The 57,671-nt window shown below is 36.4% G+C and carries 63 protein-coding genes (2 of these 63 only partly in view); 12 read left to right on the forward strand and 51 right to left on the reverse strand.

The features are described from left to right. From mraY to F4V44_RS08835, 13 genes are all read right to left on the reverse strand, one after another. A protein-coding gene (mraY, locus tag F4V44_RS08775) for a phospho-N-acetylmuramoyl-pentapeptide-transferase (RefSeq protein WP_150439616.1) crosses the window boundary here: on the reverse strand, positions 1-375 show its start. 600 nt of this gene lie to the left of the window's left edge; 375 of the gene's 975 nt are visible here — the first part of the coding sequence; its start codon is at positions 373-375; the stop codon falls past the left edge of the window. Continuing rightward, on the reverse strand, positions 375-830 hold the full coding sequence (locus F4V44_RS08780) for a hypothetical protein (RefSeq protein ID WP_150439617.1): 456 nt from the start codon (positions 828-830) through the stop codon (positions 375-377). Before F4V44_RS08780 ends, mraY begins: the two co-directional genes overlap by 1 nt. Next, positions 827-2,293, reverse strand: a complete 1,467-nt coding sequence (locus F4V44_RS08785) for a UDP-N-acetylmuramoyl-L-alanyl-D-glutamate--2,6-diaminopimelate ligase (RefSeq protein WP_150439618.1) — start codon at positions 2,291-2,293, stop codon at positions 827-829. The genes F4V44_RS08780 and F4V44_RS08785 overlap by 4 nt, the downstream gene beginning before the upstream one ends. Before the next feature lie 211 nt (positions 2,294-2,504). Further along, positions 2,505-4,436 carry a stage V sporulation protein D gene (locus F4V44_RS08790; protein ID WP_150439619.1) on the reverse strand — a complete coding sequence of 644 codons (1,932 nt, stop codon included), beginning with the start codon at positions 4,434-4,436 and terminating at the stop codon, positions 2,505-2,507. 95 nt (positions 4,437-4,531) lie between these two features. Next, complete coding sequence (locus F4V44_RS08795; protein WP_150439620.1) at positions 4,532-6,757, reverse strand: penicillin-binding protein; 2,226 nt, start codon at positions 6,755-6,757, stop codon at positions 4,532-4,534. Further along, positions 6,757-7,122 carry a cell division protein FtsL gene (ftsL, locus tag F4V44_RS08800; protein WP_150439621.1) on the reverse strand — a complete coding sequence of 122 codons (366 nt, stop codon included), beginning with the start codon at positions 7,120-7,122 and terminating at the stop codon, positions 6,757-6,759. The genes F4V44_RS08795 and ftsL overlap by 1 nt, the downstream gene beginning before the upstream one ends. Before the next feature lie 42 nt (positions 7,123-7,164). After that, the gene (rsmH, locus tag F4V44_RS08805; RefSeq protein WP_150439622.1) at positions 7,165-8,097 is read right to left on the reverse strand and encodes a 16S rRNA (cytosine(1402)-N(4))-methyltransferase RsmH; all 933 of its coding nucleotides are present in this window, start codon (positions 8,095-8,097) and stop codon (positions 7,165-7,167) included. A 61-nt stretch (positions 8,098-8,158) separates the two neighbouring features. Further along, positions 8,159-8,590, reverse strand: coding sequence for a division/cell wall cluster transcriptional repressor MraZ (mraZ, locus tag F4V44_RS08810; RefSeq protein ID WP_150439623.1), 432 nt, complete (start codon positions 8,588-8,590; stop codon positions 8,159-8,161). 359 nt (positions 8,591-8,949) lie between these two features. Further along, a complete protein-coding gene (gene bshC / locus F4V44_RS08815; protein WP_150439624.1) occupies positions 8,950-10,575 on the reverse strand; it encodes a bacillithiol biosynthesis cysteine-adding enzyme BshC in 1,626 nt (541 codons plus the stop codon). A 26-nt stretch (positions 10,576-10,601) separates the two neighbouring features. Beyond that, positions 10,602-10,997, reverse strand: coding sequence for a DUF3397 domain-containing protein (locus F4V44_RS08820; protein ID WP_150439625.1), 396 nt, complete (start codon positions 10,995-10,997; stop codon positions 10,602-10,604). Between the two features lie 4 nt (positions 10,998-11,001). Beyond that, positions 11,002-11,898 carry a 2-dehydropantoate 2-reductase gene (locus tag F4V44_RS08825; protein WP_150439626.1) on the reverse strand — a complete coding sequence of 299 codons (897 nt, stop codon included), beginning with the start codon at positions 11,896-11,898 and terminating at the stop codon, positions 11,002-11,004. Between the two features lie 144 nt (positions 11,899-12,042). After that, positions 12,043-13,584, reverse strand: coding sequence for an acyl-CoA carboxylase subunit beta (locus F4V44_RS08830; protein WP_150439627.1), 1,542 nt, complete (start codon positions 13,582-13,584; stop codon positions 12,043-12,045). Between the two features lie 18 nt (positions 13,585-13,602). Further along, a complete protein-coding gene (locus F4V44_RS08835; protein WP_150439628.1) occupies positions 13,603-13,815 on the reverse strand; it encodes a biotin/lipoyl-containing protein in 213 nt (70 codons plus the stop codon). 204 nt (positions 13,816-14,019) lie between these two features. Here F4V44_RS08835 and F4V44_RS08840 point away from each other — a divergent pair, with 204 nt between their 5' ends. Then, positions 14,020-14,493, forward strand: coding sequence for an N-acetyltransferase (locus F4V44_RS08840; protein WP_150439629.1), 474 nt, complete (start codon positions 14,020-14,022; stop codon positions 14,491-14,493). A 40-nt stretch (positions 14,494-14,533) separates the two neighbouring features. On the opposite strand, the gene F4V44_RS08845 is transcribed toward F4V44_RS08840, so the two are convergent. From F4V44_RS08845 to F4V44_RS08860, 4 genes are all read right to left on the reverse strand, one after another. Then, positions 14,534-15,172, reverse strand: coding sequence for an RsfA family transcriptional regulator (locus tag F4V44_RS08845; RefSeq protein ID WP_150439630.1), 639 nt, complete (start codon positions 15,170-15,172; stop codon positions 14,534-14,536). Positions 15,173-15,266: 94 nt separating this feature from the next. Continuing rightward, positions 15,267-16,025, reverse strand: coding sequence for an enoyl-CoA hydratase/isomerase family protein (locus F4V44_RS08850; protein WP_150439631.1), 759 nt, complete (start codon positions 16,023-16,025; stop codon positions 15,267-15,269). A 125-nt stretch (positions 16,026-16,150) separates the two neighbouring features. Continuing rightward, positions 16,151-16,324 (reverse strand): 50S ribosomal protein L32, encoded by a 174-nt coding sequence (gene rpmF / locus F4V44_RS08855; protein ID WP_071395445.1) that lies wholly within the window; start codon positions 16,322-16,324, stop codon positions 16,151-16,153. An 82-nt stretch (positions 16,325-16,406) separates the two neighbouring features. Next, positions 16,407-16,931 (reverse strand): YceD family protein, encoded by a 525-nt coding sequence (locus F4V44_RS08860; protein WP_150439632.1) that lies wholly within the window; start codon positions 16,929-16,931, stop codon positions 16,407-16,409. Positions 16,932-17,150: 219 nt separating this feature from the next. On the opposite strand from F4V44_RS08860, the gene F4V44_RS08865 reads away from it, so the two are divergent. Continuing rightward, positions 17,151-18,395: a nucleotidyltransferase gene (locus F4V44_RS08865; protein ID WP_150439633.1), complete on the forward strand. Its 1,245-nt coding sequence runs from the start codon at positions 17,151-17,153 to the stop codon at positions 18,393-18,395. Positions 18,396-18,400: 5 nt separating this feature from the next. Here F4V44_RS08865 and F4V44_RS08870 read toward each other — a convergent pair whose 3' ends face one another. Together F4V44_RS08870 and F4V44_RS08875 are read right to left on the reverse strand one after the other, a co-directional pair. After that, entirely contained in the window at positions 18,401-19,429 is a 1,029-nt protein-coding gene (locus F4V44_RS08870) for a SepM family pheromone-processing serine protease (RefSeq protein WP_150439634.1), read from the reverse strand. After that, positions 19,426-20,217, reverse strand: coding sequence for a patatin-like phospholipase family protein (locus tag F4V44_RS08875; protein ID WP_150439635.1), 792 nt, complete (start codon positions 20,215-20,217; stop codon positions 19,426-19,428). The genes F4V44_RS08870 and F4V44_RS08875 overlap by 4 nt, the downstream gene beginning before the upstream one ends. A 167-nt stretch (positions 20,218-20,384) precedes the next feature. Here F4V44_RS08875 and ylbJ point away from each other — a divergent pair, with 167 nt between their 5' ends. Next, entirely contained in the window at positions 20,385-21,605 is a 1,221-nt protein-coding gene (ylbJ, locus tag F4V44_RS08880; protein ID WP_150439636.1) for a sporulation integral membrane protein YlbJ, read from the forward strand. Between the two features lie 44 nt (positions 21,606-21,649). Here the strand turns inward: ylbJ and coaD are convergent, their stop codons facing one another. The 11 genes from coaD to F4V44_RS08930 form a co-directional block, all read right to left on the reverse strand. Then, positions 21,650-22,138, reverse strand: a complete 489-nt coding sequence (gene coaD / locus F4V44_RS08885) for a pantetheine-phosphate adenylyltransferase (protein WP_150439637.1) — start codon at positions 22,136-22,138, stop codon at positions 21,650-21,652. Between the two features lie 9 nt (positions 22,139-22,147). Beyond that, on the reverse strand, positions 22,148-22,705 hold the full coding sequence (gene rsmD / locus F4V44_RS08890; protein WP_150439638.1) for a 16S rRNA (guanine(966)-N(2))-methyltransferase RsmD: 558 nt from the start codon (positions 22,703-22,705) through the stop codon (positions 22,148-22,150). A 36-nt stretch (positions 22,706-22,741) separates the two neighbouring features. Continuing rightward, positions 22,742-22,906 carry a hypothetical protein gene (locus F4V44_RS27295; RefSeq protein ID WP_191090638.1) on the reverse strand — a complete coding sequence of 55 codons (165 nt, stop codon included), beginning with the start codon at positions 22,904-22,906 and terminating at the stop codon, positions 22,742-22,744. 91 nt (positions 22,907-22,997) lie between these two features. Next, the gene (locus F4V44_RS08895; RefSeq protein WP_150439639.1) at positions 22,998-24,422 is read right to left on the reverse strand and encodes a hypothetical protein; all 1,425 of its coding nucleotides are present in this window, start codon (positions 24,420-24,422) and stop codon (positions 22,998-23,000) included. 155 nt (positions 24,423-24,577) lie between these two features. Further along, the gene (locus tag F4V44_RS08900) at positions 24,578-24,853 is read right to left on the reverse strand and encodes a YlbG family protein (RefSeq protein ID WP_150439640.1); all 276 of its coding nucleotides are present in this window, start codon (positions 24,851-24,853) and stop codon (positions 24,578-24,580) included. A 125-nt stretch (positions 24,854-24,978) separates the two neighbouring features. Next, the gene (locus tag F4V44_RS08905) at positions 24,979-25,425 is read right to left on the reverse strand and encodes a YlbF family regulator (protein ID WP_150439641.1); all 447 of its coding nucleotides are present in this window, start codon (positions 25,423-25,425) and stop codon (positions 24,979-24,981) included. Between the two features lie 91 nt (positions 25,426-25,516). Further along, entirely contained in the window at positions 25,517-25,921 is a 405-nt protein-coding gene (locus F4V44_RS08910; protein ID WP_150439642.1) for a hypothetical protein, read from the reverse strand. 153 nt (positions 25,922-26,074) lie between these two features. Then, positions 26,075-26,314, reverse strand: coding sequence for a YlbE-like family protein (locus tag F4V44_RS08915; RefSeq protein ID WP_150439643.1), 240 nt, complete (start codon positions 26,312-26,314; stop codon positions 26,075-26,077). A 20-nt stretch (positions 26,315-26,334) separates the two neighbouring features. Further along, the gene (gene ylbD / locus F4V44_RS08920; protein WP_150439644.1) at positions 26,335-26,730 is read right to left on the reverse strand and encodes a YlbD family protein; all 396 of its coding nucleotides are present in this window, start codon (positions 26,728-26,730) and stop codon (positions 26,335-26,337) included. Between the two features lie 72 nt (positions 26,731-26,802). Then, positions 26,803-27,891: a CAP domain-containing protein gene (locus F4V44_RS08925; protein ID WP_150439645.1), complete on the reverse strand. Its 1,089-nt coding sequence runs from the start codon at positions 27,889-27,891 to the stop codon at positions 26,803-26,805. Positions 27,892-28,028: 137 nt separating this feature from the next. Next, a complete protein-coding gene (locus F4V44_RS08930; RefSeq protein ID WP_150439646.1) occupies positions 28,029-28,460 on the reverse strand; it encodes a CBS domain-containing protein in 432 nt (143 codons plus the stop codon). 201 nt (positions 28,461-28,661) lie between these two features. Here F4V44_RS08930 and F4V44_RS08935 point away from each other — a divergent pair, with 201 nt between their 5' ends. After that, on the forward strand, positions 28,662-29,024 hold the full coding sequence (locus F4V44_RS08935) for a YugN family protein (RefSeq protein ID WP_150439647.1): 363 nt from the start codon (positions 28,662-28,664) through the stop codon (positions 29,022-29,024). Positions 29,025-29,116: 92 nt separating this feature from the next. Here the strand turns inward: F4V44_RS08935 and F4V44_RS08940 are convergent, their stop codons facing one another. From F4V44_RS08940 to cyoE, 7 genes are all read right to left on the reverse strand, one after another. After that, complete coding sequence (locus F4V44_RS08940) at positions 29,117-29,584, reverse strand: DUF420 domain-containing protein (protein ID WP_150439648.1); 468 nt, start codon at positions 29,582-29,584, stop codon at positions 29,117-29,119. Between the two features lie 313 nt (positions 29,585-29,897). Then, entirely contained in the window at positions 29,898-30,800 is a 903-nt protein-coding gene (ctaG, locus tag F4V44_RS08945; RefSeq protein WP_150439649.1) for a cytochrome c oxidase assembly factor CtaG, read from the reverse strand. Positions 30,801-30,966: 166 nt separating this feature from the next. Continuing rightward, complete coding sequence (ctaF, locus tag F4V44_RS08950) at positions 30,967-31,299, reverse strand: cytochrome c oxidase subunit IVB (protein ID WP_150439650.1); 333 nt, start codon at positions 31,297-31,299, stop codon at positions 30,967-30,969. Positions 31,300-31,303: 4 nt separating this feature from the next. After that, entirely contained in the window at positions 31,304-31,933 is a 630-nt protein-coding gene (locus F4V44_RS08955) for a cytochrome (ubi)quinol oxidase subunit III (RefSeq protein WP_150439651.1), read from the reverse strand. Continuing rightward, the gene (gene ctaD / locus F4V44_RS08960; RefSeq protein WP_150439652.1) at positions 31,933-33,825 is read right to left on the reverse strand and encodes a cytochrome c oxidase subunit I; all 1,893 of its coding nucleotides are present in this window, start codon (positions 33,823-33,825) and stop codon (positions 31,933-31,935) included. The genes F4V44_RS08955 and ctaD overlap by 1 nt, the downstream gene beginning before the upstream one ends. A gap of 37 nt (positions 33,826-33,862) precedes the next feature. After that, on the reverse strand, positions 33,863-34,918 hold the full coding sequence (coxB, locus tag F4V44_RS08965; protein WP_150439653.1) for a cytochrome c oxidase subunit II: 1,056 nt from the start codon (positions 34,916-34,918) through the stop codon (positions 33,863-33,865). Positions 34,919-35,138: 220 nt separating this feature from the next. Further along, entirely contained in the window at positions 35,139-36,077 is a 939-nt protein-coding gene (gene cyoE / locus F4V44_RS08970; protein ID WP_150439654.1) for a heme o synthase, read from the reverse strand. A gap of 592 nt (positions 36,078-36,669) precedes the next feature. On the opposite strand from cyoE, the gene F4V44_RS08975 reads away from it, so the two are divergent. Next, on the forward strand, positions 36,670-37,647 hold the full coding sequence (locus tag F4V44_RS08975) for a COX15/CtaA family protein (RefSeq protein ID WP_150439655.1): 978 nt from the start codon (positions 36,670-36,672) through the stop codon (positions 37,645-37,647). A gap of 72 nt (positions 37,648-37,719) precedes the next feature. Here F4V44_RS08975 and F4V44_RS08980 read toward each other — a convergent pair. The 4 genes from F4V44_RS08980 to F4V44_RS08995 all read right to left on the reverse strand — a co-directional run bounded on the left by F4V44_RS08980 (position 37,720) and on the right by F4V44_RS08995 (position 44,671). Continuing rightward, a protein-coding gene (locus F4V44_RS08980; protein WP_223881838.1) for an IS1182 family transposase occupies positions 37,720-39,140 on the reverse strand; the annotation gives its coding sequence in 2 pieces (ribosomal slippage) (positions 37,720-38,573 and positions 38,573-39,140; 1,422 coding nt in all). 137 nt (positions 39,141-39,277) lie between these two features. Continuing rightward, a complete protein-coding gene (gene pyc / locus F4V44_RS08985; protein ID WP_150439656.1) occupies positions 39,278-42,718 on the reverse strand; it encodes a pyruvate carboxylase in 3,441 nt (1,146 codons plus the stop codon). A 181-nt stretch (positions 42,719-42,899) separates the two neighbouring features. Continuing rightward, entirely contained in the window at positions 42,900-44,108 is a 1,209-nt protein-coding gene (locus F4V44_RS08990) for an FtsW/RodA/SpoVE family cell cycle protein (RefSeq protein WP_150439657.1), read from the reverse strand. Between the two features lie 281 nt (positions 44,109-44,389). After that, the gene (locus F4V44_RS08995) at positions 44,390-44,671 is read right to left on the reverse strand and encodes a YlaN family protein (RefSeq protein WP_150439658.1); all 282 of its coding nucleotides are present in this window, start codon (positions 44,669-44,671) and stop codon (positions 44,390-44,392) included. A 181-nt stretch (positions 44,672-44,852) separates the two neighbouring features. Here F4V44_RS08995 and F4V44_RS09000 point away from each other — a divergent pair, with 181 nt between their 5' ends. After that, positions 44,853-45,347: a peptidyl-prolyl cis-trans isomerase gene (locus F4V44_RS09000; protein WP_150439659.1), complete on the forward strand. Its 495-nt coding sequence runs from the start codon at positions 44,853-44,855 to the stop codon at positions 45,345-45,347. A 71-nt stretch (positions 45,348-45,418) separates the two neighbouring features. Here the strand turns inward: F4V44_RS09000 and F4V44_RS09005 are convergent, their stop codons facing one another. Further along, positions 45,419-46,747, reverse strand: coding sequence for a PhoH family protein (locus F4V44_RS09005; protein WP_150439660.1), 1,329 nt, complete (start codon positions 46,745-46,747; stop codon positions 45,419-45,421). A 350-nt stretch (positions 46,748-47,097) separates the two neighbouring features. Between F4V44_RS09005 and F4V44_RS09010 the strand changes: the two genes are divergently transcribed. Further along, entirely contained in the window at positions 47,098-47,679 is a 582-nt protein-coding gene (locus tag F4V44_RS09010; protein ID WP_150439661.1) for a YhcN/YlaJ family sporulation lipoprotein, read from the forward strand. A gap of 262 nt (positions 47,680-47,941) precedes the next feature. Here F4V44_RS09010 and F4V44_RS09015 read toward each other — a convergent pair whose 3' ends face one another. After that, positions 47,942-48,397: a pyridoxamine 5'-phosphate oxidase family protein gene (locus F4V44_RS09015; protein ID WP_150439662.1), complete on the reverse strand. Its 456-nt coding sequence runs from the start codon at positions 48,395-48,397 to the stop codon at positions 47,942-47,944. Between the two features lie 440 nt (positions 48,398-48,837). Here F4V44_RS09015 and F4V44_RS09020 point away from each other — a divergent pair, with 440 nt between their 5' ends. Then, positions 48,838-49,041, forward strand: coding sequence for a YlaI family protein (locus tag F4V44_RS09020; RefSeq protein ID WP_150439663.1), 204 nt, complete (start codon positions 48,838-48,840; stop codon positions 49,039-49,041). Between the two features lie 63 nt (positions 49,042-49,104). Here F4V44_RS09020 and F4V44_RS09025 read toward each other — a convergent pair whose 3' ends face one another. The 3 genes from F4V44_RS09025 to typA form a co-directional block, all read right to left on the reverse strand. Then, a complete protein-coding gene (locus F4V44_RS09025; protein WP_150439664.1) occupies positions 49,105-49,392 on the reverse strand; it encodes a hypothetical protein in 288 nt (95 codons plus the stop codon). Between the two features lie 27 nt (positions 49,393-49,419). After that, positions 49,420-49,719: a YlaH-like family protein gene (locus F4V44_RS09030; RefSeq protein ID WP_150439665.1), complete on the reverse strand. Its 300-nt coding sequence runs from the start codon at positions 49,717-49,719 to the stop codon at positions 49,420-49,422. 174 nt (positions 49,720-49,893) lie between these two features. Beyond that, a complete protein-coding gene (gene typA / locus F4V44_RS09035) occupies positions 49,894-51,735 on the reverse strand; it encodes a translational GTPase TypA (protein WP_150439666.1) in 1,842 nt (613 codons plus the stop codon). A gap of 206 nt (positions 51,736-51,941) precedes the next feature. Here typA and F4V44_RS09040 point away from each other — a divergent pair, with 206 nt between their 5' ends. Next, positions 51,942-52,127, forward strand: coding sequence for a YlaF family protein (locus F4V44_RS09040; protein WP_150439667.1), 186 nt, complete (start codon positions 51,942-51,944; stop codon positions 52,125-52,127). A 44-nt stretch (positions 52,128-52,171) separates the two neighbouring features. On the opposite strand, the gene F4V44_RS09045 is transcribed toward F4V44_RS09040, so the two are convergent. Together F4V44_RS09045 and F4V44_RS09050 are read right to left on the reverse strand one after the other, a co-directional pair. Beyond that, the gene (locus F4V44_RS09045) at positions 52,172-52,972 is read right to left on the reverse strand and encodes an inositol monophosphatase family protein (protein ID WP_150439668.1); all 801 of its coding nucleotides are present in this window, start codon (positions 52,970-52,972) and stop codon (positions 52,172-52,174) included. A gap of 188 nt (positions 52,973-53,160) precedes the next feature. Beyond that, positions 53,161-53,355: a hypothetical protein gene (locus F4V44_RS09050; RefSeq protein WP_150439669.1), complete on the reverse strand. Its 195-nt coding sequence runs from the start codon at positions 53,353-53,355 to the stop codon at positions 53,161-53,163. Between the two features lie 233 nt (positions 53,356-53,588). Between F4V44_RS09050 and F4V44_RS09055 the strand changes: the two genes are divergently transcribed. Next, the gene (locus tag F4V44_RS09055) at positions 53,589-54,212 is read left to right on the forward strand and encodes a YktB family protein (RefSeq protein ID WP_150439670.1); all 624 of its coding nucleotides are present in this window, start codon (positions 53,589-53,591) and stop codon (positions 54,210-54,212) included. Between the two features lie 127 nt (positions 54,213-54,339). Here the strand turns inward: F4V44_RS09055 and F4V44_RS09060 are convergent, their stop codons facing one another. Beyond that, positions 54,340-54,615: a UPF0223 family protein gene (locus F4V44_RS09060; RefSeq protein WP_150439671.1), complete on the reverse strand. Its 276-nt coding sequence runs from the start codon at positions 54,613-54,615 to the stop codon at positions 54,340-54,342. Positions 54,616-54,947: 332 nt separating this feature from the next. Between F4V44_RS09060 and F4V44_RS09065 the strand changes: the two genes are divergently transcribed. Further along, positions 54,948-56,417, forward strand: a complete 1,470-nt coding sequence (locus F4V44_RS09065) for an aminotransferase class I/II-fold pyridoxal phosphate-dependent enzyme (RefSeq protein WP_150439672.1) — start codon at positions 54,948-54,950, stop codon at positions 56,415-56,417. A gap of 91 nt (positions 56,418-56,508) precedes the next feature. On the opposite strand, the gene F4V44_RS09070 is transcribed toward F4V44_RS09065, so the two are convergent. Next, entirely contained in the window at positions 56,509-56,631 is a 123-nt protein-coding gene (locus F4V44_RS09070; RefSeq protein ID WP_150439673.1) for a GapA-binding peptide SR1P, read from the reverse strand. Between the two features lie 355 nt (positions 56,632-56,986). Continuing rightward, complete coding sequence (locus F4V44_RS09075) at positions 56,987-57,286, reverse strand: DUF3055 domain-containing protein (protein ID WP_150439674.1); 300 nt, start codon at positions 57,284-57,286, stop codon at positions 56,987-56,989. A gap of 188 nt (positions 57,287-57,474) precedes the next feature. On the opposite strand from F4V44_RS09075, the gene F4V44_RS09080 reads away from it, so the two are divergent. After that, on the forward strand, positions 57,475-57,671 hold the beginning of the coding sequence (locus F4V44_RS09080) for a DUF1885 family protein (RefSeq protein ID WP_150439675.1). The gene runs 238 nt beyond the window's last position; 197 of the gene's 435 nt are visible here — the first part of the coding sequence; it begins with the start codon at positions 57,475-57,477; its stop codon lies beyond the right edge, outside the window.

Consider the following 57,671-nt stretch of genomic DNA (forward strand, 5'->3'; position numbering starts at 1 on the left):
AATTGAAACGATAATTTGACCGAGTAACTTTTGTTTCGATGTTAAGCCCAGATTTCTTTTCATTGCCACTTTTATAAAATCATCCAGAAAACCTAAAAGACCGAATCCAATCGTGACAAACAAGAGAATAAATGTCTTGATTGTAGGATCACTAAATTTCTCCGTCATTACAAGTGTAGTAATAATAATGGAAAGTAAAATCATGATTCCACCCATCGTCGGAGTACCTGTTTTCTTTTGGTGCGATTTCGGTCCTTCCTCACGAATACTTTGTCCAAATTTCAATCTTCTTAAAAACGGTATGAAAAAGGGAGATAGTAAAACGGTTATGAGAAATCCTAGTAAAATGGTAAAAAACAAAACCTGCTCTTGCATTATTCTCCCCTCCCATCATAGCTGTCTTTCATGAATTGCTCCAATTGATTCATCATTACAGATAAATCATATGTTTGTTTATTTCCATTCAGACTGGTTTCCGGTAATAAATAAAATCTCATCTGCTCGATCTGTTCCTCTTCCATATCCTGTTGCTTCTTTCGATATAATTCAATCATCTTTTTTAAACCTTTCAGTAAATCATTACAATAAAAAACAATAAATTGATTAGGTGTATAAGTTGGAAGCGGCACTTTTTCATCCCATAATGCAGCTATTGCACCATGATCAATCGCTTCCTTTAACTCTCCTGAATCCTTATATAATGGAATAAAGATTCCTTTAGGCTGATTGATTTTAGCATAGGAGGTTACCGTTAAAAACTGTAAGGATGGATCACATACTCCCTTATTATTAGGAAATAACTCAACTAGATCATCATATAGTAACATCATTGCATCTTCTCCTCAATAGCCGCTTTTGCAACAAGTCGATCATCAAAATCAAGAATTTCCCTACCTATTATCTGATATGTTTCATGTCCTTTTCCAGCGATTAATATGACATCCCCCTGCCGAGCTTCGTTGACCGCATATCGTATAGCCTCCTTACGATCTGTAATACTTTTATAAATTTTGCCGGCGACTCCTGCTTCCATTTCACGTAAAATTACTTCCGGGTCCTCACTCCGTGGATTATCTGATGTAAAAACAGGGTCAGTCGCTAATTCACAAGCAATTTTTGCCATCAGCGGCCGTTTTGTTCTATCCCGATCCCCTCCGCAGCCAACAACTACAAATATACGTTTCTGTGCAAACTGACGTACTGTTTTCAAGGCATTTTCAAGACTGTCAGGTGTATGAGAGTAGTCAACAATAACGGAAAAATCCTGCCCTGCATTTACAGCTTCAAAACGACCTGAAACTCCTTCTACTTCCTCAATGGACGCAATGATTCTATCCATTTCTACACCGGATACAACTGCAGCAGCTATACTTGCTAAAACATTATATACACTGAATTTACCAATTAACTTCATGTTTATTGTATACGTTCCAATCGGGCTTAATAATTCAAATGATGTTCCAGCTGCTGTTATTTGAATATTCTTCGCATAAAAATCAGCCTCTTGATCAATTCCATATGTCACTACTCTTGCTGCAGTGCTGATGATATACTGTTCACTAACTTTATCATCTGCATTTAAAACAGCAAATTTAGGTTTTTGACTATTAAAGGTATTTCCTAGCTGTGAGAATAACAGTCCTTTCGCCTGACGATATTCATCCATTGTTTTATGGTAATCTAAATGATCCTGGGTGAGGTTCGTGAAAACAGCAACATCATAATCACAGCCATGGACTCTTCCTTCTACCAGCGCATGTGAGGACACCTCCATTACAGCAGAAGAAACACCTCTATCAACCATTTGCTTAAATGTTTTTTGCAGAGTCAAACTCTCAGGTGTCGTATTTTTCGTATTATACGTTTCATCAGCAATCTTCGTATACATGGTCCCAATTAGACCTGTTTTCTTACCCTGGTCAGCAAAGATTTTTTCAATTAAATGACTTGTTGTCGTTTTGCCATTTGTACCTGTAATTCCAACAAGATGCAGCATATGAGTTGGATGCCCGTAATAAAAGTCTGATAATAATGCCATTGCCCGCTTTGTACTTTTGACTACAATTACCGGTATATTTAATGATAGTTCCCTTTCAGCCAAAACAGCAGCAGCACCATTTTTTTCAGCAGACTCCGCAAAATCATGACCATCTACCGTATAACCTTTAATACAAACGAACAGACCCCCCTGTCGTACCTTTCTATTATCATTTTCAATTGATGTAATCTCTGGATTTTCACCATCAACAGGCAGATAAGGATACAAATATTGAAGTATCGTATGTAATTTCAAATCACTCAAATCCTCTCAAAATTGTCATGCATATATGTTTCACTCACAAACAAGTGCGATACTATTTTACATGATAAATGACAATTAATCTATTTTTCATTTTTATTCAAGCGAAAAAAATATTCTATATGTTAAATATATGAAAGGGGCAGCGTAAAAAACTAGCCGCCCCTAGGAAATATATGATTGATTGACACTTTGATACTACAATTTACTCATTTTTATTTGGAGAATTTCCAAAATAAAGTCTGATGGTTGAACCTTCTTTTAATTTGACCCCTGCTTCTGGAGTTTGTTTTACAACTGTTTCTCCATCTCCGCTTGCATCAATCTTTAAATTCAGCATGAGCTCTCGAATTTCCGTTTTTGAGATACCTACTAAATCAGGAACGACAATCATTGGAGTATCCATCCAGGTCAATTCTTTTTCAATTTGTTCTTTTCTTGGCTCCACGCCCATTACTCTAAGACTGTCACCAATAATATTTCCAACAATTGGCGCAGCTACAGTTCCCCCAAATTGTACAGTTCCTTTTGGATTATCCACTGCCACATATACCACAATTTTCGGGTCATCCGCCGGCGCAAAGCCAATAAATGATACGATGTGATTATTTTCCAGATAGCGCCCATTTTGCGCCTTTTGCGCGGTACCCGTTTTTCCACCGACACGGTAACCATCTACAAATGCTTTCCCGCCTGTTCCTTGGGCAACAACACTTTCAAGTGCATATCTAATTTTAGCTGAAGTTTCATTTGAAATCACTTTTCTCTTAGCCGTCGGATTCTTTTTCATAACCACTTCCCCGGTGGTTGGATCAATCAATTCCTTAGCTACATACGGTGTATATAAGGTCCCTCCATTGATTGCAGCTGACACAGCAGTTACCTGCTGGATCGGTGTAACCGATACCCCCTGTCCAAATGCAGTGGTAGCTTGTTCTACCGGGCCGACACGTTCAAGATTAAACAAGATTCCTTTTCCTTCACCTTGCAGATCAATCCCTGTTTTCTCGCCAAAACCAAAATTCTTTACGTATTCAAAGAGTTTATCTTTTCCTAATCTTTCTCCAAGTTCAACAAAACCGGGGTTACAGGAATTTTGGACAACTTCAAGAAATGACTGGCTGCCATGCCCTCCTTTTTTCCAGCATCGCAATCTAGCACCGCCGACACTAACATACCCTGGATCATGAAACTCCTCTTTTTCCAAATCAACCTTTCCCTCTTCTAGAGCAGCTGCTAATGTGATAATCTTAAAGGTCGACCCCGGCTCATAACTACTCCAAATAGGAAGATTTCGATTGTAGATCTCTGGTTCTACATTTCGAAAATCAGCAGGATCGAAGCTTGGCCTTGAGGACATCGCCAATATTTCGCCTGTATTCGGATCCATAGCCATCCCAATTAGACCATCTGGATTATAAGTAGCTTCAGCATTATCAAATTCACGTTCCAAAATCGTTTGGATTTTCGAATCAATAGTTAGTTTTAAATCCAAACCATCAACTGGCGGTTCATAGTCATCCGCCATATCATTCATACGTTCTCCCTTTGCATTTGCATAGAATTTTACAGAGCCCTCCGTTCCGCTAAGCTCTTTATCATAATAAAGCTCTAATCCCATTAAACCTTGATTATCAATTCCAGCAAAACCTAATACATGAGAAAGATAGTTTCCAAACGGATAATGTCTTTTTGAATCTTCACCAATATAAACTCCATCAATCCCTAAGGCACGAATCTCTTTTGCTTTAACGTGAGAAATTTTTCTTCCTTCTGGAATTTTTACACTGCTCGTCTTTTTTATAATAAGTTCATAGGCTTTTTCTGTTGACATATTTAAAACAGCCGCTAGTTTTTCCGCTGCCTCCTGAGGATTTTTTATTTGACGCGGAACAACATATACGGTAGGTGCACTAATATTGGTTGCAAGAGCGACACCATTTCGATCAATGATTTCTCCCCTGTTTGGTTCAAACGGGATATTACGGCTCCACAACCCTTTTGCCTTTTCAGTCAGTCCATCACCCAATAAAATTTGAACATATCCTAGACGCATATCAATAATAAAGAAAACAAATATCCCTACTAGTAAGACAATTGTCAACCTCTTCCTGACGGTTACATTTGAAACACGCATAAAAAAGAACGAACCCCCTTTCAACATGGCTCGTTCAAATATATGCTTGTACTTTTTCTATTAGAACGGACGGACAGTCAGTCTATCCACCTGTGTTAATCTTTCACTTCTACTTCGTCCGTTTCTTCTTCATCTTCAGCTTCTTTTTCTCGATTTAATATGGTTTCAGGATCATTCAATTCAACAATTAGAAATTCTCCTTCCTTTATGACAGCGCCTTCCTTAACATTTTGTTTGACAACATAACCATTTCCAACTGAGTTTAATTTAAGATTTGCTGCTTCAGCGACTTTCATCACATCACGGATAGACCAGCCTGTCATATCAGGAACGGTTAAATCTCCATCTGTTTTGAGTACAACTCTTTCACCAGCTAAAAGCTTTTCATCCTTGACAGGAATTTGACTAACAACCTTTGCACTATTCCCAACTATAACTGGATTTATCCCCTTTTCTGTCAAGACATCAGATGCTTCACTCGAAGAAAGTCCGATTACATTAGGAACTTTTGCTATTTCAGCCGGTTTTTCTCCGCTTGGTTTAATTTGCAGATATTGGAGACTGCTTTTCATAACTGGATTAAAAATCATAGACACGGGAACAGCGCCATCTGAGTTATTCGTTAAATCAGGCTGCTGTACCGCTACATACATAATCAACTCTGGATCATCCTTTGGGGCCATCCCAAGGAAAGAAAAAATATAGTTACTTGCTCCTGTTAAATAACCTCCCTTGCCAGGAATCTGAGCAGTCCCTGTTTTCCCCGTAACTTCATAACCTTCGATAGCGTATTTTTTACCTGTTCCATTTTCACCCGTTACGACTGTTTCTAAATAATCTCTTACTTCAGTAGCAGTCTTTGCAGAAATCGGAGTTCCGACTACCTCTGGTTTTGTATCTTTGATTGTTTTACCTGTGTTTGGATCAACAATTTTATCAATAACATGAGTCTGCATCATGTTTCCGCCATTCGTAACGGCAGTAGTTGCCTGTACCTGTTGAATCGGAGTAATCGCAGTACCTTGGCCAAATGATGTGGTTGCCTTTTCTATAGGATAGGTATAAGCTAATTTTCCATTTGTTTCATTTGGTAAATCAATCCCTGTCGGCTGATCAAAACCAAAATGAGTTAGATATTCTCTAAATGTATCAAATCCCATCTTCTCATTCGCCAGCTTCGCAAAAGCAACATTTGATGATCTCTGTACCCCTTCTAGGTAGGTAATGGACCCCCATCCGCCTCCGCCATTATGGTCCGGTACTTTTCTCGACTTAGAATCTACCGCATAGGTTCCTGATTGATAGTACTCGTTTGGATTAAATACGCCTTCTTCTACAGCTGCAGCAAGAGTAAAAATCTTCATGGTCGAGCCCGGTTCAAATGATGTTTCAACCGCTTCATTATACCAGCCTTTTTCAATGCCTTGCCTTGTCTCTGGATCAAAAGTAGGGCGCTGTCCCATTGCAAGAATTTCTCCCGTTTTTGCATCCGCTACAATCGCAATCATTTTTTTAGGTTTAAATTCTTTATCTACTTTGTTCAACGCATCCTCAAGCAAAATTTGAATTTTACGGTCAATCGTTAAATAGACGTCCTTTCCATCACGTGCAGGAGTTATTTGTTCTTTGCCATCAGGAAGTAAATAGCCCCATAAATCACTCTCAAATTTAAATGATCCATCTGTACCCGTTAACACATCATTCAAACTTTTCTCTAGGCCTAATTTGCCAACAATCGCTGTTTTATGATTTTTGTCCTCTTTTGTTTCTGTATAACCAATGACATGTGAAGCAAAAATTCCATTTGGATAAAATCTTTTCATTGTTCTTGTAAAAGCAATACCAGGAAGTTCTAGCTTTTCGATTTTATTTTTTGTTTCATAGGAGATATCACGCCCGGCTGCACCGAACTCTACTTGAAATCGTCCTTTTTCCTTTCCATCATTTAAAATAGCAAATATTTTCGACTCTTTTAAATCAATAAACTTTGCCAGTTCACTAGCCGTTTTCTTTAAATCAACGACATGATTAGGTTTATCCAAGTCCGTTGTCATGTCTTCATCAAGAATAGCAATTAAGCTAAAAGAACTTCTATCTTCTGCAATTACCTCACCATTCCGGTCGTATATTGTCCCTCGTTTTGCTTCAATTTTAGTTGAATTTGTATACTGCTGTTCAGCTTTTGCAGCCAGCACCTGTCCCTTAACTTCTCCCGTTGCCTGGATAAAGAAAAAACGGAACAGTAAGACAAAAAAGAGCACGCTAAATATTAGAAATAATATAGCTGCTCCAAAATTAATATTTCGTTGTTTTTTTATCATTAATCCTGCACAACCTTAACATTTTGATCATTTAATTCAAGGCCAAGCTTTCTTGCTTTTTCTTTGATTCGATCATACTGGCTTAGTTCGCTTACTTGAATCGATAAATCACTATTCGACTTTTGTTGTTCTCGGATCATTTCTTTCGTATCTTGAATCTCTGCATTAAGTTCGTAAATGGATGCTTGATTGGAGATGATATGAATGGATCCAAAACAAACCAGCGCTCCAAATGTAATTCCTAAAATCTTTTCACCAGGAGAAAACCATCTCTTCTGTTGTACTTTTTTCTTCGGAGCTTTTGGAGCCTTTATTGTTTGCTGCTCCCTTTGCTCCTGTCGAAGCTGTCTTGCTAAATTAGTCATTCATATCCCCCTCCAATTTGTTCATTTAAATGTTTCGTATTGTTATCGTTTTTCAGCTATACGAAGCTTAGCTGATCTGGCCCGATTATTTTCTAATAATTCCTCTTCCATAGGTACGATTGGTTTTCTTGTGATTATCTTTAAGACAGGTTGATACTCCTCTGGAATAATTGGCAGTCCAGGGGGCAAATCAGGTGTTTCACTTGCCTTTTTAAAGGTAACCTTACAAATTCGATCCTCAAGCGAGTGGAATGTTATCACACTAATGCGTCCACCTGGCTTTAGAATAGAAATTGCCTGCTCTAATGATTTCTCAAACACACCTAACTCATCATTCACAGCAATGCGAATGGCTTGGAAAATCCGTTTTGCTGGATGACCGCCTTTTCGTCGTGCCGGAGCAGGAATGGCATCCTTGATAATGTCAACTAACTGTCCTGTTGTTTCAATGGGTTTGTTCTCGCGAGCTGTTTCGATTTTGCGAGCAATTTGTTTGGAGAATTTCTCTTCACCATACTGAAAGAATATACGAACAAGCGCTTCATAAGACCATTGATTAATAACATCAAAAGCTGAAACATCAGCATCCTTGTCCATTCTCATATCAAGAGGGGCATCATGATGGTAGCTAAAACCTCTTTCGGGATTATCAAGTTGTGGGGAAGAAACACCTAAATCGTATAAAATTCCATCTACATGATATACATTTAGTTTCTCTAGCTCTTCCTTTAAATGAAGAAAATTGCTCTTAATAATTGACAGTTTCTCTCCATATTGAGCTAGCTTGACTTTTGCATGATCAATAGCACTTTGATCTTGATCAAAAGCGTACAATTTCCCTGTTTCTGAGAGCTTCGAGAGAATCAATTCACTATGACCGGCTCCTCCAAGTGTACAGTCTACATATATTCCATTAGGTTTTATATTTAAGCCTTCTACAGTTTCATTTAATAATACAGTTTTGTGATTAAACATCAGTGTCCACCTTCCAATCGAAAAGATCAGGAAATTATTCTTACATAATATCCATTCCTGATTATATATCAAACCCTATCATATTTTCTGCAATATCAGCAAAAGAATCCGCTGATTCGCTGAAATACTCGTCCCAAATATCTTTACTCCATATTTCAATTCGATTGGAAACGCCTAATACAACACATTCTTTTTCTAGATTTGCGTAATTTATAAGCGGAGTCGCAATATTAATTCGTCCTTGTTTATCCAATTCACATTCAGTAGCACCAGAGAAAAAGAAACGAGTAAATGCACGGGCATCTTTTTTTGTTAAAGGAAGATTCTTCAATTTCTCTTCAATAATCTCCCATTCACTAAGCGGGTAACCAAACAAACATTGATCAAGACCACGAGTTAATATAAACAAATCGCCTAAATCATTACGGAATTTAGCAGGTACAATCAAACGACCTTTTACATCAATGGTATGATGATATTCGCCCATAAACATACCTACTACCCCCACTTTCTAAAATTACTTTACCACATCCCTCCACTTTCCACCACTTATTTTTAAGTAATTCTCCCCTATGGAATAAAATCCTTCTAAAAGAGCACATTAAATGATTTTTTTTGAAAACAAAAAAATAGACCTTTCCACTAGGGAAAAGTCTCGAATAGAATCAAATTCGTCTCGTCGAATTTGCGCTCAGATTTTTATCGAGCTCGTTCGATAAACTACCTCTAAAAAGTCGCAAGGCTCGCCGAAGGCTTAACTTTATTCACCCGGGGCTTGAACCCCTACTGAATCAGAGAGCTTTTTGCATTCATCCCTTAACTTTAGAAGTGGGGGATTTCTACTGAATAAAGTTAAATCTTTATCACTTTATGCTTTCCATCGAACGAATAGGAAAGGCTCGCTAAATCAGCTAGAAAAGGAATGCCATACTGGTTCATATAGGAAACAGCATTTAAGATTCGTTCCTGCGGAGCATTTAAAGGTCTCAACTTATTATTTACTCTGCTAAATTTATTCAGAATCACTTGATGTTTCTCTTGTAACGAATTGTCTACTTTTCCTTCCATAAATTCAATCTGCTTGAGCAGTAGAGCCTGGTTTTTTTCTAATAGCGGATAAAGTCCACTATCAATACGCTCTCTAATTAAGCGATAACTCCCAAGCAGCTGCTCTTTCGTATCATGAAATAGAATATCGAGCTCTTTATCTTTAACTGAAGATAAATACTCTTCTTTTTGCTTTTCCGCTCCAGTAATCAGTACAGTCTCAAGAGATAATCCCAATTCATCGAGATCCGTTTCAACCGACCGGTCAACAAGTGTTATGTTTAAACGAGGAACAATGGGCGGCATTTTTATCGAATAACTTTCAAAGACTTTTTTCAATTCAGCCCAATAAGCAATTTCCCCGGGACCTGCAATAAAAGCAAGAGTTGGAAACAGTAATTCCTGTGTAAGAGGCCGAGTCACTACATTATTACTTAATTTCCACGGGAATTCGGAGGCAATTTGCAATAATTCCTCAATCGTGAATGTTATCGCTCCGTTTTTACCAATAAATTCTTTTTCTTCTGGATTATATTCAAGTAGAATTCTTTCCTTATATTTCTCATCATAATAAAAAATATTGCCAGCATGCCTGCTAATATCTATCGATTGAGAAAAACCTTCCTTTTCAAGTTCTGCTTGCATTTCTTTCACATGATTGGTTATACTAGCCGCTTGTTTAATCTGCGAAATCAAGATTTCTTTTTCAAGAAAGCGAAGGCCTGTATAACCAGAATCAATCACCAGCAGGCCATAATCCTTAAATAACTCCATTACCATATGAGCAAAAAAATCAACAAAGGTTGCTGATTGGGTAACAGCCTTCCTCAAAAAAGCCAGCAGTTCATTTGTGTGATCCGTTTCACCTAATATTTCAATGATTTGTTCCACCCAATCCAAACATAAGTCTTGATTAATAGAAATATCTGAAACCATTTTCCTTTCAAGAATTTTTTCAGGATAGACTATTTTTTGAACTTTCCCTTCATTTTCCATATAAATATGATTAACTTCTTGATAATCATGATCTTCTCCGGCAATCCAAAAGATGGGAACAACAGGAACCCCAAGTTCCTCTTCCTTTTGTCTTGCTAGTACAATGATAGAAATAATCTTATGTATGGAGTATAACGGACCAGTTAAGATTCCAGCCTGTTGCCCGCCAATTACGACAACACTATTAGGTTGTGCTAATTTTTGTAATGATTCGAATACTTTATTAGAGGTTGGAAAACCTTCCATATATTTTTCTATACATGAAGCCAATGCTTCTCTCATGAATGTTCGTTTTTCTAACTCAATTATTCTTTCCTTATAATCAGACACATTCTGATATTGATAGTGAAAAAAACGTTGTATCTCAGGTGCGCCGGCTAGGTAACCAGTTGCAAACCGATTGGTTGACGGCAGCTCGAGATTTAACATCTCCATTTAAGACTTCCTTTCTACAAACAAAATTATGACATTGAAACAGACATACTAACACGATAAAAGAGTCCGTATACAATTAAAATAATATAAAAAAAACTAAACAGCAAAAAATTGAATCGCCAGTATCCTTTAAAAACGATGGAAAACTGAATGTCGTGTTTTATTTTCCAATGCACAATGACAAATATAACTGCTACAAAAAGCATGATTAGAAGAATAACCCATAGTAAAGAGATATCCCAAATGGCTATGATAAAATAGTGTACTGCTAATATTAATAATAGCGTTGTCACATCAATCGCCATTCTTACTGACTTCCGATGCTGTTTTGTAACAAGCTTACATGTTACAAACACGATTATATACCCAAGTAACGGAATAGTCACGAATGTTGCAATAATTGAAGAAAAGAATCCTGTCACGTTTTTACTCCCCCGCTCTATACTCCTTCCCTTTAACCGCCTGATAAAAAGATTGAATGATAGGAGTGTTTATTTTTCTTTCTGCTGCTTTCTCCAAAATAAACCCAAGTATCGCATCTATTTCTGTAGGGCGATTCTCCATTAAATCACGAAGCATAGATGACTGGTTATGTGCTGTTTTCTCACAGACAGCAATAACGTTTTGAAAATAACCCTCCTTATTTTGGAAACATAAACTATTTTCAATTTCAGCAAAAATTTGTTTCACCATTTGAAAGTAATGAGGATTTTGGATAAGTTCACCATTTTTAACCTGCAATATGGCCGTTAATGGATTGATTACAGCATTAACTACCAGCTTTTTCAAAAGCATTTTTTCATAATCTGCTTCTATTAGAAAAGGAAATTCTTCTTTTTGTATATGATTTAATAAATTCTGCATTTTAGCCATGGAACGGCGAAATGGAGCAAGCTTTGTCACACCAATACCCGTATGCAGAACATTATTCGAGTTAATCTTCAATGCACCGTGTTCAACCGTTCCTACATAGATGTCCCCGTGTAGTTTTTCAATCATTTTTAAATGCCCCATACCATTTTGCAAAAATAACAGGCCTCTTCCGGGATGACTGAATAAAGACAGCTGTCCTATTAAATCCGGTAAATGATATTGTTTAACAGCAATAAAGGTTGCATCTTCTTCCCCGCACCATTCAGATACGAATTTGACATCCAGATTTATATGTTTTTTCACTCCGTCGCGTTCTAAAAATAACCCATTTTTCTGCAATTCTTCTGCTTGCTCTTTAGAGCGAACATATAAACAAACAGAATGATCAATATGTAAATAATAGGCAAATAATAAACCAATAGATCCGCCACCAATAATTCCTATTTTCATAAACGATTCCCTTAACCCTTTCTTTGCCTCAACAAAAATACTCAGAACCTATCTCCTTATTATAAAGGATTTACTATCCTTTCGTATAGAAGATTGAAATATAAAAACACCCGTCATTATTCAAGCATAACGGGTGTTGCCTAATTATACAGGGTATACAGGATGCTTCCTGCTGCTAAATGTCATTTCCTTCGTTTCATACAAGGCAAAGCGGGTTACAAGGAAATTTCGTAAATCATTAGGTGCAACAATATCATCTATAATAAGCTCAGCTGCTAATTTATAGATATCAATTGTGTCCTGGTATTCCTTCTGCTTCTCAAGTATAAACGCATGTTTTTCTTTTGAATCTTTTATTTCATTTAATTTATTCGAATAAACCGCATTAACGGCAGCCTCTGGTCCCATTACTGCAATCTGGGCAGTCGGAAGAGCCACACAGCAATCTGGCTCAAAGCCCGGTCCTGCCATTGCATAAAGACCTGCGCCATACGCTTTCCGTATAATAACAGAAATTTTAGGCACAGTGGCTGAACTCATAGCTGCAATGAATTTTGCGCCATGACGTATAATTCCCGCTTTTTCTACCTTAGTCCCAATCATAAAGCCTGGAACATCAGCTAAAAATAAAAGCGGAATATGGAATGCATCACAAAGGGTGATAAATCTTGCACCTTTATCTGCTGAATCAACAAACAATACGCCGCCTTTTACCTTTGGTTGATTAGCAATGATACCTACTACTTTTCCATCAAGCCTTGCTAATCCAGTAATTAGTTCAGCTGCAAACAACTTTTTTATTTCAAAAAAACTTCCCTTATCAACGATTGAGTCAATACAATCATACATATTAAATGGGATATTTTGATTGGTTGGAATCACATTCTCTAAGCAGGAACCTTCTTTTGGAGCCGTTCCTGCTATTATTGAAGGTTTTTCTTGATAATTAGCAGGGAAATAACGTAAGTATTGCTTCGCTTGCTTTATAGCTTCTTCTTCGTTTTCCGCTAATATATCACCGCATCCACTTATTGTGCAGTGCATCCTAGCCCCGCCCATTTCCTCTAAACTCACCTTTTCGCCAATCACTTTTTCTGCCATTCTAGGAGAACCTAAGTACATGGAGGCATTTTGATCAACCATAATAACTAAATCACAGAAAGCTGGAATATAGGCTCCTCCAGCAGCTGATGGACCAAATAATAAACAAACTTGAGGAACCATTCCCGATAGCTTCACTTGATTATAAAAAATTCTCCCTGCTCCTCTTCTATTCGGAAACATTTCTAATTGATCTGTAATTCGCGCACCTGCTGAGTCAACTAAATAAAGAATAGGCACTTTCATTTTCTCAGCCGTTTCTTGAATACGGATAATTTTTTCAACTGTACGAGCACCCCATGAGCCTGCCTTGACAGTTGAATCATTTGCCATTACACAAACAGTACGACCATGGATCCTCCCTATCGCTGTCACAACACCGTCAGCTGGAAGCTCATCATTAAGACAATTAGCAAATTTTCCATCCTCTTCGTATTGTCCTTTGTCAAATAATAATTCGAGACGTCTTCGAACAAAAAGCTTGTTTTGTAATGAAAGCTTATCATGATATTTTTTCTGCCCGCCCGCTTCAAGTTTTTGTTTTCTTTGTTGCAATATCTTTATTAACGATTGAATGGAAGACATATTCCTCCTCCTTTCCATTTATTTAATAATCATTAATACATCACCTTCATTAACAAAATCGCCGACTGCTACAAAGATTTTGGTCACTTCACCTGATTCAAGGCTTTCAATCGGGATAGCCATTTTCATTGATTCCAAAATAACTACCTCCTGCCCGGCTGAAATATGCTCTCCTTGGTTTACTTGAATCATCAGCACCGTCCCCGCCATAACTGCTTTTATTTCACTCATTGTGTTCCCCTTTCGATATCATTCAGTCATTGAATATTTTTGTAACCGTTTACTTTCCACACGGAGGAATTTTACAAATAAATAGTATATAATAAAAATTGTAAACATTTTTAATTTTACAAATTTACTAAAGACTTTATTACTATACGTATTCATTTAAAACCATTAACATGATATTTTTGCTTGAAAAGGAGGAAGGTTTAAATGTCGATAGAAATTAATAAACTAAAAGTAAATTACAAAACACTTGAAGAATTTAAGAAATTTAAAGAATATGGAATTCAAGAACTATCAATGAGCGAGGATCTTGAAGCAAATATTATTGAAAATGACAGTGAATCACCATTTTACGGCATTTATTTTGGGGATAAGCTTGTTGCGAGGATGAGCGTATATCAAGTAAATGCAAAATATAATCGTTATTTTGAACCTCCAGTAGATTATTTAGAAATTTGGAAACTCGAAGTTCTTCCAGAATATCAAGGAAAAGGCTATGGAACTGCCCTTGTGGAATTTGCTAAAGGATTTAAGATGCCGATTAAAACCAATCCAAGAATAAAATCAAGAAGCTTTTGGGAGAAAATGGGCTTTCAATCTGTCAACTATGACATGGATCGTGATTTAGGAGAAAATCCACTCATCTGGCATCCGGACGGTGTGAAGGAAGCAAAAGTATAAATAAGAAAAACAAGCAGACAAAGCATTGTCCGCTTGTTTTTTATTTATCAAGCTTTTCTAAATTTCCATTTCTATCCATTTGAAAGCGAACCTTCTGAGCAAATTCCTCTTCTTTTAACACAACCATTTTACGGGCTCTTTCCATTATCTCAATCAAAGCCTTATAATCATGCTCCATTTCATATAGCGCCTTTGATAATCGATCGTTTTCCGCTGTAATATCTTGTATTTTCTGTTCAAGTACCTTCATTTTTTGTTCATATAGCGACAGACTTTCTTGATAATCAGTTGAATTTTGTGCTCGATCATATAATTTGTTCAAGTAGCCTATTAAATCTTCAAACGTTACTTCCTTTAAAACAGGCGGGGATATTTCTTTTGTCTTTACAGGAGGAATATAGGCAGGTTCTATCCCTTGATTGTTAGCATCATGTTTTACGTTAGGGCTTCTTTTTGCATCCTTGCGTTGTTTTTTTGCCAATTCAATACCGGACTTATACAGCTTTCTAATCGATGAATTCCAGCGAAAACCGCATGCTGCTGCTGTTCTCGAAAGCCGTTTTCCAACCTCTTCAAAAGCTTGAAGCTGTGTTCCACCTTCACGAATATGACGAAGTACAACTTCAGCAAGAAGCAAATCCTCATCCTGTGTCCAGGCATCCTGTCGTGTAGTTGACATCTGAAAATCCCTCCTAGTGTTTTTTATTCATACATATGCTTCTACTAGAAAAGATAGACTGACATCATCTCAGTTTTCAGTGATTTCTTAAACTTTACTTTTTATTAAGGAATTTTTCTACTTGTATATGGTGGGCATCTTTTTCCCATAACACAGCACAGCGTCTTACTTCGGCTTCAATTCTTTCAATTACCCCACTCTCTTTCCATTTTCTTACCATCATTTCTTTATAGGAAGAAGTTACACTAGGATCAATCTTTAACATTTTATGTACAAAAGTTTGCAGTCCTTCGTTAGAATTTCCTTCATACAAATAATCTACAAAACCAAGCTCTTGTAATTCTTCAGTATAATAGAGGCCTGCTTCCATCAACATTTTAAACCCTTTTGATGGAAGTAATTTTTCAAGGATCATTGTCCCTCCTCCCCAACTAGTTGTAATAGCTAACGTACCTTGGATAAAACCTGCTTTTATCCCCCTTCTAGCAATCCGAAAATCACAGGCGGCCGCCAGTTCACAGCCGCCCCCAACTGCCGTTCCATTTAACAAAGCAATAGTCGGCTTGGGTAAAAGAAATACCTCCGTTAATATTTGCGACATTTTCGAAAGCATTCCATATGCCTCCTGTTCAGTATGTAATTGATGAAATTCAGACAAGTCTCCGCCAGAGCAAAAGGCTTTGTCACCGGATCCCGTAATAACAAATGCAATTACATCCTTTTCATTAGCAATCTGTACAGCTTCTGCCAATCCATTTATAATTTCATCATTAATTGCATTTCGCTTATCTGGTCTATTAATTGTAAATACTAGCAGTCCGTCCGAATGCTTTTGAATCAAATACGGTTCCATTTCTGTTTCCCCTATCATCAGTTAATTTTTATATAGATTTATCATTTTCTACTTTATATTAATAGCTAAAATAACAAAAGCACAAGAACCTATAGGTTCTTGTGCTTTCATTTTACATGGAAAAATTAGTCGTTAACTACTTCCTTGCCTTTGTATGTTCCGCATGCTTTACATACGCGGTGAGCAAGTTTCATTTCACCACAGTTTGGGCATTCTGTCATACCTGGCACCTGTAATTTAAAATGTGTGCGACGTTTTCTTTTCGCAGTTTTTGATGTTCTTCTAAAAGGTACAGCCATTATTCCCACCTCCTTAAAGAGTATTAAGAAAGTTGCGAAGACCAATCATCTATGTCTTCAACTGCTTCTTTTCTCCTTCTGATTATGTATCAGAAGTTTGATCATCCTGATCAAAAAATTTAGCAAGCCCAGCTAGACGAGGGTCAATTTTTTCTTTCTTATCATGCTCATGAATTACTTCCCAATCTTTACCAGATTGAGGAGCACCTTCTTCCGTGCTGTCTTCACAAAAAACTTGCATTGGTACTTCAAGTAATAAAATTTCATGTATAATCGGCATCACGTCAATTACATCATTTTTTACTTGATGAACCTCCTCATCGCTTTCGTAATCGTAGCCATTCAGAAGGAAAGTTTCGGTTGTTTCAACATTAATTGGATAATTCACGTCAACTAACGTACGAGAACAAGGAAGAATTAAATAACCGTTTATCTTTAAATGAAATGTAATTTTTGATGAACTAATATCGGCGTAGCCGGTAATATGCATCGGCAAAACCTTACGAATCGACGGATCGATTTTCATTATTTCATCAGCATGAACCATTTCATCTATTGGAAATTCCTTACTTCGATGTTTCTGTAACTGACTTAAAGTCCATTTCATTCGAATCACCCCAAGGCAACAAAGGTAATTATAGCTTTCATATAATTATTTGTCAATATTATTTCTTTACAGTAAAACTGCTGTTTCCAAACATTTATACGTACTTTCATTAGTTTACCCCAATTAGTTGTTTACATCCACAAATTAGATTAAAATGGTAAAAAAATCCTGAACTCAAAAGCGCTCGAGCTTGATAAAAAACAAAGGAGTATTGATAAAATGAAAGCAGTTGGAGTTGTTGTTGAATATAACCCTTTCCATCATGGCCACGCCTATCATATTGAACGGGCGAAAATGGAGACTGGCGCTGATATAGTCATTGCAGCAATGAGCGGAAACTTCTTACAAAGAGGCGAACCCGCTCTTGTATCAAAATGGGCTCGGACTGAAATGGCACTAAAGAGCGGTGTTGACCTAGTCTTTGAGCTCCCTTATTCTTTTGCGGTCCAAAAAGCTGATACCTTTGCCTATGGTGCCGTTTCACTTTTAGTCGCAGCCGGCTGTGATACGATTTGTTTTGGCAGTGAATCAGGTAACATAGAAGACTTTTATCATACCTATCAGTTCCTTGAAAAATACAAAGACCTTTATAATCATGAAATTAAACAATTCATGGGCAAAGGGTACAGCTATCCAAAAGCCTTATCACTGGCATTTCAAGCATTAGAACCGGAGGAAAATGGAATTGACCTAAGTTTACCCAATAATATTCTTGGCTTTCAGTATGTGAAAGCTGCTGAAAAAAGTGAGTATCCTGTCAAAATGGTAACCATTGCCAGAAAAAGTGCCAATTACCATGATCAACATTTTGCTTCTGCATCAATTGCTAGTGCTACAAGCATACGTAAAGCACTTTTTTCAAACAAGGACGATATCACTGCGATCCATTCGTATGTTCCGATAGATACATATGAAGGATTACAAAATTATCTTCATGACTTCGGCGCTTTTCATAACTGGAATATGTACTGGCCCTATCTGAAACTCAATCTGCTGCAATTAAGCCCAACTGAGTTAAAAAAAATCTATGAAGTAGAGGAGGGAATCGAAAATCGCCTGCTGTCACTTGCTATTAAATGTGAAACATTTCCGGAATTCATGGAAAAGTTAAAAACAAAACGATATACATGGACCCGTTTGCAAAGAACATTGACACATATTCTCACTCATTCAACTAAAAATGAAATGACAGAAACGAATGAAGTGTCATACTTACGGTTGCTTGGAATGACAGAAACTGGACGAATGTATTTAAACCAATTAAAAAAGGTTTGCCCTATTCCCATTATTTCAAAGCGGTCATCTTTTACGAATCAACAAATTCAGACGGACACAAAAGCAGCAAGGATTTACGCAATGGGATTGCCTGAACCTTATAGACAAAAGGCGATTGAATTGGAATTTATGCAGCAGCCCATTTATATTCAAGATGATAGAAATGAGCAAAAAAATAAAGCGATCTAGTCGCTTTATTTTTTGGGCTGCAAGTTTTCCAAATACGTAATAGCATCATCAAATGTATCAACCGGTATGATTTTCATTTCCGTTCCAATATCCTCTGCTGTACGGACAGCCGCTTGATAGTTAGAATCTTTTGCACCATTTTCATTAGGTGCAAGAAAAATATCTGCTCCAGCATTATCTGCTGCAATTACTTTTTGTTCAATTCCGCCAATTTTCCCAACTGTCCCGTCAGGAGAAATTGTACCAGTACCTGCAATTTCATAACCTTTTGTTAAATCAGACTCTGTTAATTGGTTATAGATTTCAAGAGAAAACATAAACCCGGCAGAAGGACCGCCAATTTCATCCGTTTTAACCTTTACATTTGGTTTTACAATTAACTCTTTATCATCCACAAGCCCTATCCCAATCCCTATTCTCTCTTTATTCTCATCATCTTTAAAGGCCTCTGCCTGTATATTCACATGATTAATTTCATTATTTCTTTCATATGTCAGCTTAATTTGTTCACCTGCTTTTAAACTGCTGACATACTTTATAAATTCTTCAGAAGAATGAAATTCCTTTCCATCTATTTGAAAAATTCGATCGGCAGCTTCCAGCTTTCCCTCTGCAGGCATGTCAGGAACAACATGCAAAACATAAACCCCGTTATACTTAAAATCTACTGGGATTCCCGCTTTTTTATATGCAACCTCAATTGCAGCAATTTTCGAGGAATTCATTAGATGCAATTGTCGGATATTATATTCCTCATCTGTTTCATTCTCCCCTCTAACATACTCGATAGGATAGATTTCTCTATAATCAATCAACTTTGCAGATAGATAGGAATAAATGTTGGCTCTTCCCATTCTAACTGTTGTAAGCATGAACTTCCCTTCTTCCTCATATCCATCTTCAACCTCAATAATCGGCTCTAGCTCCTTTGCCATACCTGGCTTGGAAATATAGTAAGGAAGATAATAAAAGGAAGAAGCTAGCAAAAAAACAGCAAAAACAAGAAGAATCCGTATCATTTTAATTTTTTTCATTCCTTGTGAATCTCCTCCCAGTCACCCACGATTCTCTTAATTTCATCTAGATGTTTTTTGGCTTCCTCTTCACCCTTTAGAATCATTTCATCTATATTTGTAAATGCCCTTGAACTGTATTCTTCCACTCGCGGTCGAATCATAATATCCGAAGCAATCTGTCTGTACTCAACAAGTTCCATCTGCATGATATCCAGACTTTGCATAATGACATCATAGATGGTCGAAATGTCTGCATTTGTTTTTACACGCGAAACGTCTACGCCAATAACAATATCTGCTCCCATCTCCTTAACAACTGATACAGGTACGCGGTCAACCACACCGCCGTCAACCAGAAGGCGCCCATTTTGTTTTTCTGGAACAAAAATACCTGGTATTGAAATACTTGCCCTAACAGCTTCAGCAATTGGTCCTTTTTGAAAGACAACCTTTTCTCCTGTCATTAAATCAGTTGCCACTACCGACACGGGTATCATCAATTCTTCCAGATGTTTGCCTTTTGTAAAAACACGAATAAGTTCCTTCACACGTTTACCAGCAATAAAACCCATTTTCGGAACTGTAAAATCCAAATAATACTTTCTCTTAAATGCCGTTGAAAGCTTGTAAAGACGATCCATTTCTATACCTGCGCCGTAAAAACAGGCAACTAGTGACCCCATGCTGCTCCCGGCTATATAATCAATTTGAATTCCATTTTCAACTAATACTTTAATAACACCAAGATGAGCAAACCCTCGTGCTCCCCCCGAACCAAGCGCCAAACCAATTTTGGGACGACCCAAAAAAATCCCCTCCACCACCTGCGGTATATAATCTTATGGTCTATTTTAATCTTCTATGAGTATATTGAATTATATGAGGACAAGACCGAATACAAATAAAACTCTATATTATTTTACCATTGAATGATTCTGTTAAACAATTCGTTAAACTTGAGGGAGGAAAGCAAGTGTTCCGTTCCAAATTAAAAACTATTTTTTTAGCCTCTGCTGCATTATTTATGGCGTTTTCGCTTATAGCCTTTCCTCAAGAAGCAGTTTCCGCGTCACTTCGAGGATTGGATATGTGGCTTCAAATTGTGTTTCCTTCACTTCTGCCTTTTTTTATTGTATCTGAGATGTTAATTGGCTTTGGTGTTGTCAAATTTATTGGTATTTTACTAGAACCTTTTATGAGACCGTTATTCCGAGTTCCAGGAGTTGGCGGTTTTGCATTAGCAATGGGTATGGCCTCAGGCTACCCTGCAGGTGCCAAATTGACTGCAAGACTTCGGCAAGAAGGGCAGATCACAAAAACAGAAGCTGAACGTCTTGTCTCATTTACTAATTCCTCTAACCCGCTTTTCATCTTCGGTGCTGTGTCTGTAGGATTCTTTCATAATGCCAAGCTTGGTATTATCTTAGCGTTAGCACATTATTTAGGCAATCTAACAGTTGGTTTAATTATGCGGTTTTATGGAAATAGAGAGTCAAAAAGAGAACAAGAAAAAAAACAAATTTCAATTAGGGTAGCTTTATCCGAGCTCCACAGAACGAGAATAAAAGATAATCGTCCAATCGGAAAGCTGCTGGGAGACGCAGTTATGTCTTCTGTCCAGACTTTATTAATGATTGGTGGCTTTATCATTTTATTTTCAGTCATTAACAAGCTGTTATTTCATCTTCATATTACAGCTTTTTTCGCCGAGGCCTTTGAGATTGTCTTATTAATCTTTCATTTCCCAGCGGAATTAAGTATTCCATTCTTTTCTGGATTATTTGAAATTACATTAGGTAGTCAGTTAATCAGTCTAATACAGGAAGCAACATTAATGGAGCAAGCTATTGTCACAAGTCTTATTCTTGGCTTTTGCGGTTTTAGTGTCCAGGCACAGGTTGCCAGTATTTTAGCTCAAACGGATATCGATTTTAAGCCCTTTTTCTTCGCCAGAATTATTCATGGTCTTTTTGCCGCCTTCTATACTCTGATTCTTTGGGGGCCGGTATATGAACGCATCAATGAAAATGAACAGCCATCCAACACATTACCGGTCAGTTTTCTTCATGAAGACTCTCCATTTTATACCAATATGGCCAGTTGGGCTGAATTGGGATCTGTCATAACAATTGCTATGCTTGCACTGTATGTCGTTATCTACGCAAAAAGAATGGTTTTTACTAAAAATAGTTAAAGACGAGCACTCATTTTAGTACTCGTCTTTAATAATACTTTATATTAATTACTGCCTGAGTATTTTCTTTTTAAAGCAATCTCTACTACTTCTGGTACAAGCTCTGAAATATCTGCACCGTGACGCGCCACTTCCTTTACGATACTGGAACTCAAAAAGGAATATTGATTTCTCGTCATAATAAAAAATGTTTCAAGATTTTGGTCTAATACCCGATTCATCGCAGTAATAGACATTTCATATTCAAAATCAGATACTGCCCGTAATCCTCTAATATTGGCAATGGCACCGACCTTTTTAGCATAATCCACTAAAAGACCGCTATAGGATTCTACTTCCACTTTCGGTATCTCCTTAGTTGCTTCTTTTATTAAAGCCACTCTTTCCTCAGCTGTAAACAAAGGATTCTTAGAGCCATTGTTCAATACTACTACATATAGTTTATCAAATATACGTGCACCTCTTGTTATTATATCAATGTGCCCATTTGTTACCGGGTCAAAACTACCTGGACAAATTGCAATTCTTTCCATGATATCCCCCTATCCTCTCCTATAGCCATAAATGGAGATAGCAATTATTCCATATTTTTCCTGTTTATATTTATTGAAGTTTCCTATCATTTGGGGCAATTCAATATCAGAACCATGCTCACAAATAATTGCTCCCTCATCGTCTAGTAGATTATGTCCACTAATCATTTCTAAAAGCTTTTCGAGTTGTTGTTTCTTGTATGGTGGATCGAGAAAAATAAAATGAAATGAAAGGTTTCTTTTTGATACCGCTTTAATAGCTCTTTCGGCATCATTTCGATATACCTCAACCTTATCCTCAAGACCACATTTATGTATGTTATCACGAATGGTTTGAATGGCTTTTCCATCGCGGTCAACAAAAATTATCTGATCCAATCCCCTGCTCAATGCTTCAATACCAAGACCACCGCTTCCGGCAAATAAGTCAAGACCCCGTCCCCCATCAAAATAAGGACCAATCATATTAAACATGGCTTCTTTTACTTTATCTGTTGTTGGCCTGGTTGAATTACCCGGAACAGCTTTCAATGCAATTCCTTTGCAGCTGCCTGAAACTACTCTCATCCTATCACCACAGCACTTTTGATTTAATTTACTTTTTTATCCTAACATACAGATACAAAATATCCAATCACAACATACATCAGATTTTTGAAAAAAGAATCCATTTAAACGTATATCAATCCTAATTGTGGAAATAATACTAGTAACAACATCATTCGAGGATGTTGTTGCCAACCGCGGAGAAGACTTACGTTTCCCCATAAGTTCTTCCTCCGGTTTCTCCTCTCCCTTTACCTTCTATCCTTATAGGATATAGAAGGACCCTGCAAAAGTTGCAGGGCTTTTTTTTATGTCATTTTCCTTGACTATCGTTCTTCAGCACAATAGATAGTTGTTCTTCTATAATTGAAACACGGAAAATCGTTTGCAATGTCTTATTTGTTATATAAACACCTGCAATTTCCTCATACAATGGATTTTCAAGCAATCCAAAATCAGTTCCATTATGAGTAAAAATTGGCTGGTTTAAGAAAAAGGTGTATTGTTCTTTTGTATTTGACACATAAAATATATCATCATCCGATTTTACCTGAAAGCCCATTGCCTCCATTGTTTCTACAAACGGGAGCAGCATTTGATTTTTTCTATGTACAATATGAATACTTGTTATTCTATCGTTAACAATTAATTGTCTCTGATCTATAAAAAATAATGGTGTCCATTCACTTTCTTCCATCTGATTAGCTGAGAAAAAAGTGGTCTCTAATCCTTTACTATTTCCAAGCATCTGATTGAGCATCTGAAAATTGATTAACTTTTCCTCCTTTTGAACAGCCTGCAGAAATAATTTTCGTTCTTTTTCTGTCATATATAGCGATAACTCTGCTAGCATGAATTCACTTTTCGGGTGGGCTGGCGGAGTTTCAAGCGTTAAGGCCGTTAAAAGATCAATCACCCATTGCTCATGTTTTGAAAGCTTAAGAAATTTTTTAAAATAGTAATCATTCATCAATTCACGTTCGATTACCTCAACTTGACTTGAAGGAGATACAATTTTAATTCCCTGTCCCGTATATGGATTCACAGAATCTGTATAGATTATAGCAATGAATTCCTCTCCTCCCATTAATTCAGGTATTTGATAACTATTACTCTGTACAAACAACGGATTGCCATAAATGGCTAGTGATTTACTTAATGTCTTTTTTTCAAAAGGGTTAGGGTCCCAATATATAGATGGTGTACCCCCTTTTCCTTTAAAGGCATAGAAATCAATTAATGATAATCGTTCATATCCTGTTTGCGGGAGACCTGCCACCCAGGTGCTGTCTCTTTTTTCTTTTTCTACTATATCAATAGTTGTTTCTTTAATGTCTACATTCTTAATGGTCGTTGTCCAATCTGTTAATAAAAAAGCAGATTGCTGCTGAATAGGTATAACAAAAGTAAATCGAAGTTCCCCTTTATCAGCAAGAAATATATGTGACTCTTGAGAAAATGACTTACAATTCTCTTCGTATCCATCTATACATTGCCATCTAAAGAGATGGTCCGGTTTTAGAATCTGATACTCCTTATCCTTCCCTAGACCTGTTACTGTTTGTGTAACTTTCAGTTCTTTTCCAGTTGCTTCAATTGTTATATGCTGTACAGCCTGCTCCATTTGATGTTTAAGGTTTTCTTTAGTATTTTCTGAATAAATTTCCCATTGCCATATCAGTAACCCTGAAGTAACAGCTAAAAGGAACACTAATAATAGTATGGACTTTTTAGACATTTAAAACGATATCCTCCTAAAAGAAATGCATAAGCATAAAGAACAAAAAGGCCTGAGTCCACAAGCCCCCTATCTAAATGATGTTTCAAATTAGATTGGAGCTTTTTTGTGGATTCAGACCCCTAATTATGTTTCGGATTATGTTTCTCTCGCTATTAAATTCCCATTTTATAATCGTATTCCTTGGCTTTATCAGGCTTGGAATTTTCAAACTCAATTTTAATAAATGGCTTTTGCGAAGGCTCTACTTTTTTTACAAAAGAGTACGACTTTAACTTAGCCATCAGCTCTTCAATCTCGTCTGAGTTACAATATAAAACAGCGTATTTTAATCTTTTTGAAACATAATGGACATTACCAAACCTTCTAAGCATTTTCGCTTGTTTTAGTGAATGCAGCCAAACAATAAGTCCTTGACGTTGACTTAACATAGCATTTCCCCTCGTTACTGTTTCTTTTTCTAGTCTAGCACAAATAATCTAACATTTTCAATGAAACCCTTTCCTTAAAAGAAAAAATCGGATTCATCCAAAAAGGATAAATCCGATTTTTTCTTTTAAGCTGAGCAACCGCAACTGCCGCCTGAGCCACACCCTCCACTACAGCTTGAAAGTGAGTCAAAGTAAGGATTCCCTGTTGGAACTTTAATATGCTCTGAAACGGAACGGCCAATCAAAACACTAACTTCATCAAGCAACTCTTGGAGCTCATTTTCCGCTTTTCGAAAGTCAGCAACATGAATGTCCAGATCCATTTCTCTTTTACAATGCCTAACCGTTTTCATAACTGTTTTATAATCTGGATGATATTTACCAAAGCGCTGGACTTCTTCATATAGCTCCTTTACCTTAACAAACTCACGAATTTTATTCTGAGTTTCTTGATTGTTCTTTATATTATTTATACATGTACGATAACGATCCGCTATTTCTGATTGCAAAATCATTTTCGCTATTTCCTCAGCATTTTCTAATATCATTATTCTTTCCATTGTAGCAAGCAAGTTAAGCCCACCTCCGATTCATATTTTAACATGAATGGGACCGAAAACGAAGAGGTTGTTATTTTGTCTATTATAGAAAGCTATCCCAAATTTATTTATTAATGAGTATATCCATTTCTTTTACAGCAGCAGCCACTGCTTCATTCTCTTTAAAGAGCTCTAATTTCATGTGATGCGGGCCAGGTTGCAGTCCTTTAACAATAAAAGCAGCATTTTGATATTCAGTTTTATCCTTTCCATCAATTAACAAAACGATTTTAGCACTTTTATTTCGAAACGATGCATTCTTTGCAATACATTCAATATAGACATCTCTTCCTTTAACATGGTATTTAACAAAGAAAGTATCTTCTTGCGCTATTCTCATACTAGAAGCTTCTACCGTCACATTGGAGGAGGAAGAAATATCCTTTGTTTCCGGCTCAGGTATATCCTTTTGACAAGCAGATAATGTAAGTAGGCAAAACAATACGACTAAACTAAGCATCTTTTTCATAATTATCACTCCTTACACTTGTTTGCAGGATGAAACAAATGTTAGTTTGCTTATTTCTAATCGTATTGTTTGCTAATCAATGATCTTTTAGTCGATTCTTATTTACCATATTCTTAAACAGTATAAAACGAAAAAGGAGGATATCCCCCTTTTTTAAGATTGGTTATTCATAGTTTGAAACATACTTATCATCATCGAAGCCATTTGAACCCCATAGGTGATTTTTTCAACTTGATGAGGAATTGTTTTTTTATAATAATGCAAGGCAGCAATTTCCATTGCTTGAATTTGGCTGGGATCCCGAGTTAGTTTTCGATACCATATTGGTTGTTCCCGTATAAAGGACTGTAATTCTTTATTTTGCTCCAAATAGCTGTAGACATCTTTTCTCATTACAAGCTCCCCTTAATAGGTTAGTCTTTTCTAAATGTAAAGGGATTGTTCGGCTTTTGATTTGGAGAATTGGGTTTGTTTTTATTAGTACCGTTTTGGAACTGAGCCAGCACTCCTTGAACTGCCCCGAGAGCTTGGCTTAAATGACTAATATTATGCTGCAACTGCTCAGGATCCATTTTCTTTAGGGAGCCGAGAACATTGGATAACCAATCGCCTTTTATGTCTTTTCCACCGCGGTCCACTTCTGAGCTTTCATGTTCCCATTTTGAATCATCCTCACCCAACAAGTACCAGTCTTCATATAATTCCTGCAGCGTCGCTTTTCCACTTCTTACATCTTCAAGAACTTTTGGGTTCTTTTTTACAAAAGCTTTAAACTCTTCAATCGATGGATGAAGCTTTTTATCTGCCACTTTGTTTCACCCCAAACTAAACAATTGCCTATATTACGATATGTTAATAGTTAGCTTTGGTGAATAAATTCATTATTTTGGGATTTGCAGCAGACTTTGAGTGTAATATTCATTATAAACACCAATACCAGTATGTGAGAAATTCTTATCTAACAACTTTTCACGTTTCGACTTACTATTCATCCATCCTTCTACTATTGCAGGCGCATCTAAATAATCAGCTGCTGCAATTTCTTCTGCCATTTCAACATTAAGTTTAAAAGCCTTTAGACGAATCGACAGTTCTTCAAGATCATTAGGTTGGAGTGAACCTTTATCCATTTCATACATATTCATACTATTTTTATAGGCAATATCAGCTGCTCGCTCATCCCATAATAAAGGTTTTAAATCGTAACGCATTCTAACAATATTCACCAGCTCAAACAATTGTTTTGCATTACCTATGTCAAGTTTTTCTTGGTCAACATTCCTTTTCCTCTGGGCAGCCTGCAGCTCTTTATTAGCAAGTTCAAAAGGATGCAGCTGAATTAGCGTAGGAACATCCATTAATCGAACACTTGATAGTTTCCCTGAAAATTTATCAATGTATAATTGCACAAAAATATTTCCTAATCTTATAAGCGGCCGTGAATTGATGTCTTCCTCAGACAGCTCATAATAGTATGAACTCCCCTTATAATCCAAGCTGACAATTGATTCAATGAAATAATTGGCATAAATCTCACTTACAGGCTCCCCAATATAAAATGGCCTTATATTTACATCATTACCTATCGCAAAGATAGTAACGACCCTATCGTCTTTAACACCTACTTGAACATATTTTCCCGCGTCTGAATTGTAAATCCACCATTTATAATCATAGGCAGTTAAGTCTATCCTTGACGGCTTTCCAAACTCAGCTTTCAGCTCTTCTACAGTTTTTCCAATGAGGTTAAAAACTCCTTCTGTTTGAACAGCTTCATTTTTATTTTCAGATGAAGCCTCTTCAATCGATTGAACTGTGTCAGATGGCGTACGATCTTGATTTATTAATCCATCTTCATTCCCTTCTCTAATATTTAAGAAAAAACCAACTGCTGTAAAAATCAAAATAATGGCTATAACTCTAATAATTATTTTCAGAGATCTCCCCCCTTTCACAGTTGCGGCTTTCACTTTAATAAATTCTTTATGCCATTATAACATTACAAAGAAAATGAAAAATGTTAAAAAACCTTTAACTTTTGACTTTATGGACTCTAACTAAGCTTTTACTTCATTGGCTTTATACAAAAAAGGCACCCTCAGGTACCTTAATGTTGAATTTGATTTGTTTGTTCAGAAATCTCAGAAAGCGCTTGTCCTGCCTGCTCATCCGTTAATTTTCGAATGGCAAAATCCCCTAGACTAACAATACCTATCAGCTTATCGCCTTCAACAACAGGCAAACGGCGAATCTGATGTTCTGACATTAATTTTGCAGCCTCTTTAGTTGGTGTATCAGCCGTAACTGTTATTAATTTATCACTCATGATTTTCTCAACTTTTGTAGACCCTGGATTTTTCTCTGCAACTCCACGCACCGTAATATCTCTGTCCGTAATCATTCCTACAAGTTTTCCTTCATCCACAATAGGAATGGCTCCGACATTTAATTCCTTCATTTTAAATGCTACTTCATACATATTATCTAATAAAGAACAACATTCTACATCATCCGTCATGATATCACGTATCTTTTCCATTAAATCTCCTCCTATCCTATATTAATTACAGAAGCATTTGTTAAGCTCTCCAATTTATTAATATATTATGCAAATGAAAATTCCTCACGATAACTAATTGAAACTTATACGTTTTTGAACTATTATTAAAGTTGGATATAATTAGATTTTTAGGAACAATAAGAAAACTTATCAGACTAACTATCGCTTGGAGGGAAAAATATGAAGTTTGAGAACAAAGGTTACGAGGGTATAAAAGCAGAATTAAACCGCCTTGACGATTGTATGCTTGAATATGGTTTAGTTCGAGCAGGGCAATGGGATTATGAAAGAGTTACATATGACCGAAAGTTCGAATTAAAAGAAGGTGTTTTTTATTTACGTATTCAGGGATACGCGGTCGAAGGTGATGTTGGTTCTGGCAAAGCTCTTATTCAACTAATGACACCTTTACTTGGAAAGCATTATTATCCACATGGAGTTGAATACGGAGATCGGGAAAGTTTCCCTAAGTCATTAGTAGCTCAATGCGATAAAATGCTAACAGAGCTTAAGGCTGAAATTGCTCATTTTACAAAGAAATAACAAAACTTCATAATTTAAACCAATAAAAGACGCATATACCATGCGTCTTTCTATTTCTATAGACAAACGGCCGCATGAACAGCAGCCATTTGTTAAAAACCTAATATTGCTTTGATTACGGAAGTTGTTTCGCCCCCATGATAAAATACATAAAGTAATAAATAAACAGCAACGCCTGTAATGGCCGTACAAAACCAAACAATACTTGTGATTGGACCTACTTTACGATGCAAGGAGTGGTTATTTTTTAAACCTGTTATCAATGATACAATTCCTAAACCAGCACCAATTGTAGCTAATGTGATATGAAAAATGAGGAAGATCGTATAGTAAATCTTAAGGTGTTCTGGTCCCCCAAAACTTGTATTACCGATAAAAATGGTTCTGCTTGCATAAATGATAAAAAACACAATTGCAAAAATGGCAGCCCATAACATGGCTTTTTTATGTGCTTCAATTTGCCGCTTTCTTATGAGGCTCCATCCAATTGCAACCATAATTGCACTGAGTACAATAAATGATGTACTAATTGTCGGCAATATTGGCAGTGAGTATTCCATATTGTTATGTCCTCTCGACTTTTAATATGTATCTATTACGTATATATCTACTATTGTAGTAGAGCAGGAGTTATTTTTCAATAATAATCAGATTTCTTTTACAAAACATTTGTATTTTTTCGTTTTTATTAAAATTGACTATGATAACAAAGCATGTTTATATGTCAAATTTTTGACTCATCCGCGAGAAATGGACATTTCTCACGCGCTTCAGTTGTGCTGAAAGATTGCTGTATGCTTATGAAGTGAAAAATACTTAATACAATAAAAAAAGCCTCACATTAAATCATAGGAGGCTGTACACGTATTTTCGTTACTCAACCGGCTGTGGATGATAGGCTTTTAACTGCTCAGCTTCCGTTTCCTCTTGCTCTTTCCGATACCAATCAAAGAAAACACGGGCTAATACAATACCATAGACAATTTCCTGAATAATTTTCATCAAAATACCGCCAAGCTGCTGATCATGAATCAGCGATAGAGAAGTAAACATTTCTGGACCGCTTAAATCTAAAGAAGCTAAGGTTGCCTGCGGTACACAAAGTGCTAATGCTTGAGCCCATAGTTTTGGATCAGAATAAGCAGCATACATCGGGCTGTCATTAAAAATAATCAGTGCACAAGCAGGCAATATCAATGCACCGCTTGCAAAAATATAAGCAACCTTTTTTAAGCCAACAATACTTCTATTTTTATCTAGTTTATTAACAAGCGGCCACCACATAGAGAAAGCTAACATAAATAATAGACTTGTATACGCTTCATGAAGCCACATAGTTGTTTTGATGACATCAAAAATAAAAGGGATATGATATAAAGAAAACGTAACATTAAAAAGTACTAGTGCAATAATGGGTCTAGTGAAAAATGCCATAATTGTTTTTAAGACAGGTATTGACCATATATCCTTCCATAGCCAAACAGGTACAGCTAGAATCAGAATGGGAGGAATGATAAATAATAATACTGACATTTGAATCATATGAGCATAAAACATTAAATGTCCCATTAAATCAAGCGGAGATCCCTTTACAATGTAAATCAATACCATAGCGAAACCGAAAAGGATAATCTGTGATTGCGTAAGTGGTTTACTATTTTTAAAGACATGAGTATATTTTGTTGTCAATAAAAAATAACTAGCTGTAATCAATATCACAAAAATAAGGAAGATTGGACTCCATAAAGCCCTAAAACCAAATATATCTAGAGACAATATTCTTTCACCTCTTTCATTTATAAGGATTGTTAGCACCAAACTATTATCATAGATTCAAACTATTAACATTTATTATACTATTTTAACATTATATACTCAAACAATGCCTACTGTTTTATAATGTATAAAAGGAAATCAGCCAGGCTGATTTCCTTTTATTATCTTACCACCAAATAATTGTCATGAAAGCAATCACCGTAATGATTGCCACAAACACACCGCTAAACATAAATATCGCAGGCATCTCATGACCTTTGTGGCTCATATGCATAAAATAATAAAGCTGATAAGCTACCTGAACACCGGCTAGCAATAAAATAAATGGTACTATAAACCAGCTGCTAAAACCATCATAACCAACAGCAACAAAAGCAATCAGCGTAAGGAAAATCATCAGTGCAAATGTAATCACTTGATGCTTCATTTCCTCCGCATTTTTTTTACGACGATACTTAATATCATTAGGGTTAACTGAATTTAGATGTTCATTGCTCATCAGATTATCCCACCATTCCCATTAAATATACAACTGTGAAGATAAATACCCACACAACGTCAATGAAGTGCCAATAAAGACTTGCTAAATAAAACTTAGGTGCATTATAGAGGTCTAACCCGCGTTTGCCATTTCGAATCATTAACGTTAAAATCCAACCAAGACCAAACGCAACGTGAGCACCATGAAAGCCTGTTAATGTATAAAAAGCTGAAGCAAAAGCACTACTTGTAAACGTATGATGAAATTCATGTACGTAATGATTAAATTCATAGATTTCTAAAGCTAAGAAGGAGCCGCCTAATAGAACAGTGATACCTAACCAAAGCATCATCTTATTAAACTGAAAATTCTTCATATGGTACATAGCGTACACACTTGTTAAAGAACTTGTTAATAAAATCATCGTTGTAGCAAAAACAAGCGGCATCTCAAAGATATCTTTCGCTAGCATATGCTCTGAACTTGGTACTTTATCCTTTAAAGCAAGATACGTCGCAAAAAGGGTGGCAAAAAGTACTGTCTCGCCTCCTAGGAATATCCAGAAACCAGTAAACTTATTTTTAGCTTCAAGGGTTTGTCTCTCAGGCGAAGCCGGCCACGTTTCAGCTGTCCATTTTTCTTCCGCGTGCATTATGCCTTCCCCCCCTTATCCAGGTCATCGATTAATTCTTCTTTATGAATATGGTAACCATGGTCATCCTTCACAGAGCGGAACATCATTGACCCAAATGTAATCACCAAGCCGACAATAAATACCACAATGGCACCTGGATTAGCAAAAACATCGTCATTTTTCATGTCGTATTGATACATCGCACCAAATGCAGCGATAAACAAACCTAAGCTAATCATAAATGGTGTAAAAGATGAATTTGGCATATGGATATCTCCAAGCGGTTCTGCAGGTGTTAAATTCTTTTTACCTTCCATTTTTTCAATCCAATATGGATCCAATCCACGAACAAGCGGTGTTTGTTTAAAGTTATAATAAGGCGGTGGTGAAGCAATCGCCCATTCTAATGTACGTCCATCTTCCCAAGGGTCGTTTCCAACTCTTTCATTCTTAACCACTGTAACAATCACGTTAATTACTAAAATAATTACTGCCACTGCCATTAGGAATGCACCTATTGTACTAATTAAGTTAGCAGCTTCCCACCCTTGATTTGGAAGGAAAGTAAATACACGGCGTGGCATACCCATTAGACCAAGAAAATGTTGAATAAAGAATGTTAAATGGAAACCTATTAGGAATAACCAGAATGTCACTTTACCTAATTTTTCATTTAACATTGTACCAAACATTTTTGGCCAATAGAAATGTGTACCTGCCAATAATGCTAATACAACCCCGCCCACAATTACATAGTGGAAATGAGCAACAATAAAGTAACTGTCATGCAGCTGGTAATCAAGTGGTGCAACTGCCTGCATAACACCCGTTACACCGCCCATTACGAATGAAGGGATAAACGCAACAGCATACAACATCGGTGTTGTAAATTTAACACTGCCGCCCCACATGGTAAAGAGCCAGTTAAAGATTTTAATACCTGTTGGAACCGCAATAGCCATTGTTGCAACAGCAAAAATTGCATTTGCAATTGGACCAAGACCAGTTGTGAACATATGGTGAGCCCATACCATGAATCCAAAGAATCCAATTAAAACAGTTGCAAAGACCATTGATGAATAACCAAACAGACGTTTTCTTGAGAAGGTAGAAAAAATCTCAGAGAAAATTCCAAAAGCAGGTAAAATTAAGATGTACACTTCTGGGTGACCAAAAATCCAGAAAATATGTTCATAAATAATCGTATTACCCCCACCAGCTACATCAAAGAAATTAGCTCCAAACAAGCGGTCAAATGTTAGAAAGAATAAACCGACTGCAAGCGGAGTGAAAGCAAACACAATTAGTGTTGATGCAACAAATGTAGTCCAAGTAAACAGCGGCATCCTCATGTATGTCATACCAGGAGCTCTCATATTAATAATTGTTACAAGAAAATTAATCCCTGACATTAATGTACCAAAACCAGATATTTGTAATCCTAGCGTATAAAAATCAATTCCATGGCCTGGTGACTCAAGCGACAATGATGCGTATGAAGTCCAACCGGCATCAGGCGCTCCGCCTAAGAACCAGGAAAGATTTAAAAAGATACCGCCAAAAAGAAATAACCAAAATCCTAATGAGTTTATAAATGGAAACGCAACATCACGAGCACCAATTTGAAGCGGTACAATCGCATTCATAAAGGCAAATAATAATGGTGTTGCTGCAAGGAATATCATGGTTGTTCCATGCATGGTAATAATTTCATTAAATAATCCAGCACTGACAAAATCATTATTTGGTTCCATAAGCTGGATACGAATCATCATAGCTTCTAGACCACCGATAACGAAAAACAGTGCACCGGCAATAAAATATAGGTGTGCGATTTTTTTATGGTCGACAGTTGTTAAATAGTCCCATAAAAAGGCTCCGACCCCTTGTTTCTGAGCATAGCTACTCACAGTTTTACCTCCCCTTAACACATTCTAATTCGAATCATTACTGAATTTTCAGACTCATTAAATATTCAGTCAATGCATCAAGCTCTTGATCCGTTAACTCACCATAAGCACCAGTCATTTTGTTTCCTGGCTTAATGCTCTCAGGATTCTTTATCCAATTTTTAAGGTTTTCTTCATTATAATCTAGGATGCCGGCGATAGTTGTACGATCACCAAAATTCGTTAAGTTTGGTGCAAGTCTTGCTGCTTCAGGTGTTGTATTTGCAGGTGTAACAGCATGACAGCCAATACAGCTTTGGTTATAGATTTCTTGACCTTGCTGAGCTGAAGCAGTTGTTGCTTGCTTTGGTTCTGTAACACTTTGCATATCCTTTACCCAATTATCAAATTCTGCACGAGAAACCGTCTTTACTTTAAAGTCCATCAGTGCATGCGAAGGACCACAAAGCTCAGCGCATTTTCCGTAGAAAAGATTTTTTGCTTCTTCAGCCTTTTTGCTATCAAACTCTAGCCAAAACTTATTGACATTGTCTGTATTAGTGTCCATTTTTCCACCGGCTGCAGGAATCCAGAATGCATGCTTTACATCAGAAGCTTTTAAGTTAAAATAAACTTTCTCATCTGTTGGTACGACAAGCTCCTGTCCCGTAACAATCTTTTCGTTTGGATACTCAAACTCCCACCAATAAAGATTCGCACGTACATTAACTACCAGTGCATCCGAATCCTTCTTGTCCATTTCATCCACATCTCCAAGATTAAATGTTGCAGCAACTGTAGGAACCGCCAAAATCAAGAGCAGGATAATTGGAATAGTAGTCCAAATGATTTCTAACTTATGATTTCCTTCTACTTGCTTTGGAATCCTGTCATCTTTACGTCTAAACTTTAAAATCACCAATAAGAAAATTAAGACAACGACAACAATAACTCCCACCATAATTGCAGTACTTAACAACATTAAATTATACTGCTTCTCCGCAACTTCCCCTGCTGGCTGCAGTGTTGATATAAACGGTTCACCACAACCTGAGAGAACAAGCGCCAGCACCGACAACAACGGAATTAGACGCCATTTTGTTAGCCTCTTCATAGCGTAAACATACCCCTCTTTCGTGAATAATTTCTTTGCAAAAAGTAGTGCCATAAAAATATGGTTAAATTCTTTCTGTCCTGAATTTCCCATAGGATGAAAGAATTCCCTACCAACCCCTAAAGGAAACGCCACTCATCCCCTTTTCCTGAGTGACGCCCTTTTAAAAATCATGATATGTGTCATCAATAAAGAAAAATGATGTACTGTCTTATACGTTTTATATAAATGTCACAATAACCATAGAAACAAACAAAATGGTTAAATACTGTAACGAATAAACAAACATTAATTTTGCCCATTTCATATCATCATTAAACCTATTAGCATAAATTCCTGTTAGAATCCAGCCAATATTCAGCACCGTTGCAAGAACAACAAATGGAATTCCTAATTCAGTCATAAAAAACGGAAGCGGTAACAAAGCACTTATCCATAAATAAATATGCCTTTTTGTTTTTTTGAATCCCTTTACAACTGGGAGCATAGGAATGCTCGCTGAACGATATTCTTCCACTCGTCTCATTGCTAAAGCATAAAAATGAGGCGGCTGCCAGGCAAACATAATAAGAAATAACATCCAAGCCATAATATCAAGATTAGGATCAATTGCGGCCCAGCCAATTAACGGCGGTACTGCACCAGATACACTTCCAACTACCGTATTGGATACATGCTGACGTTTAGACCACATAGAATAAACAACAACATAACTAAATACGCCTAATACTCCAATAACAGCTGCTGAAATGGTTGTTAAAAGAAGACATGCTAATCCAAGAATAATAAATAACAATCCCATTATGGCTACTTTCTTAGGATTCATTTTCCCTGTAACAGTAGGTCTTGCTTTCGTTCTCTCCATTAAATGGTCAATATCACGATCTATGTAGTTATTGAGAGTACAAGAACCCGCCATGATAAGAGCAGAGCCAATCAAGGAAAAAAAGATGCTATCCAAATGATCAAAAAACCGTTTATCAACAATAGTAAGTGCAAGCCATATTCCTGTAAAAGTTGTAATTAAATTCGAATTAACAATACCAATTTTTATTAATGCAAGAAAGTCCTTCCAAGCAGTTGTCTCTGGTATCTTTGCTTTTACGTCATCTCCATCGCTGGTGATAACAGCTTCAGTAATGGTCCTCGAACCAGACATTCTACTTCCTCTCCTTTTACGTTTTACAACTTCTATTATTAAAATTTCTATTCTATCTGCTTTTCTACTTAAAAATCACTCATGAATTAGCAAATTTCGTATGTACTATAATATTAAAACTGTTCTATTGTTAACTGAATATTAAATCAATATACCTCTCTTCAGTATATTAAATCACACTTTTAGCGATTTTTGTGAACTTTTTTTGAATTAATTATGAAAAAAGTGTGTCTTGCAAGAATATTTTATTTCCTTTATTGTTATTTTAGTGCCATAATGAAGGAAATAAAATTTAATTTTGAATTTTTACTAAACATATTATCTTCTTAATTTTCTTTCTTATCTATATTTCTAACAAACTATCACTCAAGTTTCAACTGTTTTCATAGTTAATACAAGTAAAAAGTGCATTTTATTTACCATTTAGGAAATTACTGTAATAATTATGTATGAAAAATGTAATTTTTATTATAATTCTCTGATAATTCACTATGCTTTAAATTGTAATATTATTTTGTGTATTTATTTTATTATATCTATTAATGTATTACTATAGCAATAATAAGAACATTTTCTAAGTAGGTGAAAAAAATTGTATCGTTCTCTCAAGTGGTTTTCAGTATTAACAACAATAGGCATGCTCTTTATTCTATTAGGTGGAGCATTGGTTACAAAAACAGAATCTGGAATGGGATGCGGCCGTTCTTGGCCTCTATGTAACGGACAACTCATACCAGCTGAAATTACTAGTGAATTAGTTATTGAACTTGCCCATCGCGTAGTATCAGGTTCAGTCGGAATTATGCTAATTATTCTTTCGATTATGACTTGGCGGGCAATCGGTCATATTAGAGAAACAAAGTTCCTTGTTATAACTTCATTGCTCTTCCTCGTCCTACAGGGGCTTATAGGAGCGGCAGCCGTCATTTGGGGACAATCTGATTTTATATTGGCAGCCCATTTTGGCATATCATTAGTTTCCTTTTCTACAGTATTTCTTTTAACCCTTCTCATATTTGAAGTCGACAAAAAGTTTCAGGCTGAAAAGCTTGTTCTAGATAAGCGAATGAAAAAACATATCATTGGTGTAACTCTCTATAGTTTTATTGTTGTCTATACAGGTGCTCTTGTACGTCATGTGAATGCAAGTCTTGTTTGCCGTGATTGGCCTTTATGTCTTAATGATCAGCCTGGGCTGCCAACCAATATGTATGAATGGGTTCAAATGAGTCACCGTGCTGCAGCAGGGTTGATTTTTATTTGGATTGGATACTTACTGTTTTTAGCTATTAAACATTATCGTCACGAAAAAATTGTGTATTGGGGATGGATTATTTCATTTACCCTAGTCTCTTTACAGGTTATAGCAGGTGCTTTTATCATTTTCTTACGGGGTAATCTGTATATTGCACTTGCACATGCCTTTTTCATTACCTGTTTGTTTGGGATGTTAAGTTATTTTATTTTGTTGACATACAGAAGCAATCATAATTCTACAGCTTTACAAATGCAGAATAAACAAGCTGTAGAAAAGGATCCTTCACAATCATCATTCCTATCAATTAAATAAAAAAGAGTTACAGCTTAGCTGTAACTCTTTTCAGATTGTCGAGGAACCTTCGTAGGTACTCTACAACTCGAACTATATTAATAGAAAATAGTAAAAATGATTAAGATACAAGAAAAAATCCTTCGAAATCGTTCTCCATCCCCTCTTTTTGGTGAGATGGAGGGCTATTTTTTTCATGTTTTGACAGGCAGCGGTCATAAAAGCCTGTTCTTGGACAGACTTCACCCCTCGAAACCGGGCATACCGATATCCATGAAGTTCTTTTGCATCGGCAAAACTCCGTTCAATACTGGAACAGCGCATTCGATATAGCTGTTTCCCTTCAGCTGTTCGCTTATTTTGGCGTATTATCTCCTTATACCCTTCCCAGATATGTCGCGTGATCGTACGTTGCTTTTGCTTGGCGGACATACAATCTGAACGAAGAGGACAAACTTCACAATCACTTTTCTGCGATTTATAGTGACGATTTCCATCACGATCTGTTGTAGAATACGAAAGAATACATCCCATTGGGCAGGCATATACATCCTTTTCTTCTACATAATGAAATTGACGTTTAGGGAGACTTTTTTTCGAACTTCCAAAACGGCGGTATCCCATGACAGTAAAAATATTTTGTTCGATCAGCTTTTTACAAATATAGGTGTTAAAATAACCAGCGTCCAAAGCGGTCGCTTCTACATTAAATTGAAATTTTTCCATTTGTATTTGAAGGCGTTCCAAATACGGCTCGGAATCTGCCACATTTCCAGCCGTAATAAAAGTATCCGTGACAATGTTATATTTGACATCGACTGTGCGATGATCTAAATAGTAAAATCCCTTCGGTTTTCCATCCCTCATCAGAAAGCCACTTTCAGGGTCGGTTTTACTTACTCTTGTTTGTTTTGGCTTGGCAATGCCTTCCTTTCTTGGCTTTAAAGCTTTTTTCCGTGTTGAATACGGTCTTCTGTGACAGTTGCTTCCAATTCTTCTAAATACTCCTTTGGACGCTCTTCTTTGACTTTTCGAATGAATTTATTTTTATTCGCATTCGCTTTCACATGAGTAGAGTCTGACGTTAAAATACGTCCTCCTACCATTCGGTGTTCGATGGCTTGACGAACAATTTCATTAAAAATGTCTTCAAAAACGGTCGTGTTAAGGAATCGAGTACGTCGGTTAAAACTAATCGTGGAATGATGAGGAACTTTATCGGATAATGAAAATCCTAGAAACCAACGATAAGCAATGTTCGTTTCGATTTCCTTCGCTAATTGGCGTTCCGAACGAATGCCATAAAAATAGCCAATAAACATCATTTTAAAAAGAGTAATTGGATGAATGGAGGGTCTTCCGTTATCCTCACAATAATAGGGTTGTAACTTTTCTTCGATAAATGAAAAATCGATTGTCGCTTCTACAGCACGCAAAAAATGATCGACTGGAACTAATGATTCAACAGATACGGTTACTTCTTGATTTCGATGATTCTTTAAGGCTCCCATCATCCTGCATCTCTCCTTGCTTTTCCTTTTCTAGCAGTTTTGACAGGTAGGAACTCACTTAAACTCAAAAAAGGCTGTTGAGAAAAACTTTCTCAACAGCCTGAAAAGAGTTACAGCTTAGCTGTAACTCTTTTTTATCTTTACTTTGCTATTTCAATAAGAAGATCTCCTGTTTGAATAGCTTCTCCACTTTGAACATAAATATCTTTCACAACTCCTGAGAATGGAGCTTGTACAGTGGTTTCCATTTTCATCGCTTCAGTAATCATTAAATGATCACCTTTTTCCACTCTTTCACCTTTTTCAACAATGACTTTTACTACTGTTCCAGGCATTGTTGCTGACAAGTGATTTGGATTTTTCGGATCAGCCTTCACCTTTGATTGGATGGTTGATTTGATGCTGTCATCCTTCACAACTACTTCACGAGATTGACCGTTTAACTCAAAATAAACTGTTCTCGTACCATCTGCCTGAGGTTGTCCGACAGATACCAGCTTCACAATAAGCGTTTTACCTGTTTCAATTTCTACTTGAATTTCTTCACCGAGACGAAGTCCATATAGGAATGTTGGTGTATCTAAAACAGAAAGGTCGCCATATTGTTGAACTGTTTTTGCGTATTCTAAAAATACTTTTGGATAAAGAGCATATGCAATGACATCATGGCTTGTTACTTCTCTTCCAAGCTCATGGTATAATTCATCTCTTAATGTTTTAAAATCAACTGGTTCGAGCAATTCACCAGGACGCACTGTAATTGGTTCTTTTCCTTTTAGAATAACTTTTTGAAGATCTTTCGGGAATCCTCCATGAGGCTGTCCTAAGTAGCCCATGAACAACTCGATTACAGAATCAGGGAAATCGATTGTATCACCTTTTGCTAGTACATCCTCTTCAGTTAAGTTGTTTTGGACCATGAATAAGGCCATATCACCAACAACTTTTGATGATGGAGTAACCTTTACAATATCACCAAACATTTGGTTTACACGGGCATACATACTCTTCACTTCATCCCACTGTTCACCAAGACCAACACCTTTAGCTTGCTGCTGAAGGTTACTGTATTGTCCGCCCGGCATTTCGTGCTGATACACTTCAGTATGAGGCGCAACCATACCTGATTCAAAATCTTGGTAATACTTTCGTACATCTTCCCAATAATGAGAAAGTTTTTCTAAAGACTCTACTTTTACATCTGGCTGACGCTCGTTTCCTTGCAGCGCATAGAACAGTGTATTTGCACTTGGCTGTGATGTTAAACCAGCCATAGAACTGACAGCCACATCGACAATATCAACGCCCGCGTCAATCGCACGTGAATACGTGTAAATACCATTTCCGCTTGTATCGTGTGTGTGCAAATGAATTGGAATATCAATAGTCGCCTTTAATTCAGAGATTAATTGATAAGCCGCTTCTGGTTTTAATAAACCTGCCATATCTTTAATAGCTAATATATGTGCACCTTGAGCTTCAAGTTCTCTAGCAATATTCTTGTAGTAATTTATATCATACTTGCTTCTTGTTGGATCCGTAATATCACCGGTATAGCAAACAGCTGCTTCAGCAATCTTTCCTGATTGTCTTACCGCATCGATAGCTACTTCCATTCCTTTTACCCAGTTTAAGCTGTCAAAGATACGGAACACATCAACACCGGCATGTGCTGATTTTTCAACAAATTCACGAATTACATTATCAGGGTAATTTTTATACCCTACTGCATTTGCTGAACGTAACAGCATTTGGAACAGAACATTCGGAATTTGTTTTCTTAACGTTAATAAACGATCCCATGGATCTTCCTTTAAGAAACGGTAGGCTACATCAAAAGTTGCCCCGCCCCACATTTCCATTGAGAAAAGCTCAGGAAGCAATTTGGCGGTTGGTTCGGCAATATGTGTAAAGTCATTTGTTCGAATCCTTGTTGCTAATAATGACTGGTGAGCATCACGGAATGTCGTATCAGTCAGTAATACTTCTTTTCGATCCTTTACCCATTTAACAAGTCCGTCAGCACCCTGTTCATCCAAAATTTGTTTTGTACCATTTTGAAGCTCCAGGCTATGAGGAATTTTTGGTACTCTTGGCTTTTCAAACACAGGTCTTTTCTTTTTCTCAACTCCTGGGAAGCCATTAATAGTAACCGTTCCAATATAATTAAGCAATTTTGTTCCACGGTCTTTTCTTTTTGGGAAAATAAATAATTCTGGAGTTTCATCAATAAATGATGTGTCGTAATCTCCATTTATGAACTTTTCATGCTTTACCACGTTTATTAAAAACGGAATATTTGTTTTAATACCGCGAATACGGAATTCATGTAAATTTCGAATCATCTTTGATGCAGCTTGTTCAAATGTATGTGCATGTGTGGTTACCTTCACAAGCAATGAATCATAGAACGGTGTAATAACTGAGCCTTGGTAAGCATTACCGGCATCTAACCGTACCCCAAATCCGCCGCCAGAACGATAAGCCATAATCTTGCCTGCATCCGGCATAAAATTATTTAATGGATCTTCCGTTGTAACACGTGATTGGATAGCAAAACCATGTGTTATAATATCCTCCTGCTGAGGCATGCCGATCTTTTCTCCAAAAAGTTCATAGCCTTCTGCAACAAGGATTTGTGTTTGAACAATATCAATACCAGTAATCATTTCTGTAATAGTATGTTCTACTTGAACGCGAGGGTTTACCTCAATAAAATAGAAATTATCCCCAGAAACTAAAAACTCTACCGTACCTGCGTTTAAATAATTCACATTTTTCATTAAGCTGACAGCTGCATCGCATATATCTTGACGAAGTTCATTTGAAAGAGAAACACTTGGCGCAACTTCAACCACTTTCTGATGACGGCGTTGAATAGAACAGTCTCTTTCATATAGATGAACAATATTCCCTGCTGAATCTCCAAAAATTTGCACTTCAATATGCTTTGGACGATTAACATATTTCTCAACATACACTTCATCATTTCCAAAAGCAGCTTTTGCTTCTGATTTGGCACGACTATAAGCTTCTTCCACTTCCTCGATACCGTTGACAATCCTCATTCCACGACCGCCGCCGCCTAACGAAGCTTTAATGATAATTGGAAAGCCATGCTTTTCTCCAAAGCTTTTCACTTCTTCTAAGCTATTAACGGGACCATCAGAACCAGGTATGACAGGAATATTTGCTTTAATTGCTTGCTCCCTTGCTTTCACCTTGTCACCGAACATATCTAAATGCTCAGATTTTGGACCGATAAAAATAATACCTTCTTCTTCACATCTTCTTGCAAAATGAATATTTTCAGACAAGAAACCATATCCAGGATGGATGGCATCTGCGTCACTATTCTTTGCGATTTCAATGATACCTTCAATATCAAGATATGCATCAATTGGCTTTTTTCCTTCTCCAACTAAATATGCTTCGTCCGCTTTATATCGATGTAAAGAACTAGTGTCCTCATTCGAATAAATCGCAACAGTGCGAATATTTAATTCAGTACACGCCCTAAAGACGCGGATGGCAATTTCCCCTCTGTTCGCAACTAACACTTTATTGATGCGTCTGCTCACATAAAACACCTCATTTACATAGATAAATTTTTGGATTAATTAATGAATCTTTCGAAAATAAAAGATAGACTAATGCAGCGTTGATAACAGAAAAAAATTATATGCCCTGTTTATCCCGGTTTACATTAAGAAAGATTATGAATCAACCCTATATTAAAGCGGGGGGGATTAATCCCCTCGCCTATTTACGAAATAAAAAAGCTTGTCCATTCATTTTTTTTGTTGTTTCCGGCTTCGTTCGTTCATTCTTCTGTTTATAATTTTGCTCATAATTCACAAACATGGATATATTCAATAGTATGCCCATTGCTATAGATAATTGCAATAATGATGAACCACCATAGCTTACAAATGGCAAAGGTACACCCGTTAATGGTATAACTCCTGAAATACCTCCGAGGTTGATAAAGGATTGAATTCCCACCATCGAGGAAATCCCAATCGCTAATAGGCTTCCAAATGGATCTTTACATTTGATTCCTATAAATATCCCTCTTAATACAATATACCCCAAGCAAACTATCACAAAACCAACACCAAAAATCCCCAATTCCTCTGCAATTACCGCCATGATGAAATCCGTATGGGATTCAGGCAAATAACCAAGTTTTTGGATACTTTGACCAAGACCCAAACCTTTCAGTCCGCCGGAGCCAACAGCCATATAAGAATTTGCCAGCTGCCACCCTACTCCCTGCTCATGTTGAAATGGATCTTGAAAAGCAAGAAAACGTCCAATACGTACATCGGAAAAGAGAATTCCCTTCATTATTAAAAGACATGGAATCGCAAATAATAATCCGATTCCTGTAAGCTTACCAATATTACGAAAGCTCATCCCAGAAGAAAAGACAACTGTTGCTGCAATTAAGCAAATGATTGCTGCTGTTCCAACATCTGGCTGGACTGCAACAAAAACGACGACTAGTACTAAATAGGCTAAAGGAGGAACAACTCCCTTATTAAATTCATTGATATATGACTGTTTCTTAGCATATACAGCAGATAAATAAATAATAACACATAATTTGACAAATTCTGAAGGTTGAAGGCTTGAGGCTCCAATTTTAAACCAACTTTGTGCATTTCCAGCCACATGACCGAAAACAAAAAGACTACCTAAGCCGAAGAGGGACAAAAAAACCATAGGAACAAGAATTTTATTACTCTGTAGCATTTTGTATGGAATCCATGCCGTTACAATAAATACTAGTCCGGATATGATTAAATTCAGCTTTTGCTTTTGAAAAAAGTAATCACTTTCCACTTCATACCGCTGAACTGCTGAAACCATGCTGGCACTGTACACCATAATTAACCCGAAAATAACTAACATCGTCAAAACAATAATTAACGAATAATCATATGATTTTAAGATTTTTTTAAACATCCAACCTCTTCCCTCATCTTCAAAGTTGTATTATTTATTCTACTATACTATCAAATATCCTGCCTATAGAGAGAAGAAAAATGTTTACTTATGAAAGTAAATTGTATTTTTTATATCATACTAGTTATAGCGCACTCACGCAATAATCAATTTTAATTTTTTTGATAACTTTGTCGCCTTTTGTCAATTTCCTTCGAGTCTTACTACATTTCCAATCCATTAACCCTATCGTTTAGGATAAAAAAACTCAAACAAGTTATCCCATTGTTTGAGTAAAGTACTTATTTTCTTATCGATGATTCATGCAAGTGAATCAGCTCTTTTTCCAATCCATCCAAAATATTTTTTCCTTCATTTTCATCAATTAGCCCAAGTCGAACCGCAAAGTCTATTTCACGCGATAAACCAAACATCTGCGTGTCCAAAACATCTTCATAAAGAGGGCATTGTGGCATCGTTAAATTCTCCATCTGTACTTTAATCAGCCTTAATATTTTATCAGCATCAGCTTTTAACAATTCATTTGCTTTTTCTTTGTGATCAATAGTGATTTCAGAAGCCAAAGTTGATCCCTCCTGTTTTGAAAGCGATTATCCTATCTGTTAAATTTTATACTTTTAAATTCAAAAATGCAAGCATCTGCAGGTAATCCATGACAGTCATCTATTTTTAGAGTATAATTTAGCTAACAATGAAAAACACCTTATAAATCAACAACAGCATGAATCTATGAAGGAGGAAAAAATGGAGAATATTATACTCATTAAGGGAAAAGTCAAGTTCCCCATTACACTTGATCCTACTGTTTGGATATTTGACGATCGCAAGCTTGATTTAGATACATACTTTGATCAGCAAGAAACAGAGATTAATGAATTAGAGGAATACACAAAATCTATTTCCAAGCATTGGGATAGAGAGATTATTGAAGGTGCTCAGCTTCCGACCACTAATAAAACCAAGAAAAAATTTATTAAAGAAGAACTGACTACCGGAAGCTTCGGAATTCGCTTCCAACCCTTCTTAAACAATGCCGAACCTTTCAATGATGCTACAGTTGTCATCATTGAGTCCGCCGATCAAGAATACTCCCTGCCAATTGAAGAAGCAAAGAACATTATATTAGGTTTCTCTGCAAACGGTAAACCTTTAATGGAAGATGGACCTGCTCATGTTTACCTCAATAAAGACAGTAAAAGTCAACCCATCAAAAGAATCAGAGGCTTCAGAGTTGAATAAAGTACGAATCATTTTAACATTGCAAATAAAAAAGGAGAAGAAGCAAACACTTTTTCTCCTTTTATTTTTAACTAGAGTAAATCAGCTGCCAATTGAGCAATACCAGATCGTTCACCCTTTACCAATTTCACATGACCAGCAATTTTTTGGTTTTTGAACCTTTCGACCACATATGTAAGGCCGTTATTATAGGCATCTAAATAAGGATGGTCAATTTGTTCCGGATCTCCCATTAAAACAATTTTACTGCCTTCTCCAACCCTAGTAAGAATCGTTTTTACTTCATGTTTTGTTAAATTCTGTGCTTCATCAATAATAATATACTGATCAGGAATACTTCTCCCCCTTATATACGTTAATGCCTCCACTTCAATGGAACCCATACCAGCTAAGATAGCCTCCAGTTCACCTGGCTTTTTGGCATTAAATAAGTATTCCAGGTTATCATAAATTGGCTGCATCCAAGGTCTAAGCTTCTCCTGCTTTTCACCGGGAAGAAAGCCGAGATCTTTGCCTACCGGTACAATAGGTCTGGCCACTAGTAATTTTTTATAGTCTCCTAAATCCTCTGTCTGCATCAAGCCAGCCGCGAGTGCGAGTAATGTTTTTCCAGTACCTGCCTTTCCAATTAAGGTAACAAGAGGCAAATCATTCCGGAGCAACAGCTCAACTGCCATGGTCTGTTGGACATTTCTAGGCTTTATCCCCCATATATGTTCATGATCAAAAACTAGTTTTTTCACTTTATTCCCTTTCTGATCAACCATTCCAATAGCTGAAGAAGAGGAACCCAGCGCATCTTTTAAAAGAATAAATTGATTAGGATAAAATGGGTGGTTGGCAATTTCCGTTAGCAGCAGTTCCCCTTTTTCATAAAATCGATTTAATAATTCAGTGTCAATAAAGACATTAATATACCCTGTGTAAATATGGTCATTTTCTACAACACGATCGCTAAGAAAATCTTCCGACAATAATCCAATTGCATCAGCCTTGACCCTGACAAGAGCATCCTTACTGACGAGAATAACTTGCTTTCCATTTTCTTTTGTTTCTTCTTCAAGCGATAAATTTTTTGCTACCGCTAATATTCGGTTATCATTTGTTTTTTCAATAAATATCTCCTGAAGCTGGTGAAAAGAACGATGGTTAAGTTCTATACGGATTTCACCACCATTTTCAAGTTGTATTCCTTCGTGTAACTTTCCTGTTTCCCTCAAACCATCAATCATTCTCGCAACTTGGCGTGCATTCCTCCCAATCTCATCCATATATCGCTTTTTTGAATCAACTTCTTCCAGCACTACTGCCGGAATAATAACTTCATTATCATCAAAGGAAAAAATAGAATAGGGATCTTGCAGTAATACATTCGTATCTAACACGTATATTTTACCCAATCCGATGCCTCCTGCTCCTATGCATTCTATTTGCTGTGATGTGCTCCCTCAGTTTTCTTTCGGCAAACGATGTGATGATTTGTCCACCATAATTAGCATTCTGTTCACCCTTACGTAGAGTTTTCTATTATGTCTTCACAATGCCCTGTGATGAAAGTCGTTCTTTCCTGGATGCCACACCCCTTCATTCATGTACTAACTTAGGACAGTAGCTCTTTGGTAAAATATATGTTTTTTTGTATAAAGATAGAAGATATTTTGCACAATAACTAGTAATGATTTCAATAAATAATTGAAATAATTTCAATCACCTAAAAAATTGCTGTCATATTTAAGGAGGTGTTCCCGAATTGAAAGTATATTTAATGCTTCTTTTAAGTTTGTTTATTCTATGTGGCTGCGGAGGAAATAATGAAACTGCAGAAGATAAGCAGCGTACCATCAATGTTAAAAACAGCACCATACAGGAGGTCGATAAGAAGACAGGCCAAGAGGTTTCAAAACATTTGGCAGACCTTGCAGCGAGTATTCCAAATGTTAACGATGCTACCGCGGTCGTTCTCGGGAAATATGCCATTGTCGGCATTGATGTGAACAAAAATTTAGATCGATCTGAAGTTGGTTCAATTAAATATACCGTAGCCGAAAGCCTAAAGAACGATCCTAACGGAGCAAGAGCAGTTGTGGTTGCAGACCCTGATATAAATGCACGTTTGAAAGAGATAGCCGAGGATATTCAACAAGGAAAACCGGTACAAGGTATTATGAATGAGCTGGCAGATATTTCAGGCCGGCTGATGCCTGAGATTCCAGCTGATTTAACAGATCCTAAGCCGAAAAACATGTTAGATGAATCAAAAAAGAAGCTAAATGAAGGCGAAGAAAAAAAGCTTGAACAAAAACAAGAAGAGCAATCCAATCATCATAAATAAGAAAAGCGTAAGCGCCTTGCTCAGCGACGTATGGACTGACTTGCACAGGATGTGCTGACATCGACGTTTGCCACAGGACGTGTCTTCTTTAGTCAATATTCCTCTTACTTCCGGACTGAGACAAAGCAAACACGAAGAACGCACTAGCGTGATTCAATGTTGACGCACTCGTTGCGGAGGAAGTGTGACGGCGCTGGAGCTAAACTACTATCAAAGTTAAAAGTTATATATTTCTTGGCATCCGAAAAAAGCTTAGTCTATACTAAGCTTTTTTCAATGCCTCCATCACCTGGGTATCTAATCTTTTTGCTGCTTTTAAATCATAGGTTTTTTCATATTCAGGTGCTACAGAGATTTTAGAACCATAAAACATAACATCTCTGACCTCTTCTACATCCATTTGAATTTGAGCAAGCTTTAATGGAACATCCTCCATTTTCCTCTGTCTAATCCGTGCATTGCCGCTTATAGAATAAGTGGATTCATTTGCAATGACATTAATTACAATTTTCGGATTATGCTCAATGTTTGTTACAATACGAGAACGGTTATCAACAGCAAACAAAATGGTTTTTTCATTCTTTGCCAACAACCAAGAAATAGCACTTACGTTTGTTCCACCTGTCTCATGATCAATCGTAGCAAGAAGTACAAAGCGCTCTTTTTGCAGAAAATCAAATAATGGTTTCGTTAGTTCTGGTTCTACTTGATTTGCCATAAGAGAATCCCCTTTATAATCAAATTCGCCCCGTCGAATTTGCGCCCGGATTTTTATCGAGCTTGCGCGATAAATTACCTTTAAAAAATCCGAGGCATCCGCCGGAGGCTTAACTTCATTCAGCCGGGGTTTAAACCCCCACTGAATCGGAGAGCCTTTTGCATTCATCCGCAACTTATAGAAGTGAAGGACTTCTGCTGAATGAAGTTACCATCATCATATTATTAAAATACCTTACTTTCAACGATTTCACACACAAATCGAAGATTTTACTCATTTATATTCGTATCTCATAAAAACATATTATATAATTGACATAAATCAATGTATAATGGTCATTACCATAATCATCAAAATGTAAAAAGGATTGATTTGAAAGTGGTTTTCCATTCATCTAAACATTATAAGAACTGAATTTAAATTCTCCTGAGGTGTATAGAATGAGAGTAAAATGTGTTATTTGTGATAAAATTGAATCTATTGAAGATAATTCCTTTCAAGCAAAGCGTTTAAGAAATAGACCTATTTATACGTATATGTGTAAAACTTGCACTAATCGAATTACAGAAAAAACGGAGCAACGAATTGCTACCGGGAATTTTCAGCTTTATCGAAGTAAAAAAAATGAAGATGCTTGGGAGTAAACTATAACTATCTATATCTCCCGTAACAAAAGACGCCGTTTTCTACAGCGTCTTTGTTGTATGTTATTCGGGATAATTTTGATATCTATCTGGGCTGTCATTAATTTGATTAATCATGACTTCTATTAATTCCTGTGAAAAACGGGTATTATGCTGTTTCCCCTCATTTACATATGAAATATTGTAATAACCATTTTCTTTTTTCACTTTTATCTCAGAAAGACCAAGTTCTTCCGTTAATATCGACCTAAACAATTCTTCCGTTTCCACAGCTGCTTGATCGTCAGGTCTTTCATCGATCACCGCCTTTATAGTCAACCAGTTATAAATTGCATCTTGTACTTTTTTCATTAACCAAACTCCTCTTCAAGATGATACTTATGCGTTTTTATGCCTGTGTAGCCGAATTTTGTAGATAACCAGAATAAGCGCTGCCACAACGAGTCCCTCCGCAATTGGAAGAAAAATAGCAAGAAACGTTAAAAATGTACAGCCGAAAATTAAGAAAAAATAAATAATAACTGTCTTCAACAATGGCAACTTTTGAGCAAAGCCAAGTTTAAAAACAATAATGCTTAAGAGTAGAATGGTGATATACAACAGCCACATTCCAAGGTCAGAATTTATATTTACTTTATATAATGCAGCAAAAAATGATAATCTCTCCGTGATATCCATACTCCATTGTCTCCTTTTTTTCAAAACTCATAATCTTAAGATTACTATACTATTTTTGTACAAACCATTCAACAATCTTTAGTTCATTAGGTCGATTCATAGCCTAGGTACATTCCAACACAAAAAATAAAAGGAGACGCAATGTCTCCTTTTTGCTTAAGCTTAATATGATGTTTATGCCTGAACTTCAGCACCTTTTTTCTTTTTCGCTGCTTTTTCACGTTCATTCTTATTAAGAATCTTCTTTCGAAGACGAATCGATTCTGGAGTAACCTCGCAATATTCGTCTTCGTTCAAGTATTCTAATGATTCTTCCAACGTTAAAATACGAGGTTTTTTCATTGTATTGGTTTGGTCCTTTGTTGCTGAACGAACATTTGTCTGTTGTTTCATTTTTGTAATGTTAACGGTCAGATCATTTTCACGATTATGTTCACCGACAATCATGCCTTCATAGATTTCTGTACCGGCGTCAACAAAAATGATACCACGATCTTCTACGCCCATAATTCCATAAGTTGTCGCTTTTCCATTTTCCATTGAAACAAGAACTCCTTGACGTCTGCCGCCCACTTGACCCGGCTGCATTGGCTGATAGCTGTCAAAGGTATGGTTCATAATCCCATATCCACGTGTTAAAGTTAAAAATTCAGTAGAATATCCAATCAAGCCTCTTGCAGGTACATTAAAGATCAAACGAACTTGACCATTTCCGTTGTTAATCATATCAAGCATTTCACCTTTACGAGAGCCCATTGATTCCATAACAGCACCTGTGTGCTCTTCAGGGACATCAATTTGAACACGTTCCACCGGTTCACAGCGAACCCCATCAATTACCCTGACAATTACTTCTGGTTTAGAGACCTGGAGTTCATAGCCTTCACGACGCATGTTTTCAATCAAGATGGATAAATGTAATTCTCCACGTCCAGAGACAATCCATGCATCAGGGGAATCCGTGTTATCTACACGTAAACTTACATCCGTTTGCAGCTGTGAACGAAGTCTTTCTTCAATTTTTCTTGAAGTCACATATTTCCCTTCACGACCGGCAAATGGACTGTTATTCACGACAAATTCCATTTGCAAGGTTGGTTCATCGATTCTTAAAATTGGTAATGCTTCTTGATGCTCAACAGGACACACCGTTTCACCGACATTAATGTCTTCCATACCAGAAACGGCGATTAAATCACCCGCATAAGCTTCTTCAATTTCTAATCGTTTTAAACCAAAAAAGCCCATTAGCTTTGTCACTCTAAATTGCTTAACTGTTCCATCCAGTTTCATTAATGCGACCGACTGTCCAACCTTTATCGTACCGCGAAACACACGGCCAATACCGATTCTGCCTACAAAGTCATTATAATCTAATAATGCAACCTGAAATTGAAGCGGCTCATCACGGTTGTCAATTGGAGCAGGAATATGGTCTAAAATCGCCTCATAAAGTACTTCCATATTTTCATCTTGTTTTTCAGGATCAGTACTTGCTGTTCCATTAATTCCAGAAGCATAAATAACCGGGAACTCAAGCTGATCTTCATCTGCGCCTAGTTCAATAAATAAATCGATTACTTCATCAACTACTTCTGTTGGACGGGCAAAATCACGGTCAATTTTGTTAACGACAACAATTGGAGTTATTTTTTGCTCCAATGCTTTTTTAAGAACGAAACGAGTCTGCGGCATAGTTCCTTCATATGCATCAACAACTAAAAGAACTCCATCAACCATCTTCATAATCCGTTCTACTTCACCGCCGAAATCAGCATGTCCCGGTGTATCAAGAATATTAATTCTTTTATTTTTATACTGTATTGCGGTATTTTTTGCTAAAATAGTAATACCGCGTTCTCTTTCTATATCACCGGAATCCATTGCCCGTTCTTCTACATGTTCATTTGAACGAAATGTACCAGATTGTTTTAATAACTGATCCACTAACGTCGTTTTACCATGGTCTACGTGGGCTATGATTGCAATATTACGAATATCTTCTCTGCTTTTCAAAAAATTTCCTCCTACCTATCATAAGGTGAATCAATTGCTAGCTTATATAAAGGGTCTTAAAGATAACCCGGATACACTGAAGCTTAACTGAGACATTATAACACAATAGAGTGGCAAAGAAATAATTTTTTGTGTAAAATGTAATTAAAGTTTTTTAAATGATTGAAATCTTTTATTTTATTTTCTTTATAACTGGAGGCTTAACCTTGAAAAAAATCAAGTGGATATCGTTATTATTTGCATTTCTTGCGACAGCATGCATGGCTGGTATTGGCATTGCTATTGCTGAAAGAAGTGTTGTTGGCATCGCAGGTAGTATAATTATGCTCATTCTTGTTATGGGATTTGGCTTTATGCAAAAGAAAAAAATGAGGGAAAATGGGATTCTTTAATCCCTTTCCCTCATTTTTGTGCAAATTAAAAATAATTTTCTGTTCTACCAATCGCCATTACACAAAAACTTCTTCAACACTTCTTCATGCAGGCCAGGTTTCGAAACAAAAATAGAGCATTGTTCCAATAAATTGAGCGGTTTACCTCTTAAATCAGTTACATCACCGCCCAACTCTTCAATAAGAATTTTACCGGCAGCAAAATCCCATGGCGATAACCGTAAAGAAATATAGGCATCGAGCCTGCCTGCTGCTACATAAGCAAATTCAAGCGCTGCACATCCGTAGGATCTAGTTCCTCGAACGTCTTTAACAAGAGGAGCAAGAATAGCAGAATCAATTCTTTTATTTTCAGTTACCCATGAAGCATTTATTCCAATAATGCTCTCAGCTATATTCACTTCTTCTAACGGTCCTAGCTGAAGCTCATTCATGTATGCCCCTTTATTCTTGATGGCATGATATAGTTCATCCCTTACAACATCATAGATTAACCCAATCATTCCCACACCATTTTCATAAATACCTATTGAAATGGCAAAATTACGCTGCATATGCACAAAATTCATGGTTCCATCAATTGGATCAATGATCCAGATAATTCCGTCCATTGTCTTCGGCTTATCACCAAAACCTTCTTCACCAATTATTTTATGTTCTGGATAATTTTTTCGAATTTTACCAATAAAAAATTGCTCAATTTTTTTATCGATTTCTGTAACTAGATCATTTCGATTTGACTTTGTTTGAATATCTAATGTTTTACTAAATGAACCCTTAATGATTTCAGCAGCTTCCTTAATCCAGCCTTTTGCGTTTGTATCAATATCCGACCAATTTGTCATTCTGTACCTCCGACATCAATCGTTTCCAAATTATGAATTAATTCATCTATTATTGTAAGCCATTTTGTATAAGAGAACCAATTTTTAGTATAGCCAAACATAAAAAACGAACTCTACATTTAATAACAGAGTTCGTTTCTAAATCAAAATTATTCTCTTCATTTTCTCTCTCTTTCTCCCTTTTCATTTTACAGTGCTTTTAATGTAAGAAGTTCCTGCCTAATTCTTTCAAGCCTTTCCTTGCTTTCTCTTTTTTTACTTTCATTATTTTCTCCCATTGCCTCAAATAATACAGCCAGTTCATAATCCATTTCTAACTTCAAGACAGCTTTTCTTTCCTTTTCAATCGCTTTCTTTTTTACTGAATTCATCACTTGTTTCATTGACAGTACACCCCTTCCAAGTATATTTTTCTCAATAAAAAGTCTGATTATTTGTATTATTATATTATGTGGTTCTTATCATTCTTGCAACTAATTTGCACACTCGCCTATTAACATTGCACTTTCCCATTTTTCAATTCTCCATTTTATGCCTTACTTGAAAATCAACTTTCTTCTTACCACTAGATGTTTGTGATACAATATTTGTCGAAGTACAACCAGGAGGTAATTACATGACATTCTCAGGATTTTCAAAATCAGATTTTGAAGTTTTTTCTATAGATGGATTAGAGAACCGTATGGATGCTTTAATAACACATATCCGTCCGAAGCTAGATGCACTTGGGGAACACTTCGCGCAAACTCTATCTGTAATGACTGGCCAAGAAATATTTGCACATGTCGCGAAGCATGCACGTCGAAAAGTGAATCCACCAAACGATACATGGGTAGCATTTGCCAACAATTCAAGAGGTTATAAGATGTTACCACATTTTCAGATTGGATTATGGGGGTCTCATGTCTTTATTTGGTTTGCCATGATTTATGAAGCTCCTCGAAAGACTGAATACGGAAAAATCTTTCAATCAAATGTTAACCAAATATTCCATGACATTCCAAAAGATTTTGTTTGGTCTATTGACCATATGAAGCCTGATGTTTTAAAACATGCCGAACTGTCCAAAGAAGAGCTGGTAGACATGTTTGTCCGTTTACAAACGATTAAAAAGGCTGAAATACTTTGCGGTTATCAAATTTCTAGAGAAGAAGCCATTGAAATGTCAGGACAACAGCTTATAGACCAAATCCAGCGTGTGTTTACACAAGTTTTACCCTTATACAAACTGGTCCAATAAGCAAAAATGGTTTCTAAATCATAAGACCGGAAAGCAATCAACAATGACATTATATTGCTGGTAACAAATCCTCCTAAATCTTGACCATTTAGGAGGATTATGTTTGTTTTTCATTATATGCAGCTAATTACGAATGCATTCTAATAATTGAATCAGAATCTGATTCTTTTCCCTTCTTAATTGTTCGATAGGATGAATAACCACTGACCTCTTCGAACTCTGCACAAAGCTTTTTCTCCTGTGCTTTACTTGGGACTATTTCTTTAAATCTCCTATAGACCTCGAGCAGACTCTCTCGCTTGACACCTTTTTCATAAGCTTGTTCAATTGTTTCAAAAAAACGAATCACATCAATGATTTCATCTGTTGACCAGTCATGATCAATTGGATATTGATATTCCATTTAACTCATCCCTTATCTTCTATTTTCATTCAAATAATCCTGATTCTCATTCCCGCTGCATGTTTTAAAACATTCCATTATAAATGTTCTCTTTTCATGTTTAAATTCCTTTATAAATTAGAAACTAAGAAAAAGACATGCTAAAATTAGCGTTGCAAACCAAGAAATATAAAATGAAAAATTAATTGTCTAATCTTATGTATACTATAAAAAATTTATCTTTGCAAAGAATGGTAATAGTGCTATAATTCATATGTTTTATGACTTCAACTTAGTACTAGAACTCTTTTTTCTAGACAATAAGTATTTTAATAAAAGGGTGTGGTAATAAATTGTCTCAACAACATACTCCGTTATTTAGCGGCTTAATTGAACACGCAAAAAAGAATCCAATTCAATTCCATATACCTGGACATAAAAAGGGAAGTGGAATTGCACCGGAATTTCGTGAATTTGTCGGCGATAATGCCTTGTCAATAGATTTAATTAACATTGGTCCACTTGATGATTTACACCAACCAAAAGGGATGATTAAAGAAGCGCAGGATTTAGCAGCGAAAGCCTTTGGAGCCGATCATACATTCTTCTCGGTGCAAGGGACAAGTGGAGCCATCATTGCCATGATTATGTCTGTTTGTGGACCAGGAGATAAAATTATTGTTCCGCGAAATGTGCATAAATCCATTATGTCTGCTGTTATCCTTTCAGGTGCCATTCCAATTTTTATTCATCCTGAAATTGATAAGGAGCTTGGTATTTCTCATGGGATTACAATTGATTCAGTTAAAAGAGCGCTTGATCAATATCCCGATGCAAAAGCATTATTAGTTATTAACCCAACCTACTTTGGAATATCTGCTGATTTAAAATCTATTGTTGATCTTGCCCATTCATATGATGTCCCTGTATTGGTAGATGAAGCACATGGAGTACATATCCACTTTCATGAAGAACTACCTTTATCTGCTATGCAGGCAGGCGCAGATATGGCTGCAACAAGCGTTCATAAACTGGGCGGTTCTATGACACAAAGCTCTATACTTAATGTAAAGGGCAAACGGGTATCATATAAACGGGTTCAATCTATTTTAAGTATGCTTACAACAACATCCACTTCCTATTTATTGTTGGCATCATTGGATGTCGCTCGAAAAGAACTCGCTACGAATGGCAGAGAACTTGTAGAACGCGCTATTCAGCTCGCTAATTCTATTCGGAAACAAGTAAATGAAATTGAGCACGTTTTTTGTGTTGGAGAGGAAATCTTGGAGTCTGAAGCAGCCTATGATTATGATCCAACCAAGCTAATTATCTCCGTCAAAAACCTCGGCTTAACAGGTTATGAAGTAGAGAAATGGTTACGGAAAAATTATCATATTGAAGTGGAAATGTCTGACTTATATAATATTCTTTGCATTATTACACCAGGAGACACAGAACGTGAAGCGGATATTTTAATTACCGCTTTAAGACATTTATCAGATGAACGGCATGAGCTTGCAGAAAAAGTGGAAACTCAAGTACTTCTTCCGGAAATACCGGTTTTAGCTGTATCTCCAAGAGATGCATTTTACTCCGAAACTGAACTCATTCCATTTGATGAATCTGAGGGAAGAGTAATAGCTGAATTTATTATGGTATATCCTCCAGGTATCCCTATTTTTATACCAGGAGAAATCATTACGGAAGAAAATTTACTTTATATTAAAAAGAACAGAGATGCAGGACTACCCGTTCAAGGGCCTGAAGATTTTGACTTCCGGATGCTTCGGGTTATAAAAGAGCACCGGGCAATTAGATAATAATAATAAGGATAGCCCAGAAATATCATTGGTATATCACTTTTATCAATAAAAAAAAGCATGCAGCGCATGCTTTTTTTTATTGATATTATTATTTTTCTTCATTATGATCATGTTTACCGCAGTTACAATTTGAGGAGTAAAGAACCGATACCTTCTCATCCTCAAAGAAATCAATTATTGAATTGCAATCCTGACATACGATAGTACCCATTATATCCATCTCCCTTTATATTTAATCTTTCTGTAAAGTAAGCGTTTTAATATCTTTAAATATATAATAATATAACACTTTTCAAAAAACAACCCTAAATTGTATAACACATTTAAAAAAATATATGAATAAATAGCTTTATTTATTCATATTGTTGATTTTTGACTCGTCTAATGCTGTATGGTTAGGGAGTAACAGGAGAAAAGCGTGAGAAATAGACATTTCTCACGGATGAGTCAAAAATTTGACCTATCAACATAATTCGTTAACATAGCGTAATAAATAAAAAAAAACGTTATGGCCATAGGAACCTCTTGTTCAAATGACGATAACGTTTTTCTTAAAGTTTTTATGTTTAGTAATAATCTGGTTCATATGCTAAACCGGGTAATTCTTCTGCAAAAAAGTCAGCTAATTCTACAGCTTGCTTTCGATCTTCTATTTTAAATATTGATTGCAAGTATTCAATATCTTCAAGGTCTAGTGGATCGAGGAGTGTTGAACGGCCAGTTTGCATACAAATTACTAAAGGCTTACCAAAAAATAAGTTCGTATAAACAATTCCAAAATCATATCGAGCGACTTCAGTTGTAAAACCTACAAAACGAACTTTTACCTTCTCATCTTCATCGTATAGTTTTTCAAATAGTTCCATCTTCATTTCTCCTCCCTATAGTTCTTTCTTTAGAATGTTATTATATTTTAATATATGCAGTTTATGCAATTTGTTTTAAAAATGTTTTGAAAATTGTCATAAGTTTTTAAACAATGTTAGAATAAGTAATGTAGACTATATACATTTTTAATTACAGTTAATAGTTCACTAAAAGGATGTGGATAAAAATGGCAAATCAGGCATATATTAAGCTTGTTCCTTCTTCAGTTAAACAAACCATTACCATCGATGAGTTGAAGGAAACGCTAGAGTATTATAAGGAAATCACAGGTAAAACAGGAGAACAGCTAAATTGGCAATATAACGAAGCCGCATTTCCTTATGAAATAACGGAGGAAATAGTTAATAATACAAAACAACTTAT

The sequence above is a fragment of the Niallia endozanthoxylica genome (assembly GCF_008710145.1).
Classification (GTDB): Bacteria; Bacillota; Bacilli; order Bacillales; family Cytobacillaceae; genus Bacillus_BD; species Bacillus_BD endozanthoxylica.

Coding starts and splice junctions, on each gene's coding strand:
- F4V44_RS09030 (WP_150439665.1), bottom strand. CDS start 49,719: ATGGATATCACGGAGAGATTATCATTTTTTGCTGCATTATATAAAGTA.
- F4V44_RS08915 (WP_150439643.1), bottom strand. CDS start 26,314: ATGAGAAAAGATGTCTACAGCTATTTGGAGCAAAATAAAGAATTACAG.
- bshC (WP_150439624.1), bottom strand. CDS start 10,575: ATGGAGATGTTAAATCTCGAGCTGCCGTCAACCAATCGGTTTGCAACT.
- coaD (WP_150439637.1), bottom strand. CDS start 22,138: ATGGAAAGAATTGCAATTTGTCCAGGTAGTTTTGACCCGGTAACAAAT.
- F4V44_RS27295 (WP_191090638.1), bottom strand. CDS start 22,906: ATGGGGAAACGTAAGTCTTCTCCGCGGTTGGCAACAACATCCTCGAAT.
- mraZ (WP_150439623.1), bottom strand. CDS start 8,590: ATGTTTATGGGCGAATATCATCATACCATTGATGTAAAAGGTCGTTTG.
- F4V44_RS08840 (WP_150439629.1), top strand. CDS start 14,020: ATGTCGATAGAAATTAATAAACTAAAAGTAAATTACAAAACACTTGAA.
- F4V44_RS08930 (WP_150439646.1), bottom strand. CDS start 28,460: ATGGAAAAGATACGTGATATCATGACGGATGATGTAGAATGTTGTTCT.
- F4V44_RS09070 (WP_150439673.1), bottom strand. CDS start 56,631: ATGGGTACTATCGTATGTCAGGATTGCAATTCAATAATTGATTTCTTT.
- F4V44_RS08845 (WP_150439630.1), bottom strand. CDS start 15,172: ATGTCAACTACACGACAGGATGCCTGGACACAGGATGAGGATTTGCTT.
- F4V44_RS08870 (WP_150439634.1), bottom strand. CDS start 19,429: ATGAAAAAAATTAAAATGATACGGATTCTTCTTGTTTTTGCTGTTTTT.
- F4V44_RS08865 (WP_150439633.1), top strand. CDS start 17,151: ATGAAAGCAGTTGGAGTTGTTGTTGAATATAACCCTTTCCATCATGGC.
- F4V44_RS08860 (WP_150439632.1), bottom strand. CDS start 16,931: ATGAAATGGACTTTAAGTCAGTTACAGAAACATCGAAGTAAGGAATTT.
- rpmF (WP_071395445.1), bottom strand. CDS start 16,324: ATGGCTGTACCTTTTAGAAGAACATCAAAAACTGCGAAAAGAAAACGT.
- F4V44_RS08990 (WP_150439657.1), bottom strand. CDS start 44,108: ATGTTTAAAAAAATCTTAAAATCATATGATTATTCGTTAATTATTGTT.
- F4V44_RS09050 (WP_150439669.1), bottom strand. CDS start 53,355: ATGAAACAAGTGATGAATTCAGTAAAAAAGAAAGCGATTGAAAAGGAA.
- ctaF (WP_150439650.1), bottom strand. CDS start 31,299: ATGAGCAATGAACATCTAAATTCAGTTAACCCTAATGATATTAAGTAT.
- F4V44_RS08830 (WP_150439627.1), bottom strand. CDS start 13,584: ATGTCTTCCATTCAATCGTTAATAAAGATATTGCAACAAAGAAAACAA.
- F4V44_RS09075 (WP_150439674.1), bottom strand. CDS start 57,286: ATGGAACTATTTGAAAAACTATACGATGAAGATGAGAAGGTAAAAGTT.
- ftsL (WP_150439621.1), bottom strand. CDS start 7,122: ATGACTAATTTAGCAAGACAGCTTCGACAGGAGCAAAGGGAGCAGCAA.
- F4V44_RS08790 (WP_150439619.1), bottom strand. CDS start 4,436: ATGCGTGTTTCAAATGTAACCGTCAGGAAGAGGTTGACAATTGTCTTA.
- F4V44_RS09020 (WP_150439663.1), top strand. CDS start 48,838: ATGAGAGTAAAATGTGTTATTTGTGATAAAATTGAATCTATTGAAGAT.
- F4V44_RS08835 (WP_150439628.1), bottom strand. CDS start 13,815: ATGAGTGAAATAAAAGCAGTTATGGCGGGGACGGTGCTGATGATTCAA.
- rsmD (WP_150439638.1), bottom strand. CDS start 22,705: ATGAGAGTAGTTTCAGGCAGCTGCAAAGGAATTGCATTGAAAGCTGTT.
- F4V44_RS09015 (WP_150439662.1), bottom strand. CDS start 48,397: ATGGCAAATCAAGTAGAACCAGAACTAACGAAACCATTATTTGATTTT.
- F4V44_RS09060 (WP_150439671.1), bottom strand. CDS start 54,615: ATGGAATATCAATATCCAATTGATCATGACTGGTCAACAGATGAAATC.
- coxB (WP_150439653.1), bottom strand. CDS start 34,918: ATGAAGAGGCTAACAAAATGGCGTCTAATTCCGTTGTTGTCGGTGCTG.
- F4V44_RS08850 (WP_150439631.1), bottom strand. CDS start 16,025: ATGGAACCGTATTTGATTCAAAAGCATTCGGACGGACTGCTAGTATTT.
- cyoE (WP_150439654.1), bottom strand. CDS start 36,077: ATGTCTGGTTCGAGGACCATTACTGAAGCTGTTATCACCAGCGATGGA.
- F4V44_RS08780 (WP_150439617.1), bottom strand. CDS start 830: ATGATGTTACTATATGATGATCTAGTTGAGTTATTTCCTAATAATAAG.
- F4V44_RS09000 (WP_150439659.1), top strand. CDS start 44,853: ATGGAGAATATTATACTCATTAAGGGAAAAGTCAAGTTCCCCATTACA.
- F4V44_RS09045 (WP_150439668.1), bottom strand. CDS start 52,972: ATGACAAATTGGTCGGATATTGATACAAACGCAAAAGGCTGGATTAAG.
- F4V44_RS08795 (WP_150439620.1), bottom strand. CDS start 6,757: ATGATAAAAAAACAACGAAATATTAATTTTGGAGCAGCTATATTATTT.
- F4V44_RS08900 (WP_150439640.1), bottom strand. CDS start 24,853: ATGTTAAGTCAACGTCAAGGACTTATTGTTTGGCTGCATTCACTAAAA.
- F4V44_RS08935 (WP_150439647.1), top strand. CDS start 28,662: ATGAAGTTTGAGAACAAAGGTTACGAGGGTATAAAAGCAGAATTAAAC.
- F4V44_RS08895 (WP_150439639.1), bottom strand. CDS start 24,422: ATGTCTAAAAAGTCCATACTATTATTAGTGTTCCTTTTAGCTGTTACT.
- F4V44_RS08825 (WP_150439626.1), bottom strand. CDS start 11,898: ATGAAAATAGGAATTATTGGTGGCGGATCTATTGGTTTATTATTTGCC.
- F4V44_RS09055 (WP_150439670.1), top strand. CDS start 53,589: ATGACATTCTCAGGATTTTCAAAATCAGATTTTGAAGTTTTTTCTATA.
- F4V44_RS08940 (WP_150439648.1), bottom strand. CDS start 29,584: ATGGAATACTCACTGCCAATATTGCCGACAATTAGTACATCATTTATT.
- F4V44_RS09025 (WP_150439664.1), bottom strand. CDS start 49,392: ATGAAAAAAGTACAAGATGCAATTTATAACTGGTTGACTATAAAGGCG.
- F4V44_RS08955 (WP_150439651.1), bottom strand. CDS start 31,933: ATGCACGCGGAAGAAAAATGGACAGCTGAAACGTGGCCGGCTTCGCCT.
- F4V44_RS08910 (WP_150439642.1), bottom strand. CDS start 25,921: ATGAAAAAGATGCTTAGTTTAGTCGTATTGTTTTGCCTACTTACATTA.
- rsmH (WP_150439622.1), bottom strand. CDS start 8,097: ATGTTTAATCACAAAACTGTATTATTAAATGAAACTGTAGAAGGCTTA.